General features: G+C 64.0%; 45 protein-coding genes (1 of these 45 running past the window's edge). 27 read left to right on the top strand and 18 right to left on the bottom strand.

Annotation, left to right across the window (positions count from 1 at the left end; genetic code table 11):
* Positions 1-311, top strand: partial view of an efflux RND transporter permease subunit gene (locus tag WG899_RS19965; protein ID WP_339597414.1) — the end only. It extends 2860 nt beyond the left edge of the window; 311 of the gene's 3171 nt are visible here — the last part of the coding sequence; its start codon lies off the left edge, out of view; it ends in the stop codon at positions 309-311.
* Here WG899_RS19965 and pdxR read toward each other — a convergent pair.
* The gene (pdxR, locus tag WG899_RS19960; RefSeq protein ID WP_339597413.1) at positions 308-1888 is read right to left on the bottom strand and encodes a MocR-like pyridoxine biosynthesis transcription factor PdxR; all 1581 of its coding nucleotides are present in this window, start codon (positions 1886-1888) and stop codon (positions 308-310) included. The genes WG899_RS19965 and pdxR overlap by 4 nt on opposite strands.
* 128 nt (positions 1889-2016) lie before the next feature.
* Between pdxR and WG899_RS19955 the strand changes: the two genes are divergently transcribed.
* Complete coding sequence (locus WG899_RS19955; RefSeq protein WP_339597412.1) at positions 2017-2640, top strand: FMN-binding negative transcriptional regulator; 624 nt, start codon at positions 2017-2019, stop codon at positions 2638-2640.
* Between the two features lie 402 nt (positions 2641-3042).
* Positions 3043-4128 (top strand): GNAT family N-acetyltransferase, encoded by a 1086-nt coding sequence (locus tag WG899_RS19950; RefSeq protein ID WP_339597411.1) that lies wholly within the window; start codon positions 3043-3045, stop codon positions 4126-4128.
* A 12-nt stretch (positions 4129-4140) separates the two neighbouring features.
* On the opposite strand, the gene WG899_RS19945 is transcribed toward WG899_RS19950, so the two are convergent.
* The 3 genes from WG899_RS19945 to WG899_RS19935 form a co-directional block, all read right to left on the bottom strand.
* Positions 4141-5286 (bottom strand): OmpA family protein, encoded by a 1146-nt coding sequence (locus WG899_RS19945; protein WP_339597410.1) that lies wholly within the window; start codon positions 5284-5286, stop codon positions 4141-4143.
* 65 nt (positions 5287-5351) lie between these two features.
* Positions 5352-8774 (bottom strand): TonB-dependent receptor, encoded by a 3423-nt coding sequence (locus tag WG899_RS19940; protein WP_339597409.1) that lies wholly within the window; start codon positions 8772-8774, stop codon positions 5352-5354.
* Between the two features lie 2 nt (positions 8775-8776).
* Positions 8777-16147 (bottom strand): DUF5979 domain-containing protein, encoded by a 7371-nt coding sequence (locus WG899_RS19935; RefSeq protein WP_339597408.1) that lies wholly within the window; start codon positions 16145-16147, stop codon positions 8777-8779.
* Between the two features lie 351 nt (positions 16148-16498).
* On the opposite strand from WG899_RS19935, the gene WG899_RS19930 reads away from it, so the two are divergent.
* From WG899_RS19930 to WG899_RS19900, 7 genes are all read left to right on the top strand, one after another.
* Positions 16499-18043, top strand: coding sequence for an alpha/beta hydrolase (locus tag WG899_RS19930; protein WP_339597407.1), 1545 nt, complete (start codon positions 16499-16501; stop codon positions 18041-18043).
* Positions 18040-18849 carry an ABC transporter ATP-binding protein gene (locus WG899_RS19925; RefSeq protein ID WP_339597406.1) on the top strand — a complete coding sequence of 270 codons (810 nt, stop codon included), beginning with the start codon at positions 18040-18042 and terminating at the stop codon, positions 18847-18849. Before WG899_RS19930 ends, WG899_RS19925 begins: the two co-directional genes overlap by 4 nt.
* Positions 18846-20033: an ABC transporter permease gene (locus tag WG899_RS19920; RefSeq protein WP_339597405.1), complete on the top strand. Its 1188-nt coding sequence runs from the start codon at positions 18846-18848 to the stop codon at positions 20031-20033. Before WG899_RS19925 ends, WG899_RS19920 begins: the two co-directional genes overlap by 4 nt.
* Before the next feature lie 148 nt (positions 20034-20181).
* Positions 20182-21024, top strand: coding sequence for a phosphate/phosphite/phosphonate ABC transporter substrate-binding protein (locus WG899_RS19915; protein WP_339597404.1), 843 nt, complete (start codon positions 20182-20184; stop codon positions 21022-21024).
* Positions 21025-21033: 9 nt separating this feature from the next.
* Positions 21034-22848, top strand: a complete 1815-nt coding sequence (locus WG899_RS19910) for a sensor histidine kinase (RefSeq protein WP_339597403.1) — start codon at positions 21034-21036, stop codon at positions 22846-22848.
* 64 nt (positions 22849-22912) lie between these two features.
* Positions 22913-24955, top strand: coding sequence for a PAS domain-containing protein (locus WG899_RS19905; RefSeq protein WP_339597402.1), 2043 nt, complete (start codon positions 22913-22915; stop codon positions 24953-24955).
* Positions 24946-25140, top strand: coding sequence for a P-loop NTPase family protein (locus WG899_RS19900; protein ID WP_339597401.1), 195 nt, complete (start codon positions 24946-24948; stop codon positions 25138-25140). The genes WG899_RS19905 and WG899_RS19900 overlap by 10 nt, the downstream gene beginning before the upstream one ends.
* 9 nt (positions 25141-25149) lie before the next feature.
* Here the strand turns inward: WG899_RS19900 and WG899_RS19895 are convergent, their stop codons facing one another.
* Positions 25150-26190, bottom strand: a complete 1041-nt coding sequence (locus WG899_RS19895) for a Bug family tripartite tricarboxylate transporter substrate binding protein (RefSeq protein ID WP_339597400.1) — start codon at positions 26188-26190, stop codon at positions 25150-25152.
* A 98-nt stretch (positions 26191-26288) separates the two neighbouring features.
* Entirely contained in the window at positions 26289-26576 is a 288-nt protein-coding gene (locus WG899_RS19890) for a YkgJ family cysteine cluster protein (protein WP_339597399.1), read from the bottom strand.
* Between the two features lie 127 nt (positions 26577-26703).
* Here WG899_RS19890 and mnmG point away from each other — a divergent pair, with 127 nt between their 5' ends.
* From mnmG to WG899_RS19870, 4 genes are all read left to right on the top strand, one after another.
* Complete coding sequence (mnmG, locus tag WG899_RS19885) at positions 26704-28698, top strand: tRNA uridine-5-carboxymethylaminomethyl(34) synthesis enzyme MnmG (RefSeq protein ID WP_339597398.1); 1995 nt, start codon at positions 26704-26706, stop codon at positions 28696-28698.
* A gap of 42 nt (positions 28699-28740) precedes the next feature.
* Positions 28741-29406, top strand: a complete 666-nt coding sequence (rsmG, locus tag WG899_RS19880) for a 16S rRNA (guanine(527)-N(7))-methyltransferase RsmG (RefSeq protein ID WP_339597397.1) — start codon at positions 28741-28743, stop codon at positions 29404-29406.
* A 64-nt stretch (positions 29407-29470) separates the two neighbouring features.
* Entirely contained in the window at positions 29471-30241 is a 771-nt protein-coding gene (locus WG899_RS19875; RefSeq protein WP_263538409.1) for a ParA family protein, read from the top strand.
* A gap of 17 nt (positions 30242-30258) precedes the next feature.
* Positions 30259-31029, top strand: a complete 771-nt coding sequence (locus WG899_RS19870; RefSeq protein ID WP_339597396.1) for a GNAT family N-acetyltransferase — start codon at positions 30259-30261, stop codon at positions 31027-31029.
* A gap of 11 nt (positions 31030-31040) precedes the next feature.
* Here WG899_RS19870 and WG899_RS19865 read toward each other — a convergent pair whose 3' ends face one another.
* Both WG899_RS19865 and argC read right to left on the bottom strand, forming a co-directional pair.
* Positions 31041-31484, bottom strand: coding sequence for a GNAT family N-acetyltransferase (locus WG899_RS19865; protein ID WP_339597395.1), 444 nt, complete (start codon positions 31482-31484; stop codon positions 31041-31043).
* 18 nt (positions 31485-31502) lie between these two features.
* Entirely contained in the window at positions 31503-32444 is a 942-nt protein-coding gene (argC, locus tag WG899_RS19860) for an N-acetyl-gamma-glutamyl-phosphate reductase (protein WP_339597394.1), read from the bottom strand.
* A 51-nt stretch (positions 32445-32495) separates the two neighbouring features.
* Between argC and WG899_RS19855 the strand changes: the two genes are divergently transcribed.
* The 5 genes from WG899_RS19855 to WG899_RS19835 all read left to right on the top strand — a co-directional run bounded on the left by WG899_RS19855 (position 32496) and on the right by WG899_RS19835 (position 39358).
* The gene (locus WG899_RS19855) at positions 32496-33035 is read left to right on the top strand and encodes an RBBP9/YdeN family alpha/beta hydrolase (RefSeq protein WP_339597393.1); all 540 of its coding nucleotides are present in this window, start codon (positions 32496-32498) and stop codon (positions 33033-33035) included.
* A 25-nt stretch (positions 33036-33060) separates the two neighbouring features.
* Positions 33061-33972, top strand: coding sequence for a ParB/RepB/Spo0J family partition protein (locus WG899_RS19850; RefSeq protein ID WP_263538404.1), 912 nt, complete (start codon positions 33061-33063; stop codon positions 33970-33972).
* A gap of 404 nt (positions 33973-34376) precedes the next feature.
* Positions 34377-36299 (top strand): PrkA family serine protein kinase, encoded by a 1923-nt coding sequence (locus tag WG899_RS19845; RefSeq protein ID WP_339597392.1) that lies wholly within the window; start codon positions 34377-34379, stop codon positions 36297-36299.
* A 118-nt stretch (positions 36300-36417) separates the two neighbouring features.
* Positions 36418-37701: a YeaH/YhbH family protein gene (locus WG899_RS19840; protein WP_339597391.1), complete on the top strand. Its 1284-nt coding sequence runs from the start codon at positions 36418-36420 to the stop codon at positions 37699-37701.
* 58 nt (positions 37702-37759) lie between these two features.
* Positions 37760-39358: a SpoVR family protein gene (locus WG899_RS19835; protein ID WP_444718879.1), complete on the top strand. Its 1599-nt coding sequence runs from the start codon at positions 37760-37762 to the stop codon at positions 39356-39358.
* Positions 39359-39526: 168 nt separating this feature from the next.
* Here WG899_RS19835 and WG899_RS19830 read toward each other — a convergent pair whose 3' ends face one another.
* A complete protein-coding gene (locus tag WG899_RS19830; RefSeq protein ID WP_339597390.1) occupies positions 39527-40927 on the bottom strand; it encodes an FAD-binding oxidoreductase in 1401 nt (466 codons plus the stop codon).
* Between the two features lie 234 nt (positions 40928-41161).
* Here WG899_RS19830 and WG899_RS19825 point away from each other — a divergent pair, with 234 nt between their 5' ends.
* The 4 genes from WG899_RS19825 (at position 41162) to WG899_RS19810 (ending at position 44187) form a co-directional block, all read left to right on the top strand.
* Positions 41162-42637, top strand: coding sequence for an OmpP1/FadL family transporter (locus WG899_RS19825; RefSeq protein WP_339597389.1), 1476 nt, complete (start codon positions 41162-41164; stop codon positions 42635-42637).
* A gap of 93 nt (positions 42638-42730) precedes the next feature.
* Positions 42731-42997 (top strand): hypothetical protein, encoded by a 267-nt coding sequence (locus WG899_RS19820; RefSeq protein ID WP_339597388.1) that lies wholly within the window; start codon positions 42731-42733, stop codon positions 42995-42997.
* Between the two features lie 88 nt (positions 42998-43085).
* Positions 43086-43667 carry a cob(I)yrinic acid a,c-diamide adenosyltransferase gene (locus WG899_RS19815; protein ID WP_339597387.1) on the top strand — a complete coding sequence of 194 codons (582 nt, stop codon included), beginning with the start codon at positions 43086-43088 and terminating at the stop codon, positions 43665-43667.
* 124 nt (positions 43668-43791) lie between these two features.
* Complete coding sequence (locus WG899_RS19810) at positions 43792-44187, top strand: DUF3597 domain-containing protein (protein ID WP_339597386.1); 396 nt, start codon at positions 43792-43794, stop codon at positions 44185-44187.
* Positions 44188-44218: 31 nt separating this feature from the next.
* Here WG899_RS19810 and WG899_RS19805 read toward each other — a convergent pair whose 3' ends face one another.
* Positions 44219-45208, bottom strand: coding sequence for a helix-turn-helix transcriptional regulator (locus WG899_RS19805; RefSeq protein ID WP_339597385.1), 990 nt, complete (start codon positions 45206-45208; stop codon positions 44219-44221).
* A 141-nt stretch (positions 45209-45349) separates the two neighbouring features.
* Between WG899_RS19805 and WG899_RS19800 the strand changes: the two genes are divergently transcribed.
* Both WG899_RS19800 and WG899_RS19795 read left to right on the top strand, forming a co-directional pair.
* A complete protein-coding gene (locus WG899_RS19800) occupies positions 45350-46486 on the top strand; it encodes a hypothetical protein (protein ID WP_339597384.1) in 1137 nt (378 codons plus the stop codon).
* Between the two features lie 218 nt (positions 46487-46704).
* Positions 46705-47538 carry a PEP-CTERM sorting domain-containing protein gene (locus WG899_RS19795; RefSeq protein WP_339597383.1) on the top strand — a complete coding sequence of 278 codons (834 nt, stop codon included), beginning with the start codon at positions 46705-46707 and terminating at the stop codon, positions 47536-47538.
* 33 nt (positions 47539-47571) lie between these two features.
* Here the strand turns inward: WG899_RS19795 and WG899_RS19790 are convergent, their stop codons facing one another.
* The 8 genes from WG899_RS19790 to WG899_RS19755 form a co-directional block, all read right to left on the bottom strand.
* Entirely contained in the window at positions 47572-47802 is a 231-nt protein-coding gene (locus tag WG899_RS19790) for a hypothetical protein (protein WP_339597382.1), read from the bottom strand.
* Between the two features lie 65 nt (positions 47803-47867).
* Entirely contained in the window at positions 47868-48299 is a 432-nt protein-coding gene (locus tag WG899_RS19785; protein ID WP_339597381.1) for a PIN domain-containing protein, read from the bottom strand.
* A 32-nt stretch (positions 48300-48331) separates the two neighbouring features.
* The gene (locus tag WG899_RS19780) at positions 48332-48838 is read right to left on the bottom strand and encodes a hypothetical protein (RefSeq protein WP_339597380.1); all 507 of its coding nucleotides are present in this window, start codon (positions 48836-48838) and stop codon (positions 48332-48334) included.
* Between the two features lie 246 nt (positions 48839-49084).
* Positions 49085-49603: a GNAT family N-acetyltransferase gene (locus WG899_RS19775; RefSeq protein WP_339597379.1), complete on the bottom strand. Its 519-nt coding sequence runs from the start codon at positions 49601-49603 to the stop codon at positions 49085-49087.
* Between the two features lie 152 nt (positions 49604-49755).
* Complete coding sequence (locus WG899_RS19770) at positions 49756-50430, bottom strand: 3'-5' exonuclease (protein WP_339597378.1); 675 nt, start codon at positions 50428-50430, stop codon at positions 49756-49758.
* Entirely contained in the window at positions 50430-50756 is a 327-nt protein-coding gene (locus WG899_RS19765) for a nucleotide pyrophosphohydrolase (protein WP_339597377.1), read from the bottom strand. The genes WG899_RS19770 and WG899_RS19765 overlap by 1 nt, the downstream gene beginning before the upstream one ends.
* Before the next feature lie 454 nt (positions 50757-51210).
* Positions 51211-53538, bottom strand: coding sequence for an alkaline phosphatase D family protein (locus WG899_RS19760; protein ID WP_339597376.1), 2328 nt, complete (start codon positions 53536-53538; stop codon positions 51211-51213).
* A 77-nt stretch (positions 53539-53615) separates the two neighbouring features.
* Entirely contained in the window at positions 53616-55136 is a 1521-nt protein-coding gene (locus WG899_RS19755) for an OmpP1/FadL family transporter (protein ID WP_339597375.1), read from the bottom strand.
* Positions 55137-55626: 490 nt separating this feature from the next.
* Here WG899_RS19755 and WG899_RS19750 point away from each other — a divergent pair, with 490 nt between their 5' ends.
* Both WG899_RS19750 and WG899_RS19745 read left to right on the top strand, forming a co-directional pair.
* Complete coding sequence (locus tag WG899_RS19750; RefSeq protein ID WP_339597374.1) at positions 55627-56772, top strand: SGNH/GDSL hydrolase family protein; 1146 nt, start codon at positions 55627-55629, stop codon at positions 56770-56772.
* Positions 56773-56802: 30 nt separating this feature from the next.
* Positions 56803-57480: an OmpW/AlkL family protein gene (locus WG899_RS19745; RefSeq protein ID WP_339597373.1), complete on the top strand. Its 678-nt coding sequence runs from the start codon at positions 56803-56805 to the stop codon at positions 57478-57480.
* Positions 57481-57671 lie beyond the last annotated feature (191 nt).

Below are 57671 nucleotides of genomic sequence, written 5' to 3'. Positions count from 1 at the left end.
CCTTTGAGGGCCAGCGCTTTGGCCCGGCCATGCTGCTGCGCGGCTCGCTCGAGCGCCTGACGCCGGTCTTGATGACGGCGCTGGTGGCCGCTCTGGCGCTGGCGCCGCTGCTGTTTGAAGCCGAGCGACCCGGCACCGAGATCTTGCACCCGGTGGCGGTGGTGATCTTTGGCGGCCTGATCAGCTCGACGCTGCTGGACAGCTTCTTGACGCCGGTTTTGGTGGCGATGTTCGGCCGCCCTGCGATTGAGCGCCTGGTCGGACAGATTGCCGACGAAGGCGCGCAAGGCAAGGCGGTGGAGGCCTTCTAGGCCCCCATCTCAGCGGGTGGGTTGGCGGCCAGTAATACCGGCCGCCACGCCCGCCCCAAGACCTGCGTGGCCCGGCGAATCTCCGCCGGGCCCACGGTGGCAAAGCCCAGCGTCAGGCCGGCGAGGCTGCTGTGCGCCGGCAGCCCGCCCACCAGGGCAAGGCTGCCGATCTCAATGCCAGCGGCCAGTGCCGCCCGGTGCAGCTGCACTTCCAAAGCGCGGCTGGGCAGCGGCAAAAAGGCCTGCAGCCCGGCATCCACCGGCTGCAGCTTCAGCTGCGCCGCCCAAGCCGGCGGCAGCTGTGGCAACAAGAGCTGGCTCCAGGCCTGCATCAAGGCATCACGCCGCTGCCGCGCACCGCGCCGCATGCGCCGCACATGGCGCAAGAAATGACCCTCGGCCATGAAGTCGGCCATCACCACCTGATCGGCAATCGACGACTGCCGATCCAACATCGAACGCAGCCGCGCCAGCTGGGGCACCCAGGCCTTGGGGGCCACCAGATAGCCCAGGCGCAGGCCCGGAAACAAGAGCTTGGAAAAGCTGCCGATGTAGAGCGTGCGCTGCTGCGCGCGTGCATTCAAAGCCGAGAGCGGCGCCAGCGGCAGGCCGCTGAAGCTGTATTCGCCGTCGTAATCGTCTTCCAAAAGCCAGGCCTGATGCCGCTCCGCCCAGTCCAGCAGATCGAGCCGGCGCTGCAAAGGCATAGCCACGCCGGTCGGGTATTGGTGCGAGGGCGTGATGTAGAGCAGCTTGAGCGCCTGAGCAGAGCCGGCCCGGCCCAAGGCCTCCAGCGCACTGACCCGCAGGCCCTGCTCGTCCACCGGCACCGGGACCACAGTCGCACCACTCAAGCCCAGAGCCGCTGCCGCAGCGCGGTAGCCTGGCGACTCCATGCCGACCCGATCGCCCGGCTGCAACAAGGCCAGCGCGGCCATGGCAATGGCCTGCTGCGAACCGGCGGTGACGATCACCTGCTCGGCGCTGCAGGGCAAGCCGCGCGAATGGCTCAGGTAGCTGGCAATCAACTCACGCAGACGCGGCAGACCGGCGGCTTCGGAATAGCTGAGGCTGGCGATTTCATGGTCGGGCGCACCCTGCCGAATGCCGCGCGCCTGGCGGCGCCAAAAGCGCGCTTGCAGCCGCGACCACAGCGCATGCGGAAACAGATCCAGCGCCGGCAGGCCATAGCGAAAAGCACGCGGTGTGGGCGGCGCCACCGGCGTGGGTTCGTAGTCCAGCAGGCGCTGCCACAGCGGCGTGCTGGGCTCGCTGGCAGAAGGTGGCTGTTTCTGCGGCGAGACCTCACGGTTCGCCTGCGGCAAGCCCTCGATCGCCGCCACAAAGCAGCCCGCGCCCAATCGCGTCAGCAAGCAGCCTTCGCTGCTCAATTGCTCATAGGCCCGCACAACGGTGTTGCGCGAGACGCCGAGTGCGCGCGCCAGATCCCGGCTGGTTGGCAACTGGGCGCCGGCCTGCAACTCACCTTGCAAGATCTTGGCCTTGAGCTGTGCATGGATCTGCTGGCTCAAGCCCCCACGCGCCTCCAAGCGCAAGCCGGTCGCGTCAAAGGGCAAGGGTGCATGCGCTGTCGCGTTTGAAATTGGACCCATTGAATTGACAAAAATTGGATCTTTCATCGTACCAAGGTCGCGCCTATGCTTCGAGCAACTGATTCCCCTCGCCCTCCGAAAGCGCGCAGCTCATGTACCAACCCGCTCATTTCGTTTCGAAAGAATTGGCCCAAGCCAAGCGCTTGATGGCCGCCTACCCCTTGGCTTTGCTGCTCGGCCCCGACGCCCAGGGCCAGAGCTTTGGCACCCATGTGCCGCTGACGGTCATCGACGGTGAAGACCTGATGATCGAAGGCCATATGGCGCGCGCCAACCCGCATTGGGCCTGGCTTGCCGCCCTGCACGAGCAAGGGCGAGAAGTACACGCCGTCTTCAATGGGCCGGGCGCCTATGTGTCGCCCAGCCACTACGACAGCGCGCTGAATGTGCCGACTTGGAACTACGCCGCATTGCATTTGTATGGTCGCCTGGAGTTGGTGCAAGACCCCGAGGCCAAAGACGCTTTGCTGAAACGCCTGATCGCCCAGTTTGAACCCGGCTATGCCGCGCAATGGCGCGCCCTGCCTGCGGACTTTCAGCAAAAGTTGCTGGGCGCCATCGTCGGCTTTCGCCTGCATGTGCAGCGCTGGGAAGGCAAGTTCAAGCTGAGCCAGAACCGCAGCGCCGCCGAGCGCGCCCGCATTCAAACCGCCCTGGCCAGCGGCACTCCCAGCGAGCAAGATGTGGCGGCTTGGATGGCGCATATGGGGCTTTGAGGCTGTGCCATTTCATGCGCTCGCCCATGCCAAGGCTTGACCGAAATGCTCCACACCAGACCCAGCGGTGCTCGAGCAGGCCGACTGGGCACTCCGCCCCGCTCCTGTCCCCCGCCCCAGGCTACGCCCGGGGCTCCTCCTTTACCTCGCGGTTCAGAGCGCCCAGCCGTCCTGCTCCGGCAGGAACATTTTTCGCGGAACAGAAGTCGCCAAGTGCGTCGGGTGTACGGTGAAGCGAAGTAAAGGGGGAGGGTCTGGCGCAGCCAGAGCCGGAGGACATGAGCGGCACCGTGCGCCCGGCGTGCTTGGCCAGCGCAAACCCACTCGCCGCGCAAAGCTTGGGCCCTTCAACGACAACCGAAGTTCGACGATGTTCCAGTTTCCCTTTCTTTGGATCCCATCATGACCCTACCTCCAATCATTCCCATGCAAGTGACCCCGCTCACGCTCCAAGGCCCACACCTGCGGCTAGAGCCTTTGTCACTCGCCCATCTGCCGGGGCTGACCGAGGTCGGCCTGGACCCAGATTTGTGGCGCTGGATTCCCAATCAAGTGCGCAGTGCCGCCGATATGCGGGCTTATGTGGAGCAAGCACTGGCCGAGCAGCTGAGCGGCAGCAGCCTGCCTTTTGCCTTGGTGTTGGCGGGGCCGGATGAGAAGGACGGCCCCATCATCGGCTGCACCCGCTTCGGCAATATCTCGCTGCGTGACCGCCGGCTGGAGATTGGTTGGACCTGGGTTGCAAAAGCCTGGCAGCGCAGCTGCGTCAATACCGAGGCCAAAACGCTCTTGCTGACCCATGCTTTTGATACGCTGGGGGCACACCGGGTCGAACTGAAGACCGATTTTCTGAATGAGAAATCGCGTGCGGCCATTGCCCGCATCGGCGCACAACAAGAAGGCATCTTCCGCCGCCATGTGCAGACCGACACCGGCCGCGTGCGCGATACCGTCTACTTCGCCATCATCGACAGCGAGTGGCCCGAGGTGAAAAGATCGCTTGCAGCACATGGCTGCGCGCCAAAGCGCATGAGGCCCGAGGCGGACAAGCCCTCAGCTCCCGAGGGTCAGGTCTTGCTCAAGCATGAGCTGGACGAGGTGGATTGGCTCGCGCTGGTCGATGTGTTTGAGCGCGCGCTGCTGGGCACCCGCGACCCCAAGCTCTTGGAGCAGAGCTTTCGCAACAGCAGCGTGTGCTGCTTTGCCTATCGAGACGGCCAGATCGTCGGCGCCGGGCGGGCCTTGAGCGACCGGCTGACCTGGACCGTGATCTTCGACGTGGCGCTGGCGCCCGAGGTTCAAGGTTTAGGACTGGGCCGCGCCATCATGCAAGACCTGCAGACCCGCGCGGGCGGCGCCCAGACGATGCTGTACGCGGCGCCGGGCAAAGAGCCGTTTTACGAGCACCTGGGCTTTCACCGCATGAAGACCGCCATGGCCCAGTTTGCCAACCCCGAGCGCGCCCGCGAGCGCGGCTTCATCGGCTGAGGCCGCGGCAGCTCAAGGCTTATCAGCCTCGGCCACCGGCGTAGAACTCGGCGGCACCGGAAAGCGCACCCCCACGACCGCAATCTCGACCCGACGGTTCGGCTGCAGGCAGGCGATCAAGGGCTTGCGGTCGGTGGCGGCCTTTTCGTAGAGCGCATCAGGGCAGGCATGGATGGGCTGGCGCGGGCCCATGCCATAAGCGGCGATGGGGCCGCTGACCTGCAGCGCCAGCAGACGGTCGCGCACGGTTTCGGCGCGGCGCCAGGCCAGGTGGTCATTGCGCGCGGCGCTGCCCAGATGATCGGTGTGGCCGACCACCTGCACATGGTCGATGCGCTGATAGTCCTGGCGCAGGCTCAGGGCCAAGTGCTCCAAGGCCTCGCGGCCGCCGGGCAACAAGGACGCCAGATCGGAGCGATTGAACTTGAACAAGGCGTCGCCGCTGAGCGTCCATTTCTGGGTGCTGACAACAGCTGCCGGCGCGGGCGGCGCTGGGCGCGGCGCGGCAGCCAGAACCGGTACGGGCTTGGCGGCTTCGGCGGCGGCGCAGGCCTCGGCGCCACGTTGCGCGCGGACCAGTTGCTGCTCGGCCATGCCCACATAGGGCGCGGCGTGGCGCCATTGCAGCTGGGTTTGCTCATGACCTGCATGCACCAGCTCGACCTCGGCACAGGCCACCAGCGCCTGCACACAGGCGGCACCGGGGGCCTTCTTCAAAGCCGCGGCCTGCGCCCAAAGATCCTCACGCAAACGCTCGGCGCCGTTGATCAAGGGGCTGGCCAGGGCCGGGTCTTCAGCGCCTTGGAGCGCGGCGCCCTGCTCCAGATAACGCGCAATCGCCTGGGACTGCTGCAAGGCCAGCTCGGGGAAGGCGCTACGGTCATTGCGGGCATATTCATGCCGGGCCACATCCAGCCAGCATTGGGCCTTGGCCATGCTGTAGTCGCTGAGCGGGATGCGGCGGCCCGTGCCATTGAGGCTGCGCAGACGCTGCTGCTGGGCTTCAAACTGCTGCAGATCGGCGCCAATCGCAGCGTCGCTGATGCGCGCATCGGGCGGGGTCAGGCTTTGCGCCAAGGCAGGCACGGCGCACAGGGCCAGCAAGGACGACAGCAACCAGGGCTTCGAGGCGGTAGAAAAGAAGAACGGTGTGTTCATGGCGAGGTGTTCTTGGATGGCGTCAATCGGTTGGGGTCGGCTGGGCAGGACGGGGCGGCAGCGGCTCAAGGCTGCTCGCCACCGCTGCTGCTACCGCCCCAGTTCTTGAACAGCTGCTGGTCAAACTTGAAGCGCAGGCGCAGATAGACGCCGCGCGCGGTGTAGTCGCTGCTGAGGTCGCGGTCACTGAAGCCACTGAAGTTGTAGCCGGCGCTGAGCCAGAGGTTTTGCCGCAGCAAATAGCCGGCTTCCACGCCGACGGCGGTCTGGCGGCTGTTGCTGGCCTCATCGCCAAAGCCTTGCATGTGGCTCAGCAGCAGGCCCAGGTCCCAGCGTTCGCTGATGTCATAGACCACCCGGCCGCCCAGCAGCCAGGCGCTGTAGCGGCTGAGGGCCGCGCCCTCATTGAGCGGGAACTGTTCATTCACTTGCTTGGCCGCCAAGCGCGCACTCCACCACCAAGGCCGTGAAGGGTGGAAGTTGGCATGCACGCTGGCCAGAGCCACACGGCGCCATTCGTCCAGGCCGTTGACATTGGTCTCGGCCTTGTACTCCAGCATCGACAGCAGGTCCCAGCGGTTGTTGTCCACCGGCCGGTAGGCGGCGCCGAACTGCAGGCGGTTCTGCCAACCATTGGCACGCAGGCCGTGGTTGTCTTGGCCGAGGTGGTAGTCGCGCAGCAGGCCGGTCCAGTCGCGGCTGAGCTTGCGCGCTGCGGCCAGTGTGATCAAGAGGCTGTCTTGCTGACCATTGACCGTCTTGATGCTGCCATCGGGCTGCGGCAGGCCCAGGCTGGCGCCATCGAGCCGGCGCCACTCGACGCGGGCCGAGCCCTTCCACAGCTCGGAGCCGGTGTAGTCCACGCTGCTGCTCAAGGCGGTGGCGGTTTGCGGCTGATCGGCGCTGATCTGCAGGCGCTCGGCGCCGCCGGTCACCAACACACCCTCATTCAACTGCCAGGCATGGCGCACGCCGCTGGCCAGCTGTTGCTCCTGGCCTTGGGCCGCGTCGCGCAGGCGGTACTCGCTGAAGAAATTGCCGCCGCGCAGATAGCTTGAATCGACACCTACCGAGAGGCTGTGGCTGCGCGGGCCGGCGTCCAGCCCGTAGTAGGAGGCCAGGCCGCTCTGCGTCTCGGCGCGGGCATACAGGCCGGTGCGCTCAGCCACCTGGTAGCGGGCGCCCAGCTGCAGCCGGTGCTGCTGGCTGTTGGTCAAACCGCCCTCGGCCTGGGCGCTCAGGCTCAAGGCCTCGCCGACCTGGGCGCGTAGGCCGACAAAGGCGGTGTTGCTGTTCAGGTCCGGCACCAGGCCCGGGTTGAGGCCGCCGCCGATGCCGATATTGTTGAGATTGCCCAGCCCGGCCGAGCCGTTCAGCAAGGTCGAACCATTGCCCGGAATGCCTCCAGCGGAGCCGGGAGCGAAGGCGCTGCCCGGCGCTGGGTTGTCGCCAATGCCGGCGGCAAGACCCGCCACGCGGCCCTGCTCCTGGCTGTGGCGCAAACCGCCGCTGAGCTGCAAGCCCGGCTGCAACTGTTGGCTCAGCGTGACGCTGGCGCCGCTGCGCTTGGCATCGCTGGCCAGGTCTTGAATCTCGCGCGCCTCGACGCTCAGGTTCAGGCCTTCTTTGAGCTGCGCGCTGAGCTGGGCGCCCATCTGGCGGGTGCCGGGCGTGACACCGGCATTGGCATTGCCAAAGTCCAGGTCGGCGCGTTGCGCCCAGGCGCGCAGCTTGAGGCTCTCGCCATCGTGGAAGAGTTCCAGACGCTGGGCCGTGCCGCTCACTTCATCGCCCATTGGCGTTGCTGCCGCGGCCAGCGGCATCACCCCATTCAGCAGGCGGCCTTCGGTCTGCGCGGCCTCGGCCACCAGCGTGGTCTTCTCGGCCACCTTGAATCCGCTATTCACGCTGCGCAGGCGGAAGCGCTGCAGCGGATTGCGATCCTCGACCAGGCTGCCGCCCACCGTCAGGGCCGGGCTCAGATTGATTTGACCGTCGGCGCCGAAGAGCCAGAAGCTCTCGCCGCCCTGGTCCACCTCATAGCTGATGCGCAGGCTTTGCGGATTGCCCATTTCATCGAGACTGGCCAAGGGCCGCGCCAGCAAGACCCGGCCGCTGAAGGGCTCGAAGGAATAGTCGACCCAGCGCTGCAAGGGCTGGCTGCTGAGGATGCGGCGCAGGTCGTTCTTGTCGCGCACCAGCACCTCGATCTTGTCGCTGTTCTCCAGCGCATGGCTGCTGGAAACGGCGAAAGGCCCGCTGGTGCCATTGGCGCGAATCTCATCGACCGCCTGGCGCAAGGTGTCGCGGCTGGCGTAGACATTGCCCACGCCCTGCGTGTTCTCGACATGGCCACGCAGGCCATTGAGCGTGCGGTTGTACTGGCCAAGCTGGCTTAAGGGGCTGCCCGCCACCAAGCCGGAGCCGGCCGACTGGGTGAAGCCGCTGCCGGTGTTGAAGTCGCCGTACAGCACAAAGCTGCGCTTCTGGTCGATGCGCACAAACAGCTTGCCGGAGCTGCGCGCCTCGAAGCCGCTGATGCTGGCGTCGCCATAGACCGGGTAATAGGCGTCGGGGCGCACGTCCTGCAGCAGGCGCTGGCGGCTCTCTTTTTCAGAGTCGTAGCTCAAGGTCAGCAGCGCGTCGCCGCGAATCTTGCCCTTCAGGAACATTGCGGCGCGGGCCGCGGCCGTGCCCTTGTCGCCGTCGAAGCGGCGGCTCCAGGCCCGCAGCTCTTGCTCGAAGCCGTCTTCCAGGCGCACCGGGGTGACGTTGCTGTCGTAGTGCTGCTTGTTGATGCGCAGAATGCCTTCGATCAAACCGGCCGCCACCATCTCGCGCAGCTCGGCGTCAAAGGGCAGCAAGCCCTCGACCACGGTCTCGCCGGCGCTGATGCGCAGGCGCACATCTTGCGGGTTGACCGGCGCCACCAGCACGAAGCGGGCCTCGCCGTTTTCCAGCCGCAGCTGGGTGCCGGGGGTGCGGCGGTCTTGGTCCAGGCGCGGTGCCATCAGCGAACTGGCACCTGAGTCGGCCAACTCCAGGCGCCCGCCGCTGTGCTCCAGCGTCAGCAGCGCGGCCTCTTGCACCGGCGCGCCGCTGGCGGTGAAGGCGCGCACCGTGACCTGCAATCGGCTCACCCCATCGGCCGGCACGCCGGCCCCGGTGATCTTGAGTTCCAGCCGCGCCACCTGCGCATTCAGCGCATAAGGGCCCTCTTTCAAGGGCTTGGCCAAGCTGCTGAATTCGAGTTCACCGACCGGCGAGCGATACAGGGTGGCGCGATCGCCCAGCTCGCCCATCATGCGCAGTTGCAGCGGCGCGGCGCTGTCCTGGGCCCAGGCGAGCCCGGGCAGCAAGAGCAGGGAGACCGCCGTGGCCAGCGGACTCAGCAGCGCCGGGCGGGTGCGCCGGCGGGTGGGTGCGTCTGGCCCGGCGATGGGGCAATTCATGCGGGGCAGCGCCAACATAAGCGTCTTCTTGTTCATGATCAGACCCCGCATTCAGGCAACGCGGGCGCGGACGAGCTGCTCGGCAGCTGCGGCGATTTCAGAGGCTTAGGCGGTTTCTTGATCGCCGGTCGCGGTTTCGGTGCGGGCTTCACGACCGCCGGGCTGGCCGGCTTGGCCACCGCCGGACGCTTGATGCTGGGCACGCGCGGCGGCGGGCTCAAGACCGGCTGACGGCGCGGCACGCACTGGGTTTGCACGCCCGCCAAGGCCTGCACCGGGGCCTCATCCAGCTCCGCCAGCACGGCGGCAGGCGCTTGAGCAGGCGGTGGCTCGGGCTCGGGGTCAAAACGCAGGGCCAAGGCCGGTGCGGCGTCGCGCTGCGGCAGCGCAAGTTCGCCGCGCTGGCGGCGCCGCTGCACCTCGCTCAGCACCGGGATGCTGCAGCTGCCTTCGATGAAGTCGGCCCGCTGCAGCTCACCATTGTGCAGGTCCAGGAACAGGCTGGCCGCATCGCCGGCATTGCGGTTGCTGCTGCTGACCAACTGGCTGCCGCGTGGCAACGTGGCGGGGTCGGCCACCAGCACATGGCTCATCGGGCGCAGGCCGCAGCGGCTGTACTTGCCTTCCACATCGCTGATGACATAACTGCCATCTTCCATATAGAGGCGCACGCCGGGAATGCCGATTTCCTCGGCGTCTTGAACCTGGTTGTGGTTGCAATCCACATAGATCTTGCCGCTGAAGCAGGCCTCGTTGCTGAAAACGCCGCCGGTCACCTTGACGCGCACCTCGGCCTCGTTGGAACACAGGCCCACGCCCGGCAGGCTGCCCACGCAGGCCTGCGCCTTGTTGATGCCCGTGCCTTGCAGACTGCCGACGCCGAGGCGCACACGGTAGTTCAGCCGCACTTGTGCCTTGGGCAAAAGGCTGCCGAGGTCAAACTGCAGCTGCCCGGCGCCGAGCAGACGCGGCTCGGCCAGCGGCCGGCCGTCGAGCTGAGCAGTGCCGGGGATGTAGACAAAGCCAGCCGGCAGGCGGTCATTCAGGCGCACGCCGGGCAAGGGGTCACGGCCCGCATCGGCGCGCTTGACGGTGACGGTGTAGCGCACGCTATCGCCGAGCTCGGCGGTGTTGCGGTCCACCGTTTTGCTAACGAAGAGTTGCGGCGCCACGCAGGCATCCAGCGGGATGTGGTTGTTGACGATGTCGGGGCCCTGGGCCGGGTCCAGCCACATCGACATGTAGTAAGTGGTGGGCTGGTCGGGCGTCGGCGCGCTGGGCTGATCCTGCACGGTGCAGACGCCGCCGGTACTGGCATTGCTGCAATTCGCCGGCGGTTTGAGCGTGCTCGCCTGAGGCTGGATCAGGCGGCTCAGCCCGTCCCCCTGAGCCGTGCTGACGCGCAAGCGATAGACGCCGGCACCGGGGCATGTGGCCGGAGCCGGATTCGCCAGCAGCAGGTGATAGCCACCATCCACGCCACCGGGCGCGCCGACTTGCGTGACCACGCTGCTCACCCCACCGACCATGCAGCTGGGCGGCACCGGCACGCCGGCCGCGTCCAGCAGCTCAACCTTGACGCCGGCCAGCGGTGCGCGGGTGCTGCTGCAGTAGGTGACGCCGGCCGGGTCCAAGGGCAGGCTTTGCTGCACACGGCCTTGGCCGCAGGCCGGCACCGAGAGATTGCGGATGGTGCCACCGGCGACGATGCCGGTGCCCGCATCGGCGCTCGGGTCATTGCCACCACTGGGATCGCGCGACACCGGGCGGCCAAAGTAGGCGCCGCTGGCCGGGTCTTTGAAACGCACGCTGTAACCATCGCCCGAGGGAATGCCGCTGACCTGGTACTGGCCGCGCGCATCGGAGACGGCACTGCCGACCACCTTGTCCTGAGCATCGAGCACTTCGACGATCCAGCCCGATTTGGCCGGCTCGTTGGCGTCGCGGCGGCGGTCATGGTTCAGGTCCACCCAGACTTCGCCGCTGATGGCGCCCAGAGGCAAGACCGGCGTTTCGTCTTCATAACGGTTATTGCCCTGGGTCACCGGGTCATTGGCTTCGCCGCCACCGGACACCTGCACCACATTGGTCACCTGACCATGGCTGCCGGGCTGGCAGCTCTGGCCCTGCACCGCACCGCCGGCATCCGACGCCACCTTGACCTGCAAGACGATGGCGTTAGGGTTGTCGACCGGCCGGCTGCCGGCACCAGGGATGACGGTGCTGCTGCTGCAACGCGCCACCTGGCCACCGACCTCGCTGGCACTGCAATCCCAGCCCAGGCCTTGTGGCAACGCGGCCAGGCTCAGGCCGGCCGGCAAGGTGTCAACGATTTGATAGGGCTGGCTGGTCGCCGCCGGGCCTTGGTTGGAGACGATGATGCGGTATTGGCCCAGGCCGCCGGCAGTGAAGCTGGCCGGGCTGTGGGACTTGCGCACCAGCAGGTCGACCACTGGATTGGGCGGCACGATGCGATTCACCACGGTCACCGCATTGCCGCCATTGACGGCGCTGTCGCCGATCTGCAAGGTTGCAGCCGGGCTGAAGCTGGCTTGGCCCACGGGGGCCAAGACAAAGCCGCCGCTGAGCGTGGCGCCGCTGGCACTGGTTTCGCTGAGCGTGCAACTCTCGCCCAGGGCCAGGCTGCCGATGGTGCCGGTGGCCGGTGGACGGAAGCTGACGCTGTGCAGACCGGTGCTGCTGCAGCTGGCTTGCACCGTGATCAGGGGCTGGGTCAGCAAGCGGCCGGCATCGCCTTGGTAGGCCTTGGCCACGGTCATCAGTTGCGGCAACAAGACCGCATTGCTGATGCTGACGGCATTGTCGCCATTGACGAGGTTGAGGCTGGCCGGTGCGACCAGGGCCGAGCTGACCGGCGCCAGCACATGGCCGCCGCTGAGCACGGCGCCATCGGCACCGAGCTCGCTGACCTCGCAGCGCTCGCCGGCACTCAAGTTGTCAATCAGGCCTTGGGCGGGAGGCTGGAAGCTCAAGCTCTTGAGCCCCGACTTAGAGCAGTTGGCTTGGGCGCGGATCAGCGGCAGCGTCTGCAAGGCGGCGGCATTGCCATCAAAACGCTTGCTGATCACCAGCCGCGCCGGCAGCGGCGCCAACAAGGGGTTGCTGACGCTCACGCTATTGCTGGCCTGCAGCGGCGTGTTGGCGGCCAGGCTGAACAAGGCCTGATCTAGGCCGGCATAGCGGTAGCCCTCCGCCAAGCTGCCACCGCTGAGCGCGGTTTCGCTGAGGCTGCAGCGCTCGCCTTGCTGCAAACCGGCAATGCGGCCCGCACTGTCGGCACTGAAGCTGACGCTGCGGCGGCCGCTGGCGCTGCAATCGGCCTGCACCGTGATCTGCGGCGGGCTGAGCACGCGGCTCGGCGCGCTGTCGTTGAGCCACAACTTGCGAATCAACAGCACCGCCTCGCCGGGCGGCAGCAGCGGGTTGCTGAGCTGCACCTCTTGCGTGGCAGCCAAGGGGGTGTCGGCGGCCAGGCTGATCTGCGCGCTGCCCGGCGCGTCGAACTGGTAGCCGCCACTGAGCTCGCCGCCGTTGATGGCGGTTTCGCTGAGCCGGCAGCTTTCGCCCTGCACCAAGCCACTCAGGCGGCCAATGCTGTTGCTGGGAAAGCTGATGCTGTGCTGGCCGGAGATCGAGCACAGCGCCTGCACCGTCAAGGTCGGCGGCAGGACGATACGGCTGGGCGTGCTGTCACCGCTCCAGCGCTTGCTGAGCAGGATCTCGGCCGCGCCCGGGGCCTCGAGCAAATTGGTGATGGTGACGGCGGTGGAGGGATCCAGCGGCCGGTTGCTGCTCAGGCTGATCTGCGCCGTGCTCGGCGCGGCAAAGCGGTAGCCATCGGCCAGGCTGCCGCCGCTGAGCGCTGTCTCGCTGACGCTGCAGGTTTCGCCCACGATCAGGCCGTTGATATTGCCGGTGCTGCCAGCCGTGAAGCTGGTGCTCTTGAGGCCGCTGACGGAGCAGTTGGCCTGCACAAAGATGGTGGGCGGCTGCAAGACCTTGCTGGGCACGCTGTCGTTGGCAAAGGCCTTCACCAAGCTGAGGCTGGCGCCGCCGGGCGGCACCAGGCTGTTGGTCAGCGTGACGGCGGTGCTGACCGATAGCGGCGTGCCGGGGCTCAAGCTGATGACGGCCGTCGAGGGCGCGGCAAAGCTATAGCCGCCCGCCAAGCTGCCGCCGCTGATGGCGGTTTCGCTGAGGCTGCAGGTCTCGCCCACGATCAGGCCGCTGATCACGCCGGTGCTGCCGGCCTTGAAGCTCAGGTTCTTCAGACCGCTGACCGAGCAGCTCGCGCTGACGCTGATCATGGGGCCGTCCAGCACCTTGCTGGGCACGGTGTCGTTGGCATAGAGCTTGGTCAACAAGAGGCTGGCCGGCACCGAGGGCAGCAAGGGGTTGCTGATTACCACCTGGGTGTTGGCCGTTAGCGGCGTGCCCGGCGCCAGGCTGATCTGCGCCAGGCTGGGCGACTGAAAGCTGTAGCCATCGGCCAAGGCGCCGCCGCTGAGCGCCGTTTCGCTGACGCTGCAGGTTTCTCCCTGCACCAGGCCGCTGAGGGTGGCGGTGCTGCCGGCGGTGAAGCTGACGCTCTTCAGGCCGCTGATCGAGCATTGCGCCTGCACCGTGATGGTGGGCGCCAGCGTCACCTTGCTGGGCACGGTGTCGTTGGCAAACACCTTGCTGATGCTCAGCTGGGCCGGATTAGGCGCCTGCAAAGTGTTGGTGATGTTGACGCTGGTATTGGCCGTTAGCGGGGTGCTGTTGCTGAGGCTGATGACGGCCGCAGCCGGCGAGGCAAAGCTGTAGCCCCCCGACAGACTGCCGCCGCTGACTGCGGTCTCGCTCAGGCTGCAGGTCTCACCGACCACCAGACCGGTGATCTGGCCGGTGCTGCCGGCGGTAAAGCTGGTGGTCTTGAGCCCGCTGACCGAACAGTTGGCGCTGACGCTGATGGTCGGCGGCGTCAGCACCCGACTGGGCACGCTGTCATTGGCGTAGAGCTTGCTCAGGCTGATGACGGCGCCACCCGGCGGCACCAAGGGGTTGGTCAAGGTGACCGAGGTGACGGCGCTCAGCGGCGTGCTGGAGCTAAGGCTGACCGTCGCCGAGCTGGTCGGCGCGAAGCTGTAGGCGCCACTCAAGGCGCCACCGCTGATCGAGGTCTCGGTGACGGTACAGGTCTCACCAACGATCAGGCCGGTGATGCTGCCGGTCGTGCCTGCGGTGAAGCTGGTGCTCTTGCTGCCGCTGATCGAGCAGACGGCGCTAACGCCGATGGTGGGCGGGGTCGTCACCTTGCTCGGGCTGCTATCGCCGGACCAGACCTTGATGAAGTTCAGCTGCGCCGGGGTCGGCGCGACCAGCGGGTTGGTGAGGGTCACGGCCGTGGTGGCCGTCAGCGGCGTGCTGGCATTCAGGCTGACGATGGCCGAACTGGTCGGCGCAAAGCTATAGCCGCCACTCAAGGCGCCGCCGCTGATCGAGGTTTCGGTCACCGTGCAGGTCTCACCGACGATCAGGCCGGTGATGCTGCCGGTCGTTCCTGCGACAAAGCTGGTGGTCTTTGTGCCACTGACCGAGCACACCGCGCGCACGCCGATGCTCGGTTGGGTCGTCACCTTGCTCGGGCTGCCGTCGCCGGAATAAGCCTTGACGATGTTCAATCGCGCAGGGGTCGGTGCGACCAGCGGGTTGGTGATGGTGACGGCCGTGGTGGCCGTCAGCGGCGTGCTGGCATTCAGGCTGATCGTCGCCGAACTGGTGGGGGAGAAGGTGTAGCCGCCACTCAGCGCCCCGCCGGTGATCGAGGTCTCGGTGACGGTACAGGTTTCGCCGACGATCAGGCCGGTGATGCTGCCGGTCGTGCCGGCCGTGAAACTGGTGGTCTTGGTACCGCTGGTCGAGCACACTGCGCGCACGCCGATGGTCGGCTGCGTCGTCACCTTGCTGGGGCTGGTGTCGCCCGAGTAAGCCTTGACGATGTTCAGCTGCGCAGGGGGCGGCGCCACCAGCGGGTTGGTCACGGTGACGGCATTGCTGCCGGCCAGGAGCACGCGCGGGTTGCTGCCGCTAAAGCTGGCCGAACCGACGGCCGAGAAGCTGTAGCCCCCACTCAAGCTGCCGCCGGTGATGGCGGTTTCCGACAGGGTGCAGCTCTCGCCCGAGCTCAGGCCCGAGATGCTGCCGGTGGCCGGCGGTGTGAAGCTGACCGTCTTGGTGCCCGAACTGCTGCACACCGCGCGCACGCTGATGCTAGGCTGGCTGCTGACCTTGCTGGGCGAGGTGTCGCCCGAGTAGGCCTTGCTGAACACCAGACTGGCCGGGCTGGGCGGGTTGGGCAGGTCGCCGGCAAAGTCATAGTTGTGGAACTCGCTGCCGCTGCTGTTTTGCACCAGGTCTCCGGCCACGATCAAGCGGCCATTGGTGCCGGGCACCGCCTGAGTCAGGCTGCCATTCGGCACAATGATGCTGCCCTTGAATTGGGCGGTGCCGCTGATATTGACCTGGCTGGCGTTGGCGAAATTCCACACGATGCGCCGAGTCAGGCTGCTGCTGAAGGCGCCCAGGTTTTCCAGGAAGTTGTTGGTGTTGATGGTGACCGCGCCGCTGGCGGTGACATTGATCAACACCGTGGCGTTGGCCGGGATGGCACTGAAATCGACGGCCACACCGGACACGCCGGCAGCCAGCGTGAAGACCTGCAGACTGGCGCTGTCATTGGCCCTGAAGGTGAGCGTACCGAACTGATTGGTGGTGCTGCCATTGGCCGTCAGGCCGGCCCAATAGGCGCTGTTGCTGCGCAGGGTGGCAAAGTCCACCGGCGAACTGGGCACCAGGGTGCTGTAGCTGATGCTGCCGCCGGAGGTGATGGCGCCGCTGCCGGTCTTGACGCCGCCAACCTTGGCGTCGACAGCCAGACTCAAACCATCCAAAGCCAAGGTGGAACCTGCTCCGACATCAATATTGCTGCCCACCACCAGCCCCGGCTGGCCAGTCACCGAGGAGTTGCGCGGCACGATGCAGGTGCCGGCGCCGACGGCGATCAGGTTGTAGAAGCGACTCGGACTCAGGATCAGCGAGCCGCCCACATAGATGCGGCCCTCGGCCTCGGAGCCAACCGTGACCGTCATATTGCCGCCGGTGACGATGGAATAGCCCTCGTCGTAGCCGTTCGACCCAAGGGCACCGCAGGCATTGACCTGCGGATAGCTGGCCGGGCAGCCCGAGCCGACACAGGCGCTGGTCTGACTGCCCAGGTTGGCGGCCTGTGCATTGCCAGCTGGGCCCAATAGCCCTGCCGCCATCAAAGTGAGGCCGACCCAAAACCCCGCAGCGATGTGGTGCCTCTTGCCCACGACTCGCGTCACCCACATCCCCAACTGTGCCATCGTTGTGCTCTCGATTCAGCGTGTGAGCCACCGCGGACCGGCCGGGGGCTTGTTGTTCTCGGCGTGCGCCGGACAGCGCCTGGACGCCCAGGCGCGCAGATCGGCGGACGTTCCCATGCTAGTGAGCGGATCGATTTGAAAAGCCTGGAAAAACCGGCGCTTTCATCGGCAGTTCACAAAGCCGGGCTTGGGCCGACTCAGCAGCCCGCCAGCTGGCGCATCGGCGGCCCACTCGCCCTGCCCCGCCCCCATTCGCCCGCGAATTCCGCCGCTCGCCGCTTCTGGCTGTGAGCGTCGAACGGCGCTGACCATAATCCGCTCCAGTTCAAATCAACCCTCCTGGAGCTTGCAATGTCAGACCGACACCGCAAAACACCATCGCCGCAGCGGCAACGTAGCGCCCGGCTGGGCGCCCTCGGCGTCCTCGCGCTGGTGCTTGCGCAACTGGGTGCCCCCGCCCAGGCCGCCCCGGCACCGACTGCCGCCCTCACCCAACCCTGCCGCATCGACGGCGTGCCGAATGAATTGCTCTGCGGTAGCTTGAAGCGGCCGCTGAACCCGGCCGAGCCACAGGGCAAGCAGATCGAGATTCACTTCTTGGTGGCACCGGCCATGGCCCGCAACAAGCAGCCCGATCCGGTGCTGCTGCTGGCCGGCGGCCCCGGTCAGGGCGCCATCAATTTGGCGCCGATGATGATGTCAAGACTGGCCCGGCTGAACAATCGCCGCGACCTGGTCTTCATCGACCAACGCGGCACCGGCAAGTCGGCGCCGCTGCAATGCCCGGACGAAGACCAGCTGCCGCTGGCCGAGGCGCTGGACGGCGAGGCGCAATTACGCCGGCTGGAAAGCTGCCGCCAGCAACTGAGCCAGTTGCCCCATGGCGATCTGCGTTACTACACCACCACGCTGGCGATGCAGGACTTCGAGGCGGTGCGCGTGGCCCTGGGTGTGCCGCAGTGGAATTTGATCGGCGGCTCCTACGGCACCCGCGCCGGCCTGGAATATCTGCGCCTGTTCCCAGGCCAGGTGCGCCGCACCGTGCTGGATGGCGTGGCGCCGGCCGATATGGTGCTGCCGACCAGCTTTTCCACCGATGGCCAGGCGGCGCTGGACGCCAGCCTGCTGGCCTGCGAGAAAAGCCCTGTCTGCAATCAGAGCTACCCCAAGCTGAGGCAGGAATGGGCCGCCCTGCTGCAGAGCGTGCCGCGCCAGATCAGCGTCAACCATCCGCTGACCGGCCGGCCGGAAAGCTTCAAGCTGAGCCGCGAAATGCTGCTGCGCGGCTTGCGTCTGCCGCTGTATTCACCGGCGGCCGCCTCGGGTCTGCCGGCCGCCATTCACGCCGCCAGCGAGGGCCGTTTCGAGGGTTTGATGGGGCTGTCCGGCATGATCGGCGGCGGCAAGGCGGGCAAGCTCGCCACCGGCATGCACTTCTCGGTGGTCTGCGCCGAGGATGTGCCGCGCATCCCCGGCAGTGCGGACAAACCGGGCGCCGACTTCGGCAGCGCCGATGTCCAGCTCTACACCCAGGTCTGCAAGACCTGGCCCCGCGCCCAGATCGCGCCGGAGTTCTACAGCCTGCCGCCCGCTCAATCACCGGTGCTGCTGCTGAGCGGCGGCGCCGATCCGGCCACGCCGCCACGCCATGGCGAACGCGTGGCCAAGGCGCTGGCCGCCGGCAACGCCAAATGGGTTCAGCACATCGTGGTGCCCGAGGCCGGCCACGGCGTGATGGGCATCGGCTGCATGCGCGAACTGCTGTTCCGCTTCATCGATGCCAAGACCGATGCCCAGGCGCTGCCGCAAGACGCTGCCTGCGCCACTCAGATTCCACGCCCCGGCGCCTTCCTGCCGGTGCAGGCCGCCAGCGCCAAAGCCAAGGTGCAACCATGATCCAGATCGAGCAAGTTAGCAAACACTTCGTCTCACGCACCGGCGGCTCGCTGCTGAAGCGTCCGGCCAAGCAAATCGTGCAGGCGGTGAAGTCCGTCACGGTGAACGCGCCAAGCGGGCGCATCACCGGCCTGCTGGGCCCGAATGGCGCCGGCAAGACCACCACGCTGCGCATGCTGGGCGGCTTGTTCCCGCCCGACAGCGGCCGCATCACGGTGGACGGCCTAGCGGTGGCAGGCCAGCCACGCCAGGCCCTCGCCCGCATGGGCATCCTGGGCGATGCGCATGGGCTCTACCCACGCTTGTCGGCGCGCGAGAACATCATCTACTTCGGCAAGCTGCAAGGCATGGAGGCCGATGCCGCCAACGCCCGCGCCGAGGAGTTGGCGCGCCTGCTGGACATGCAGGCCATCCTGGACCGCCGCGCCGAAGGCTTCAGCCAGGGCGAGCGGATGAAGACGGCGCTGGCTCGCGCCTTGGTGCATGACCCGGCCAATATCGTGCTGGACGAGCCGACCAACGGCCTCGACGTACTGGCCACCCGCTCGCTGCGCGAGGCCTTGCGGCATCTGCGTTCACCGGCCGGTGGCGCCAAGTGCATCGTCTTTTCAACCCACATCATGCAAGAGGTGGAGCAGCTCTGCGAGCACGTGGTGATCGTCTCGCAAGGCCGCAGCGTGGCCGAGGGCACGGTGGAGGAGTTGCTGGCTCTGGCCGGTGAAAGCAAGTTCGAAGATGCCTTCGTCAAGCTGGCCTTTGCGCCACAGACGGCCGCACACAACAAGACTCTGGAGGTGGCCGCATGAACCAAGCTAACACCACAATGCTGCGGCATTTTTGGACCGTGCTGAGCAAGGAGGTGGTCGACGCCCTGCGCGACCGCCGCACGCTGCTGCGCCTGATGGTGCCGGCCGTGTTGATGGGGCCGCTCTTGCTGCTGGCCCTGTCGGGACTGATCTCCTCGCTGGAGGAGCGCGCCGACAAGCGCGAGCTCATGGTGGCTGGCATCGAGCACGCACCGACGTTGCACAACTACCTGCTACGCCAGACCTACACCCTCAAGACCGCGCCGGCCGACTACGAAAGCCGCTTACGCGACAACAAGCTGCTCGAGCCGGTGCTGGTCATTGGCAAGAACTTCGAGTCCGAGCTGCTGAGCGGCCAGCAACCGACGGTGGAGCTGGTCAGCGACAGCGCCAACCAGCGCGCCAACAGTGGCGTTGGCAGCTTGAACCGGTTGATGAATGGCTTCAACCGCGAACGCGCTTCGCTGAACCTGGCCCTGCGCGGGGTTTCGACCGAGCTGCTGCTGCCGGTACAGATCGAAGAACGCGATCTGGCCAGCGCCCAGGCCCGCGCCACCCGCATCACCAGCATCATCCCGATGTTCATCATCATGGCGGTGCTCTATGGCGCGCTGACCGCGGCGCTGGACAGCACCGCCGGCGAGCGTGAGCGCGGCTCGCTGGAGCCGCTGCTGATGAACCCGGTGCAACACCTGGCCCTGGTGCTGGGCAAATGGGGCGCGGTGGCCTTGCTGGGCATGTTGGTGGCGGTCTTGTCCTGCCTGAGTTTCATCCCGGCGCAATGGCTGTTGAAGAGCGACAGCCTGCAGGCCATGTTCCAGTTCGGTGGCCGTGAGGTGCTGGCCTTCTTGCTGCTGCAACTGCCGCTGGCGGCCGGCCTGGGCGCGCTGTTGATGGCCTTTGCGATTCGCTCCAAGACCTTCAAGGAGGCGCAGGCCGGCAGCGCTCTGGTGATCACGCTGGTCGGCCTGGCGCCGATGGTCAGCATGCTCAATCCAGGCGGCGACGCCGCTTGGTATCTGTGGGTGCCAGGTCTTGCCCAGAACACCTTGATGATGCTGGTGCTGAAGGGCGAACAGCTGACGGCCATGCAAGTGCTGCCCAGCGTGCTGGTCGGGCTGGGCCTGACCCTGGGCTGCCTGCTGTTCGTGGCGCGCTCGATGCGCGGCGCCGTAGCGAAGTAGCAAATCAAAGGGGCGGCGACCCCTCAGTTCGGGTTGCCAGCCTTTTCTTGCCATGCTCATAATGCTCTGAATCCCCAGGCTCCAGCGCCTTGACGACGCTGGGCCTGGGGTCTCTTCTGGAGCGCGCATGGGGCTAAGCAAGCGTTGTTTGAGATGGAGGTCCAGGGCCATATGGCTCGCGGCGGCGCTGACGCCTTGGGCGCCGGCCTGCCTCGCCCAAGCCGAGCAGGCCACCTATATGGTCTACGTCGTGCCGCAGTTTCAGGCGGTCGAACTGCAACGCGTCTGGGCACCGATTCTGGAGCGCGTGAGCCAGGAATCTGGCGTAAGGCTGAGTCTGAAGCTGGTCAAAGACATCCCGGCCTTCGAGGCTGAGTTGGCCGCCGGCCGCCCCGACTTTGCCTATATGAACCCCTATCACCAGCTGCTGGCGCATGAGTCGCACGGCTACCTGCCGCTGCTGCGCGACCGCAAGCTGCTGCAGGGCCTGCTGCTGGTGCGGCAGGATGATCCGATCAAGTCGGTGCAAGAGTTGCAAGGCAAGGAAATCGCCTTCCCGGCGCCGAATGCACTGGGGGCTTCGCTACTGATACGCGCCCAGCTGGCCGAGCAGGAAAAGATCGACATCAAGCCGGTCTACGCCAAGACCCATACCAATGCTTACCGCCAGACGCTGATTGGCAAGACCGCGGCCAGCGGCGGCCTGCACGCCACCCTGAACAAGGAAAGTGAAGCGGTGCGCCAAGGCTTGCGCGTGCTGATGGAGACGCAGGGGGCGGCCCCCCACCCCTTCAGCGTGCACCCGCGTGTGCCCGCCGAACAGGCCAAGGCGGTCGCCAACGCCATGCTGAAATTGGCCGGCGACACCAAGATGCAGCCGCTCTTTCAGGACATCCCGATGCGCGAGCCGATGCGCGCCGACTTTGAGCGCGACTACCGCCCCCTCGCCAAGCTCAAGCTTCAAAAATACCTGGCGTCGCAGCAAGACTGAAGCCGACTTATGCGCTTGTGGCCCCAACGCTTCAAACATCAGCTCGGGCTGATGTTTGCGCTGTTGCTGCTCTTGGCCCTGGGCCTGCTGGGCGGCTTCACGGCCTGGCAACAAACCGCGCGCGGGCGCGATTCGGTCGAAGCGCAGGCGCAAATGCTGGCAGCCAGCCTGGGTGCCTCCAGCACGAACTTGGTGGTGACCGACAGCCTGGATGCGCTGGAAGCACAAGCGCTGGCCTACGCCGGTTTGGCCAATGTGCGCCAGATCACGCTGCTCGATACCAAGGCCCGGTCGCTGACGCAGGTGCAACGCCTGCCAGGCCAAGCCCCGGCAGCTGTGTTCAATAGCGCGCTGTCCGACATCCCGGCGCCCGCGCAGGCGGCCGCGCATACGCAAACAAGCCCCGACGGTTCACGGCTGATCGCGTGGCACCCGCTGCAGTCGGGCGATCAGCTCCTGGCCTGGGTGCGGGTGGACTACGATTTGACCGAGCAACAGCAACAAGCGCGCGCGATCTGGCGCAACACCGCCTTCGTCGCTATCGCCGCCATCGCGCTCTGCTATGGACTGCTGATGTCGTTTCTGCGCCGGCCCTTGGCCTGCCTGGATGAAGCCAGGCTCTTCGCTGTGGAGCTCAGTGATGACCTGGGGCGCGCGCCGATGGAGTTGCAGGGGCCCTTGGAATTTGTCCAGCTGCAGCGCGCCTTGAATGAGACCTCAGTGCTGTTGCAGCAGCACCTGATCCTGCTGCAAGACAGCATGGAGACGCACCAGGCTCAGTCGCGCCAACTGGCGGCACAAAACGACCAGCTAGGCGCCATTTTTGCCAACAGCCCCGATGGCTTGCTCACCTTCAACCGAGCCGGCAAGGTCGAGTTTGCCAACCAAGCTTTTTTGCGCCTGGCCGATCTGCGCGAGGACGAGGTGCTCGGCCAAGACGATCTGGGCCTGGACGCCAAGCTGCGCGAACGCGCGCTGGATGCGAGCGAGTTCGCGGGCCTGGCCGCCAGCTTCGGGCCAGCCAAGCAGGTGCTGACCTTGCGCGGCGACCGGCCGCGGGTGCTGGCCATCAGCGGCCGGCAGACCACCGCGTCGGCGGTCAGCCTGGTGCTTTATGTGCGCGATGAAACCCAGCAGCATGAGCTGGACCGAATGAAGTCGGAGTTCCTCTCGCTGGCCGCGCATGAGTTACGCACCCCGATGGCCAGCATCTTCGGCTTCGTTGAGCTGCTGATCAACCGCGAGTTCAGCGACGCCAAGCGCATCGACCTGCTGAACCGGATTCATCGGCAGAGCAAGCTGATGATCAACATCCTCAACGAGTTGCTGGACCTGGCCCGCATCGAGGCGCGTGGTGCCGCCGACTTCAAGTTCGAGCCCTTCGAGCTGAGTGAGCTGGTGGCGGATGCCATCAAGGACTTCAATCCACCCGCCGGCCGCGAGCCGCCGCAGGTGACGCTGCCGTCCTACGCCATGCCGGTCACGGTGGACCGGCAGAAGATGCAGCAGGTGCTGATCAACACGCTGTCGAACGCCTACAAATACTCGCCCGGCGGGGAAGCGGTCAGCATCGGCTTCCGGGTCGATGAGCCGCCCGAGGGCCGCCGCCACTTCGGTGTCGAGGTCCGGGACCGGGGCGTGGGTCTGTCACCCGAGCACCTGGCTCGCATGGGGGAGCGTTTCTTTCGCGCCGACACCTCAGGGCATATTCCCGGCACCGGCTTGGGTGTCAGCCTGGTCAAGGAGTTACTGGACCTGATGGGCGGGCGACTGCAAATTGACAGCGAATTGGGGCAAGGCACATGCGTGACGCTGTGGTTGTAAAGCGCCCTCCAGCCCCGCCCTCGCCTTGCACCACCGGTGGTTTGGCCGACCGGCCCGACAAGCCATGCTGAGCGCCCCCGCCCGCCTCAATGAAGCGGCCAGCCTCGCCGCCCTGCACGGGCTGGATGTGCTGGATAGCCCGCCCGAGCCGGCCTTTGATGCGCTGGTGCGGGTCGCGTCCTTGGTCTGCGGCGTGCCGATTTCCTTGATCAGCCTGATCGATGCCGAACGCCAGTGGTTCAAGGCCAATATCGGTTTACCTGGCGTGACGGAGACCCCGCGCGAACTGGCCTTTTGCGCCCATGCGGTGCTGGGCGATGAACTGTTCGACGTGCCCGATGCCAGCCTGGACCCGCGCTTTGCCGACAACCCACTGGTGACCGGCGGGCCCGACATCCGCTTTTACGCGGGCGCGCCGATCTGCCTCAGCGATGGCATCCGGGTCGGCACGCTGTGCGTGATCGATCGCCAGCCACACCACCTGAACGACACACAACGCGAAGTGCTGCGCCAACTCGCGGCCTCTGCCGCGCAAGCGCTGGAAGGTCGGCGCGCCATCGGCCTGCTGCAGCAATCGGCCGAGGCCGCCCAGCACACCGAACGGGTATTGGCCGAGGAGCGGCTGCGCTTGCATCACATCATCGACAGCTCCAATGCCGGCACCTGGGAATGGAATGTGCAGACCGGCGAGGTGCGCATCAACGCGCGCTGGGCCGAGATCATTGGCTGGAGCCCGCAAGACCTGGCCCCGCTCTCCTTCCAAAGCTGGCTCGACCGGGTCCATCCGGATGATCTGGAGCCCACGCGAGAGCGGCTGGCCGCGCATTTCAGCGGCCAAACACCGCACTACACGGCGGAGTTTCGCCTGCGCCACCGGGATGGCCATTGGGTCTGGACGGCCGACAACGGTTGCGTGATGACCTGGACGCCCGACGGCCGCGCCGAATGGATGTTCGGCACCCATCAAGATATCAGCGAGCGCATGCTGGAGAAGCAGGCCCTGGCCGCCGCTGGCGACCGCATTGCGCTGGCCGCCGACAGCGGCGGCATCGGCATCTGGGACTGGAGTTTCAGCAGCGGCAGCCTGGCCTGGGACGATTGGATGTACCGCCTCTACGGCCTGGTCCCGCACGCGCAGCCGGCCAGCGTCGACTTGTGGTTGTCGCGGGTGCACCCGGAAGACAAGGACATGGTCGAACAAGCGGTGCAAGACAGCCTGCATGGCAAACGGCCCTACGAGCTTGAATTTCGTACCGTCTGGCCGGACGGTAGCGTCCACTTTCTGCGCGGCACGGCGCGCATGAAACGCGATGAACAGGGCCACGCGCTGCGCTTGGTGGGGGCCAACTGGGACGTCAGCGAAGCGCGGCAACGTGCCGCAGATTTGGCCGAGCAGCACCGGCAATATGTGGCCAGGCAGCAGGAGCTGGACCGCATGAAGTCTGAGTTTTTGTCGCTGGCCGCCCATGAGTTGCGCACGCCGATGACCAGCATCTTCGGCTTCACCGAACTGATGATTGAGCGCGAGATGCCGGCCGCCAAGCAGCAGGTGCTGTTGGGCCGCATCCATCGCCAAAGCAAGCTGATGATCAGCATCCTGAACGAGTTGCTGGACCTGAGCCGTATCGAGGCGCGTGGCGCGGCGGACTTCAAGTTCGAGTCGCTCGACCTGGCCGATGTGGTGGGCGCGACGGTGGCCGACTTCAAGCCACCCGAGGGCCGCGAGCCGCCCCAGCTGAGCGCGCTGGCCGAGGCCCTGCCGGTGCATATCGACCGCCAGAAGATGCAGCAAATTCTGCTCAACACCTTGTCGAACGCCTACAAATACTCACCCGATGGTGGGCCCGTCACGCTGCGGCTGCTGAAGGGCAGCAGGGTCGATGGGCGGCTCGAATTTGGCGTTGAGGTGCGCGATGAAGGCATCGGCTTGTCGGCCGAAAGCTTGGCGCGCATCGGCGAGCGCTTTTTCAGGGCCGACACCTCGGGACAATTTCCCGGCACCGGCCTGGGCGTCAGCATCTCGCGGGAACTGCTCGAGTTGATGGGCGGCCGGATGGAGATTGCCAGCCAACTGGGCCAAGGCTGCACCGTCAAGCTATGGCTTTAACTGCCCGGGCCAAAGGGTCGATCGAGATCAGCGCCGTTCCAAGGCATGGCGAGCGCGCGGCCAATGCAGCGCTGCCGGCCTTGGTGCTAACGCCAATCATCATCGCACACCAACTCGAAACGATCACGGCAGCTCGGCGCTTGATTCGGCTGGCCGAAGGCCGGGCGCCAGCCGATCCGGCTTGAATGGGGCGCTCAGTCAGGCTTGACCTTGGCACGCGCCAGCACCGGTTTCCAACGCTGCTGCTCCTGGGCGATGAAGGCGGCGAACTGCGCGGGCGTGTTGCCCACCGCCTCGGCCGCGTCGGTGCTGAGTCGCTCGGCCGAGCTCTTGCTTTGAATCGCCTTGACGGCCTCCAGGGCCAGCTTGTCCGCATGTGCCGGCGCCAGATTGGCCGGCGCCATCAGGCCGTACCACTGGGTCATCTCAAAGCCGGGGAAGCCTTGTTCGGCCACGGTGGGCACATCGGGCAGCTGCGGCAAACGGTTCTTCGAGCCGGTCGCCAGGCAGCGCAGCTTGCCGGTCTTGATGAACTGCAACACGGCGGGCGCGCCAACCGAAGCGGCGTCGAGGCGTCCGGCCAATAGGTCGGTGAGCTGCGGGCCAGTGCCGCGATAAGGCACATGCACCATGAAGAGCTCGGCGGCCATCTTCAGGTACTCCATGGCCAGGTGACCCGCGCTGCCATTGCCGGCCGAGCCGTAGTTGTAGCGCCCAGGCTTGCTGCGCACCAGGGCGACAAACTCCTTCAAATTTTTGACCGGCAGGTCCGGGTGCACCACATAGAGGCTGGGCACTTTAGCCAGCAGCGTAATGGGCTTGAAGTCCTTGACCGGGTCATAGGGCAGCTTGTCGTAGATGTATGGGTTGACGGCCAAGGTGCCGATATGGCCCAGCACCAGCGTGTGTTGGTCTTCGGCGCGGGCCACTTCGGACATGGCGATATTGCCGCCACCGCCGGGCTTGTTCTCGACATAGACGGTTTGGCCCAAGGTCTTGCTCAGCTCAAAGGCGGTGGCGCGGGCAACGATCTCAGAGCTGCCACCGGGCGCAAAGGGTACGACCAAGCGGACATTGCGATTCGGCCAGGCAGCGCCTTGGGCGAAGGCGGGCAGCCCCAGCAAGCCAGCGCCGCCCGCCGCCAAGCCGGAGAGGCCGGCCCGGAGAAACTCGCGGCGCTCGGCCGGGTCTTGGCCTGCGTTGACGGCCTGAATGAGGTGGTTTGGCTTCTGCATGGGCGCGGTCTCCTGCCTTGTTGGCTGTGTGACTGCAGTCTAGACCTCGCCAACCAGCCGGGCCTACGTGCTGCCCACAAGCGGGTAAACCTGCAGGCTCAAGTCGGCAAAGCTGGCCCATTGGGCTGGGTTTCGCGCTCCATCCAACCCAGCCAGCGCATCGCCTGCTCGCGGTTTTCGCCGCACATCAGAGCCGAGGGTTGCAATGAACCGCAGACCGCCGGGCGCTCCGGCTGGCCAAAAATCTTGCAGCGGTCTTGCTCGTCGAGCTGAATGCAGCGCACGCCGGCGGGCTTGGAAATGCCATTCACCACCGGCATGCCGGGGATGGGCGAGCTGATGGAGGGGGCGATGCAACAGGCGGCGCAATGATCACGGCATTTCATGGCGCAATTGTCCTTCGAGAGCGGCAGCAAAGCCCGCACTTATCCACAGGCCCGCGTAAAATTCAAGGTTTGCCCGCGCTGGATTTTCACAGGCGCTGCGGCCCGTGTTTTCAAGGCGAATCAGCTCATGCAATACCCCAAGGAATTTGATGTCATCGTGGTCGGCGGTGGACATGCCGGCACCGAGGCCGCGCTGGCCTCCGCCCGCATGGGCTGCGCCACCCTGCTGCTGACGCACAACATCGAGACCCTGGGGCAGATGAGTTGCAACCCCTCGATCGGCGGCATTGGCAAGGGCCATCTGGTCAAGGAAGTCGATGCCCTGGGCGGCGCCATGGCGGCGGCCACCGACGAGGCCGGTATTCAGTTCCGCATCTTGAATGGCTCCAAGGGCCCGGCCGTGCGCGCCACCCGCGCCCAAGCCGACCGGGTTTTGTACAAGGCCGCCATCCGTTACCGGCTGGAAAACCACCCCAATCTCTGGTTGTTCCAGCAGGCGGTGGATGATCTCTTGGTGGAGTCCGATGGCACGACAGAGCGCGTGGTTGGCGCAGTCACCCAGATGGGCTTGCAGTTCCGCGCCCGCGCCGTGGTGTTGACCGCCGGCACCTTTTTGGATGGCCGCATCCACGTCGGCCTGCAAAACTACGCCGCCGGCCGCGCCGGTGATCCACCGGCCATCAGCCTCTCGGCCCGCTTGAAAGAACTGAAGCTGCCACAAGGGCGCCTCAAGACCGGCACGCCGCCGCGCATCGATGGCCGCTCGATCGACTTCTCCAAATGCGTGGAGCAAGACGGCGACTTGGACCCGCTGCCGGTCTTCAGCTTCATGGGCCAGGCTTCGCAGCACCCGCGCCAGGTGCCTTGCTGGATCACCCACACCTCGGAAGCCACGCACGCCATCATCCGCTCCGGCTTTGACCGCAGCCCCATGTTCACCGGCGTGATCGAAGGCGTGGGCCCGCGCTACTGCCCCAGCATCGAAGACAAGGTGAACCGCTTTGCCGACAAGGACAGCCACCAGATCTTTCTGGAGCCCGAGGGCCTGACCACCCACGAGTACTACCCCAACGGCATCTCCACCTCCCTGCCCTTCGACATCCAGCTGGCTGCCGTGCGCTCGATTCCGGGCCTGGAGAACGCCCACATCATGCGGCCCGGCTATGCCATCGAATACGACTACTTCGACCCCCGTGGCCTGAAGTCCAGCTTCGAGACCCGCGACATCGGCGGTCTGTTCTTCGCCGGCCAGATCAATGGCACCACCGGCTACGAAGAAGCCGCTGCCCAAGGTCTGTTCGCCGGCCTGAACGCCGCCCTGCAAGTGCGCGGCCAAGGCCCCTGGTTGCCCGGCCGAGACCAAGCCTATCTGGGCGTCTTGGTCGACGACCTGATCACCAAGGGCGTGACCGAGCCCTACCGCATGTTCACCAGCCGCGCCGAGTTTCGCCTGCAGCTGCGTGAAGACAACGCCGATATGCGCTTGACCGAAGCCGGCCGCGAACTGGGCCTGGTGGATGATGCCCGCTGGGAAGCCTTCAACCGCAAGCGCGATGCTGTTTCACGTGAAACAGAAAAGCTGAAGTCCACCTGGGTGCACCCCAACATCCTGCCGGCGGCTGACGCCGAGCGACTGGTCGGCAAAGCGCTGGAGCGCGAATACAACTTCATCGACCTACTGCGCCGGCCCGGCGTGGTCTACGACACCCTGGCCGAAGTGGCCAACATCGCCCGCCCCAATGCTGGTGTTTCACGTGAAACACTGAAGGCCGAGCTGGGCGACACTTTGGCTGAAGCCGTGATCGAGCAAGTCGAAGTCAGCGTCAAGTACGCCGGCTACATCAACAAGCAGACCGAAGATGTGGCTCGCGCCTCGCACTACGAGAATATGCGCTTGCCGGACGACCTGGACTACTCGCAAGTCAGCGCCCTCTCCTTCGAGGCGCGCCAAAAACTGGGCAAGCACAAGCCGGAAACCCTGGGCCAAGCCTCGCGGATTTCGGGCGTCACGCCCGCGTCCATTTCTTTGCTGCTGGTGCATTTGCGCAAGCACCGCTTCAAGGGCTTTGGCACCGATGGCCAAACTCAAGCCCAAACCAGCACCCAAGACAGCGCCGCCTGAATCCCATAGCGCCACCGCGTCACCCAAAAAAAGAAGCCCAAGATGACCGACCTCGCCCCTCTGCGTCAGCCGCTGGCGGACGCCGCCGCCCGTTTGCAACTCGACTTGAGTGCCCAGCAGCAAGAAGCCTTGCTGGCCTATCTGGCCTTGATCGCCAAGTGGAACAAGGTCTACAACCTGACCTCGCTGCGCGACCCGCAGGCCATGCTGACCCATCACCTGATCGACAGCCTGAGCCTGCTGCCGGCCTTGCGCCGCCACGCGGCGGGCAAGCCCCTGCGCTTGATGGACGTGGGCAGCGGCGGCGGCTTGCCCGGCGTGGTCATCGCCATTTGCAACCCCGAGATTGACGTCACCTGCGTGGATGCCGTCGCCAAGAAGGCCACCTTCATCAAGCAGGTGGCGGCTGAGTTGCGCCTGCCCAATCTGCATGGCGAGCATTCGCGGGTCGAGGCGCTGAAGACGGCGCCTTTCGACCTGATCACCTCGCGCGCCTTTGCCTCGCTGCTGGACTTCACCACCCTCACCCGCCAACACCTGAAGCCGGGCGCCGAGTCGACGGCTATTTGGCTGGCCATGAAGGGCCAACACCCAGCCGACGAAATCGCCGCTCTGCCGGCCGACCTGGATGTGTTTCACGTGGAACAACTGAAGGTCCCGAACCTGGACGCCCAGCGTTGTTTGATCTGGATTCGGCCAAAAAACTAAGGCGGCACCACGCCAGCCAAGCCCTCAGCGTTTAAGCTGTCGACGTTCACACATTCCAGAGCAAATGGCCAAGATTTTCTGCGTTGCAAACCAAAAAGGCGGGGTCGGCAAGACCACCACCACCGTCAACCTCGCCGCCGGCCTGGCCAAGGTCGGCCAACGCGTGCTGGTTGTGGATCTCGACCCTCAGGGCAATGCCACCATGGGTTCGGGCATCGACAAGCGCCAACTGGAGCTGAGCGTCTATGACGTGCTGCTGGAATCCTGCAGCGTGGCCGAAGCCAAACAACACAGTGAGAAAGCCGGCTACGACGTCTTAGGCGCCAACCGCGAACTGGCCGGTGCCGAGGTGGAGTTGGTCGATCTGGAGCGCCGCGAGCGCCGCTTGAAAACCGCCCTCGCCGCCGCCAAAGACGATTACGACTTTGTGCTGATCGACTGCCCGCCTTCGCTGTCCATGCTGACGCTGAACGGCCTGTGCTGCGCTCACGGCGTGGTCGTGCCCATGCAGTGCGAGTACTTTGCGCTCGAAGGCCTGTCCGACCTGGTCAACACCATCAAGCAGGTGCATGCCAACCTGAATCCCGATCTGCAGATCATCGGTCTGCTGCGGGTCATGTTCGACCCGCGCATCACCTTGCAAAACCAGGTCAGCGATCAGCTGAAGAGCCACTTCGGCGACAAGGTGTTCGACTCCGTCATCCCGCGCAATGTGCGCCTGGCCGAAGCACCCAGCTATGGCCTGCCCGGCGTGGTCTTTGACCCCTCGTCCAAAGGCGCGCATGCCTTTGTGGACTTCGCACGTGAAATGGTGCGCCGCGTCAACACGATGTGATTCAGGAGCAAGCCGGCTTGGTTGATGAAGCGCTGGCGCGTCGCGCCGAAGAAGCCGGACTGAACGCCAGCGCACCGCCGCAGCAAAGAACGGTGGACGGTTGGCTGATCCGCCTCTCCCCCGGCAAGGCCAAGCGCTCGCGCTGCATCAATGCACTGGCCCAAGGCAGCCTGCCTTTAGACGAACTGCTGGCGCGCAGCGAAGCCGCCTTCAAGGCCGCCAAATTGCCGCTGATCGTCCGCGTTACGCCCTACAGCCAGCCGGCCAATCTCGACGCGCTTTTGGCCGCCAAGGGCTGGCAGGCTTTTGATGCCGCCGATGTTTGGGTGCTGGATCGCATCGACGACCAAGCCCCTAATGACAGCGCGGGAGAACACCGTTTAGAGCGCCTAGAGGCGGAAGCCTATGCCGCCCTCGTCGGTGGCCTGCGGGGCTCTACTGAGACGGCCATCGCCGCCCACGCTGAACGCATGAAGAAGTCGCCGGTGGTCTATCGGGGCTTCGCCCTGCGAGATGCACAAGGTGCCCTGCTGGCTTGCGGACAATTCGCTCGCGAAGACGCGATCGTCGGCCTTTACGACATCTTCACGCCGCCCGAGCAGCGCGGTCGTGGCCATGCGTTTCAGCTCTGCAGGCAGTTGCTGCAAGAGGCTCTGGCCGAAGGCGCCAAGCAAGCCTATCTGCAGGTGGGCTCGGATAACGCGGTGGCCCAGCGTGTCTATGCGCGGCTGGGCTTTGTCTTCGCTTACCGCTACCACTACCGCAGCCCAGAGTCTGTGGTCGACTGATCGCCCTGCCCTCAGTCGCGCGGCTTCCAGACCTTCAGCAAGATGTGGCGGGTAAAGCCCGGCACATAGTCATGCACATGGGCGATGCAGACATAGCCCAGATGCTCATAGATCTGGGCCGTCTCGTCCGACAGGGTTTCAATCAAAGCGTCAACGCAGCCGCGTTGCAGCGCTTGTGCCTCCAACTGGCGCAGGCATTTGCTGCCCAGCCCCTGCGCGCGATGCTCGGTCTCGACCCAGAGATAGTTGATGTAAAGCCGCCCGAACTCGGTGCGGCCCTGAGCGCCTGCCAAAAGGCGCTCGCCTTCGTACAAGGCACAAGCGATGTCGCGTGCATCGCTGCCCTGGGCTTGTTGGCGGCCATACAGCAAGACGCCCTCGCGTACCGCATCCAAATCGGCCTGCGGCACCTCGGCATCACGCCGCCAAATCAAAGACTGATCAGCTGAGCTCACCAAAGCCCTTCAGAGCGATCAGAGCCCGAGACCCTCGTTGAGCCCCAGATGCACATTCATCGCCTGCACAGCGGCCCCGCTGGCGCCCTTGCCGAGGTTATCCAGGCGGGCCATCACGAGCACTTGCGTCTCGGAGCCAAACACGAACAGGTCGACCCGGTTGGTGTCATTGCAGCCCTGCACATCGAAGAAGCCGCTGGCCAAGGTGTCGGCATCGCGCAACGGCATCACGCGGATGAAGCGCTCACCGGCGTAATGGGCAGACAGCGCGGCATGAATATCCTCAGCGCGGGCGCCGGCGCGCAACTGGCTCAGGTGCAAAGGCACGGTCACCGCCAGGCCTTTGTAGAAACTGCCGACGATGGGCATGAAGACCGGCGCGTTCTTCAAGCCGGTGTGCGCCATCATCTCGGGCAGATGCTTGTGCGCCAGGCCCAGGGCATAGGGCCTGGGCGAATTCAGCAAGGCATTGCCGCCCGCTTCGTACTCGGCAATCATGCTTTTGCCGCCGCCGGAATAGCCGGTGATGGAGGTGGCCGAAACCAAAGCGTCCGGGCTCAGCAGGCCGGCATCGACCAGCGGACGCAGGGCCAGGATAAAGGCCGAGGCATGGCAGCCGGGGTTGGCGATTCGCTTGGCGGCGCGCAGTTGCTCGCGCTGGCCCTTGGCCAACTCGGGCAAGCCAAAGGTCCAACCCGGCACGGTGCGGTGCGCGGTGCTGGCGTCGATCAAGCAAGTGTTGGGGTTCGTGATCATGGCGGCCGCTTCACGTGAAGCCGCATCGGGCAGGCACAAAAACGCCACATCGGCCGCATTCAACAAACGCGCACGTTCAGCGGGGTCCTTGCGCTTGTCGGCGTCGATGCGCAGCACTTCCACATCGCTGCGCGCCGCCAGATATTCGTGAATACGCAGCCCCGTCGTACCCTCTTGGCCATCCACAAAAACCGCGTAAGTCATGATCTCTCCAGCACAATCAAATTCAAAGACATCGAAGCATAAGGCAAGCCCATGAATCAAGAACACAGAGTCCTGCTCTTACCTGGTTGGCTGAACTCCGACCCCGCACACTGGCAGAGCCTGTGGGAGCAGCAATTTGGCTTTGAACGCGTCGAGCAGGCCGACTGGGACTGGCCGCGCCGCGGTGACTGGATGGCCCGCTTGGACGAAGTTTTGCTCAGCGACGAGCGCCCCACCCTGCTGGTGGCGCACTCACTGGGCTGCCAACTGGTCGCCAGTTGGGCCGAGCATTCCCGCCATACCGCGCGGGTGGCCGGCGCGCTGCTGGTAGCACCTCCCGACACCGAGCGCGCGGACATGCCGCCGCAGCTGCACAACTGGCGGCCGATTCGGCGCAGCCGCCTGCCCTTCCCCAGCATCGCGGTGATCAGCAGCGACGACGCTTTTTGCTCGCCCGAGCGCGGCAGCGCCATGGCCGCCGACTGGGGCAGCCGCTTGGTGATGGCGGGCCCGCGCGGGCACTTAAACAGCGAATCAAAGCTAGGCGATTGGCCCGAGGCGCAAGCCTGGCTGGCCGAATTAAGAGCCTAGACGGCGGTAAGAGACAATTGCAGCCATGGTCACAAAAAAACCCAAAGGCCTCGGCCTCGGCCTTGAAGCACTGCTCGGCCCCAAAGTCAGCGATTCCGAAGCGGCCGCCGCCCGCGAAGGCAGCCCCAGCGCCTTGCGTCTAGAACAGATGCAAGCCGGCAAGTACCAGCCGCGCACCCGCATGGACGAAGGCTCACTCTATGAGTTGGCCGAAAGCATCAAGGGCCAGGGCATCATGCAGCCCATCCTGGTTCGACCGATCAAGCCGCCATCAGATCTCAGCGAAGTGCGCTACGAGATCATTGCCGGCGAGCGCCGCTTCCGGGCCGCCAAGTTGGCCGGTTTGCGCGAGGTGCCGGTGCTGGTCAAGGCCGTGCCCGACGAGGCCGCGGCCGCCATGGCCCTGATCGAGAACATCCAGCGTGAAGACCTGAATCCGCTGGAGGAAGCGCAAGGCCTGCAACGCTTGGTGAACGAGTTCCACCTGACCCATGAGCAGGCCGCGCAAGCGGTGGGCCGCTCGCGCAGCGCCGCCAGCAATCTGCTGCGCCTGCTGCAATTGGTGGAGCCGGTGCAGAACATGCTGATGGCCGGCGATATCGACATGGGCCACGCCCGTGCCCTGCTGCCCCTGGACGGCGCCCACCAAATCACCTGTGCCACCGAGATCGCCGCCAAGAAGCTCAGCGTGCGTGAAGCTGAGAAGCTGGTGTCGCGCCAGGGTGCTGGCCGGCAGACGCCGCTGTTGCGCGTCAAGGGCGACAAGAGCCGCGACCTGTTGCGCTTAGAAGAAGAGTTATCGGACTTGTTGACTGCCGTGGTCGAGGTGCGGGTCAAGAAGCGCACCAAGCGCGGAGAGCAAGGCGAGTTGTCGATTCAATTTGGATCGCTCGACGAGCTGAATGGTCTGATCGACCGTCTGCGTGGCCCGCAATAAGCGTCTTTTTTGGGGGGCCGACAACTGGCCCAACTCGCAAATCTACACCCGCCACAGGCGCCATGACCGGGCCTGAAAGGAATTGGCTTGTTTATGCGACAGGCTTCACGGGTGTCAGGTCTTGCCCAAGCAAGGCCCGGCCAATCGGCGTAGCATCGCACCAAGACTTGCCTACAAGGCGGTTTTGTACGAAGCTGAACCCAGGCCTTTTTCTTCGTTCAAAGCCAGCTCAAGGGTTCAAGCTTTAACCAAGGACTGACAGAGCCGCTCTCGGAAAGCTCTGATGACGCCCCACTCCACGCGGAGCCCCCTCGGCTCCTCAGGGACGCCATCAGAACTTCCCAGCCGGCACATAGCCACCCTGTGTGTCTGTGTGTCGCCTGGGCCCAACCGGAGGCCAGAGCATGGACGTGATCAGCAGTTTCGCCAAGCGCTATGAGCGCACCCGCGTCGAGGAAATGTCTCTTGAGGACTACCTCGCCGAATGCAAAAGCAACCCCATCGCCTACGCCACCGCCGCCGAGCGGATGCTGCAGGCCATTGGCGAGCCACAGATGATTGACACGCGCAACGACGTGCGACTGTCACGTCTGTTCGCCAACAAGACCATCAAGATCTATCCGGCCTTCGCCGAGTTCTACGGCCTCGAAGAGGCCATCGAGCAGGTGGTCAGCTACTTCCGCCATGCCGCCCAGGGCCTGGAGGAAAAGAAGCAGATCCTCTATCTGCTCGGCCCGGTCGGCGGCGGCAAGAGTTCAATCGCCGAGCGCCTCAAGCAACTGATGGAGCAAGTGCCCTTCTACGCCCTGGCCGGCTCGCCGGTGAATGAGTCGCCGCTGGGCTTGTTCGACCCGGCTGAAGACGGCCCGCTGCTGGAAAAGGAATACGGCATTCCGCGCCGCTACCTGAACCGCATCTTGAGCCCCTGGGCAGTGAAACGGCTGGACGAGTTCGGTGGTGACATCCGCCAGTTCAAGGTCGTCAAGCGCTACCCCAGCGTGCTCAAACAGGTTGGCGTGGCCAAGACCGAACCAGGCGACGAGAACAACCAAGACATCAGCTCGCTGGTCGGCAAGGTCGACATCCGCAAGCTCGAAACCTTCGCCCAAGACGACCCGGACGCCTACAGCTACTCGGGTGGCCTATGCTTGGCCAACCAGGGCCTGCTCGAGTTCGTTGAGATGTTCAAGGCGCCGATCAAGGTCCTGCACCCGCTGCTGACGGCCACGCAGGAAGGCAATTACAAGGGCACCGAAGGCTTTGGCGCGATTCCCTTCGACGGCATCGTGCTGGCGCACTCGAACGAGAGCGAGTGGAAGACCTTCCGCAACAACAAGAACAACGAGGCATTCCTGGACCGCATCTACATCGTCAAGGTGCCGTACTGCTTGCGCGTTAGTGAAGAAGTCAAGATCTACGAGAAGTTGATCCGCAGCTCCTCATTGGCCAGTGCCAAGTGCGCGCCCGGCACCTTGAAGATCATGAGCCAGTTCGCCGTGCTGACGCGCCTGAAGGAACCCGAGAACTCCTCCCTGTATTCGAAGATGCAGGTCTACGACGGTGAGAGCCTGAAAGACACCGACCCGAAGGCGAAGAGCTATCAAGAGTACCGCGACTATGCCGGCGTCGACGAGGGCATGAGCGGCATCTCGACCCGTTTCGCCTACAAAATCCTCTCCAAGGTTTTCAACTTCGACTCCTCAGAAGTGGCGGCCAATCCCGTGCACCTGATGTATGTGCTGGAGCAGCAGATCGAGCGCGAGCAGTTCCCCACCGACACCGAACAAAAGTATGTGGGCTTTATCAAAGAGTTGCTGGCGCCGCGCTATGCCGAGTTCATAGGCAAGGAAATCCAGACCGCCTATCTGGAGAGCTATAGCGAATACGGCCAAAACATCTTTGACCGCTACGTCACTTATGCCGACTACTGGATCCAGGACCAGGAGTACCGCGACACCGACACCGGCGAGGTCTTTGATCGCTCGGCCCTGAACGGCGAGTTGGAAAAGATCGAAAAGCCGGCCGGCATCAGCAACCCGAAAGACTTCCGCAACGAGATCGTCAACTTCGTGCTGCGCGCACGCGCCAATAACGCCGGCAAAAACCCGGCCTGGACCAGCTACGAAAAGCTGCGCACGGTGATCGAAAAGAAGATGTTCTCCAACACCGAGGAGTTGCTGCCGGTCATCAGCTTCAACGCCAAGGCCAGCACCGACGAGGCCAAGAAACACGAAGACTTCGTCAATCGCATGGTCGGCAAGGGCTACACCGCCAAGCAGGTTCGTTTGCTTTGCGAGTGGTACCTGCGCGTGCGCAAGAGCTCTTGAGCAGACGACGCATTTTGTGACAGCGGGCGCGCCCGAAAGCGGGCCGCCTCAAGCCGGCCGACGCCCGCAAGCCGCGGGCGGCCGGTCGGCACACCGCTGAGCGGGGGAAGGCATTCTCATGCTGCAACAAATCATCGATCGCAGGCTCTCGGGCAAGAACAAGTCCATTGGCAACCGCGAGCGATTTCTGCAACGCCACAAGGAGCAGGTGCGCGAGGCGGTGCGCCGGGCGGTGGACGGCCGTGGCATCCGCGATATGGAACGCGGCGAGGATGTCCACATCCCCAAGAAAGACCTCAGTGAACCGGTGTTTGGCCATGGCGAAGGCGGTGTGCGCGAGGTGGTGCGGCCCGGCAATACCGAGCATGTGAAGGGCGACCGTGTCGCCAAGCCCAAAGGTGGCGGCCAAGGGCAAGGCGGCGGGCAGGCCAGCGACTCCGGCGAGGGTGATGACGACTTCGTCTTCCACCTCAGCCGCGAGGAGTTCATGCAGGTCTTCTTCGAGGATCTGGCGCTGCCCAATCTGGAGCGCACCCAGCTGGCCGAAACCCCGGAGTGGAAGAGCCACCGCGCCGGCTTTGTTTCGGACGGCACACCGACCAATCTGCATGTGGTGCGCTCGATGCGCGGCGCCCTGGGCCGACGCATCGCCCTGGGCACCAGCAAGCGGCGCGAATTGCATGAGTTGGAAGAGCGGCTGACGCTGCTGCACACCCATGAGAACCCGACCGACCCCGAGGTCATACGCATGTTGGCCGAAACCGAGGAGCGCATCGCCTTTCTGCGTGGACGCATCGCTGCGATACCGTTTTTGGACCCGATCGATCTGCGCTTTCGCAACCGCGTGCGGGTGCCTGTGCCGAGCAGTCGCGCCGTCATGTTCTGTCTGATGGATGTGTCCGGCTCGATGGATGAAAGCCGCAAAGATTTGGCCAAGCGCTTTTTCATCCTGCTCTACCTCTTCCTGACTCGGCATTACGACAAGATCGAGGTCGTCTTCATCCGCCATCACACCCAGGCGCAAGAAGTCGATGAGCAAAACTTCTTCCATGCCACCGAAACCGGCGGCACCGTGGTGTCGAGCGCGCTGGTGCTGATGGAGGAAATCATCCGCGCCCGCTACCCGCGCAATGAATGGAATATCTACGGCGCGCAGGCCAGCGACGGCGACAACTGGCACCACGACAGCGGCCGCTGCCGCGAGTTGCTGGCCCAGCAGATCCTGCCGCTGTGCCGCTACTTCGCCTATGTGCAGGTGGCGGAAGCGGAGCAAAACCTGTGGGAGGAATACAGCAAGCTGAGCGAGGAGGTCGGGCACTTTGCGATGCGCAAGGCCACCGAGGTGTCGCAGATCTATCCGGTCTTCCGTGAATTGTTCAAGAAGGAAGGAGCGCGGGCATGAAGCCCCGGACACAGCCCGGTTGTGATTCCATTCCTTTGCAGCGCTTGGAGGTTTCGCCATGACTAACCATGAAAACCGACGCCAGCTTGGCATCGCGCCAATCACCGATGAATACGGCGGCCGCCGCGCCAAGCCGCCGCTGCGCGAAATGAAGCCGCAGGGCGCGCGACCCAGCCAACCGCTGGCATCGCCGAGCGATTGGACCTTCGAGTTGATCGACGAGTACCACGACGTGATCCGCGCCACCGCCGAGCGCTTCGGGCTGGACACCTACCCGAACCAACTCGAGATCATTACCGCCGAGCAAATGATGGATGCCTATGCCTCGGTCGGCATGCCGGTCAATTACCGGCACTGGAGCTATGGCAAGGAGTTCATCGCCACCGAACGCAATTACAAGCGCGGCCAGATGGGCTTGGCCTATGAGATCGTCATCAACTCCGACCCCTGCATCGCCTACCTGATGGAGGAGAACACCATGGCCATGCAGGCCCTGGTGATCGCCCATGCCTGCTATGGCCACAACAGCTTCTTCAAGGGCAACTACCTGTTCCGCATGTGGACCGATGCATCAAGCATCATCGACTATCTGGTCTACGCGAAGAAGTTCGTGGCCGATTGCGAAGAGCGCCATGGCCTCGGCGAAGTCGAGAAAACGCTGGACTCTTGCCACGCCCTGATGAGCTACGGCGTCGACCGCTACCGCCGCCCGGCCAAGCTGTCGCTGAGCCAAGAGCGCAGCCGCCAGGCCGACCGCGAGGCCCATGCCCAGCAGCAGATCAACGAACTCTGGCGCACGCTGCCGCGTCGCGCCGACGCCGCCGCGGAGTCGGCCTCCGCACGCCGCTTCCCGGATGAACCGCAGGAGAACATCCTCTACTTCATCGAGAAGAACGCCCCGCTGCTGGAGCCTTGGCAGCGAGAGATCGTGCGCATCGTGCGCAAGATCGCCCAGTACTTCTATCCGCAGCGCCAGACCCAGGTGATGAACGAGGGCTGGGCCACTTTCTGGCACCACCGCCTGCTCAACCAGATGTATGACGACGGCTATCTGAGCGACGGCATGATGATCGAGTGGCTGAAGTCGCACACCAATGTGGTGGCGCAGCAGCCGATGGCGAATCTGAACCCCTATGCGCTGGGCTTTGCCATGTACACCGACATCAAGCGCATCTGCGAAAAGCCGACCGAGGAAGACCGGCGCTGGTTCCCCGATATTGCCGGCGGCGATTGGCTGCCCACCATCGACCATGCGATGCGCAACTTCAAGGATGAGAGTTTTATCGGCCAGTACCTGAGCCCGCATCTGATGCGCGAGTTCAGGCTCTTCTCCATCGTTGACGATGAAAAGCAGGCCGAGTATGAAATCTCCGCCATCCATGACGAGAGCGGCTACCAGCATGTGCGCGAGGCCTTGTCGCGCCAATATGACCTGAGCACCCGCGAGCCCAACATTCAGGTCTGGAACGTCAATCTGCGCGGCGACCGTTCATTGACGCTGCGCCACACCCAGCATATGGGCCGCCCGCTGCATGACAGCGCGCAGGAAGTCATCAAACATGTGGCCCGGCTGTGGGGCTTTGGTGTCGAACTCGAAAGCGCCAACGAGCGCGGCGAGATCACCAAGCGCTGGACGGTGCCCGCCCCTGCGCATTGAGATTGAACCCCCCAGTTCAAGCCGGGCTGCTGCCTGCCAGCCCAGCGAGCGGTTTGCAACCACGGGGGCGCGCAGGCTCAGGGTGTTGCGGGACCTTGGGTCCGCCCTCCGCCTACGCGCCTCTGTGCTTGCTCTTGCCGTCGCCTGGCTTCGCTGGAACCGCTGGCCTCACAGGCTAAAGATCTTGCCGGGATTCATGATGTTGCGCGGGTCCAGCGCCTGCTTGAGGCTGCGCATCATCGCCACGCCGCCCTCCCCGGCCTCCTCAACCAAGAAGCCTTGCTTGTGCAGGCCAATGCCATGCTCGCCGGTGCAGGTCCCCTCCAGCCGCAGGGCCCGCGCCACCATCTGATGGCTGAGCCTTTCGGCCGTTTCGCGCTCCGCGGGGACCTCCGGGTCGATCAGGTAACCCATATGGAAGTTCCCATCACCGACATGCCCGACGATGAAGTAAGGCAGGCCCACGGCCTCGACCTCGCGCACCGATTCGTTGATGCTCTCGGCCAGCCGAGAGATCGGCACACAGGTGTCGGTGGTGACGCAGCGGCAGCCCGGCCGGGTCTGCAGCGCCGACAAATACGCATGGTGGCGCGCCGCCCAGAGCCGGGTCCGCGCCTCCGGCGTGGTGGCCCAGTCAAAGTCCTCGCCGCCCAAATCGCGCGCCAACTCTTGCACCGTCTGCGCCTGCTCGGCCACCGAGGCCTCGCTGCCATGGAACTCCATCAACAGCATCGGCGCCTCGCGCAGGCCCAGCTTGTCATGCGCATTGACGGCGCGGATCGCATGCACGTCCAGCAACTCGCAGCGCGCAATCGGCAGCCCGATCTGAATGATCTGCATCGCGGTCTGCACCGCCGCGTCGATGCTGGGGAAAAAGCAAATCGCCGCCGACAGCGCCTCCGGCAGCGGATAGATGCGCAAGGTCAGCTCGGTGATCACGCCCAGCGTGCCCTCGCTGCCCACAAACAATCGCGTCAGGTCGTAGCCGGCGCTGCTCTTGCGCGCGCGGCTGCCGGTGTGAATCGCCTCGCCTTGCGCCGTCACCACCTTCAGGCCCAACACGTTCTCGCGCATGGTGCCGTAGCGCACGGCATTGGTTCCACTGGCGCGCGTGGCGGCCATGCCGCCAAGGGTGGCATCGGCGCCTGGGTCGATCGGAAAGAACAACCCGGCATGCCGCAACTCGCGGTTGAGTTGATTGCGGGTCACGCCGGCCTGCACCGTCACCGTCAGGTCCTCGCCATGCACGGCCAAGATCTGCTTCATCCCCGACACATCGAGGCTGATGCCGCCCTGCACCGCCAACAGATGCCCTTCCAGCGAACTGCCGGCACCATAGGGAATCACCGGCACACCATGGGCATTCGCCTGAGCCAGCACAAAGCCCACCTCCTCGGTCGACTCGGCAAACACCACCGCAGCGGGCGGAGCCACATCAAACGGCGACTCGTCCCGGCCATGCTGCTGGCGCAGCGCCAAGGCCGTGCTGAACCGGCCCGCAAAACGAGCCTGCAAAGCGCTCAACAAGGCCTCGGGAAGTTGCTCCATCGGCGGGGCGGCGTTCGTCATGTGCAGTTCTCCGGACAGGTTCTGATCTGATGATCTGATTCTAGGAAGCGCCTCACCCACGCCTACTACAAGCAACGACCACCCAGCGCCCAAGCAACATTAACGGTGCGGTAGGCGTATGGGGAGTTGGCTCTAATTCGTTATTGTCACAACACTGTCGTCAAGAAGCCGCTCCTATCATGGCCCGCTGGATCCCCTGCCAGGAGGGTCCACCATGACAACGCCGGAGACATGATGCGATTTCACCTTTCTTCCCTGAGCTTGGCTCTACTCGGCGGCCTTTGCGCCGGCAACGCCTTGGCCTCGGGCTACCACTTCGGCTCGCAGTCGGCCGCCTCACAAGGCACGGCCAATGCCAATGCCGCCGAGGCCGCTGACGCCTCGCTGCTGTTTTACAACCCGGCCGGCATGAGCCGCCTGAGCGGTACCCAAGCCTCGGGTGTCTTGAACGTGGTGGTCCCCAGCGGCAGCTACGAAGACCAAGGCAGCATCACCGCGCTGCGTACCCCCACCGGTGGCGGCAATGGCGGCAAGTTCGTCAAGCCCACCATCGTGCCCCACGGCTACCTGACACACCAGCTGAGCAATCAGCTGAGCGTGGGCATGGCCATGTTCGTGCCCTTCGGCTCCAAGAGCGAGTACGACAAAGACTGGGCCGGCCGCTACAACACCATCGGCACCGAGCTGAAGTCGGTGGCGCTCAATCCCTCGCTGAGCTTCAAAGTCAACCCGACGCTGAGCCTGGGTGCCGGCGTCACCGCCCAGTACATCCAGGGCGATTTGTCCAAGGCGGCCGACTTTGGTTCGGGCGTCATCGGTTTGATCGTGCCCGGCCTGCCGCCTTCGCTGCAAGGTCCGCTGACCGCCGCCCTGGTGCCCAAGCTGGCCGCCAACCCCAACTCTTCCGGTCGGGTTGATGTGTCCGGCAAGGACTGGGGCTACGGCTTCAACCTCGGCCTGATGCTCAACTACGACGAGAACACCCGCTTCGGCATTGCCTATCGCTCGAAAATTTCGCACACGCTGAAGGGCGATGCCGAATGGCAGGTCAAGGACCAGGCCGCCTATATCGGCCAGGTGCTGGGCGCCATTCCCGCGCTGGCCGCTTCCGGCACCGACAAAAAGGTGGTTGCTGCCCTGCTGGCCAAATATCAGAACGGCGGCGCCAGCCTGGACGTAGTCACGCCCGAGTCGCTGTCCTTCTCTGTGTTCAAGCAGATGGACAGCCGCCTCGCCGTGATGGCCGACGCCACCCTGACGCGTCACTCGCGCTTCCAGGAATTGCGCATCGACTTCGAACAGCCCTTGCTGCCCGACTCGAACACCCCGCAGCGCTGGGTCAAGACCGTGCGCGCGTCCTTCGGCGTCAATTACCAGCTGAACGATGCCATCAAGCTGCGCGGCGGCCTGGCGTTTGACCAGTCCCCGGTCAGCGATGCGAACCGCACCCCGTCGATTCCTGACGGCGACCGCAAATGGATCTCGGCCGGTTTGAACTGGAAGCTGGACAAGCAAAGCTCGGTGGACCTGGCGATGAGCTACATCGACGTGGCCACCGGCGCGGTCAACAACTTTGACAACGGCGGCGTCACCAAGGCCGGCGTGCCCAGCTGCGACTCCAACCTCAACACCTCCAGCTGCGCCACCATCAAGGGCAACTACAAGCTGAGCTCGGGTTTGATCGGCGTGCAGTACAACCGCCAGTTCTGAAACTAGCGTCAAATCACCACGGATTGATCCAGAGCGCTTGTCTTTGGATCACCGTGGTGCGAGCATGAAGCATCACCGCACGAGGAGATGCTCATGTTTGGTTTGAACCCTGGCTGGATCGTCCTGGGCTTGGTCTTGCTGCTGGCCATCGCTGGCGTACTGCGCTGGGACTTGCTGCGCGCCATGTGGCGGGAAGCCTTGAACAAGCCCCTGAATCCTCCCACCGGCCTGCCCCCCGACCACAAGCCCGGCGGCGCCGACTTGCCGCACGGCGCACCGCGCGACTTGAATCACGCCGAACAACAACAAAGACCGGCCCACGCCAAGCCCGAGTTCCATCGCTCGGGCAAGCGCCACTGAAGGCGCACCGCCTTCCCCTGACAAAACTTAGGGCCGAAGGTTTTCGGGCAAGATGCGGGTCTTCTTGGACCGACCCGCTTTCCGCCCCATGGCCAATCGACTTTCTCAAATAGCCACCCGTACCGGCGACGACGGCACGACCGGCCTCGGCGACGGTAGCCGCGTGCCCAAAGATCATCTGCGTGTGCAGGCGATGGGCGATGTGGACGAGCTGAACTCCAACCTCGGTGTGCTGCTGGCCGAGCCGCTGCCCGACGAGGTGCGCGAGTTGATCATCACCATCCAGCATGAGTTGTTCAACCTCGGCGGCGAGCTGTGCATGCCCGGCTATGAACTGCTGAAAATGGATGCGGTGCTGCGCCTAGACGAGGCCCTGGCCCACTTCAACGCCGCACTGCCGCGCCTGAAGGAGTTCATCCTGCCGGCCGGCACCCGCAGTGCCGCCATCTCGCATGTCTGCCGCACAGTGGCGCGCCGGGCCGAACGCGCGGTGGTCACGCTGGCCGCCACCGAAACCATCAACGCCGCGCCGCGCCAGTATCTGAACCGCCTCTCCGATCTGCTGTTCGTGTTGGCCCGCGTACTCAACCGCGCCAATCTGGACGGGCTGGGCGGCGACGATGTCTACTGGCACAGCGAGCGCCTGCAAAAGCTCGACAGCGAATCCTAAGCCCCTAGTTCAGCGGCATTCCTGCACAGCGAAACCGTCACAATGCTGACGCCAAGTCTAGACAGACTGGTGTCCGCAAGACCGTTGTGTCTTGATCCATTCCAAACTCAGGGAGAGATTCAAAATGGGAATGTTCAGCTCCATCCTCAACAAGCTCGGCTTCGGCCCCAAGCCGGCCGCCGTGGTCGAAGCACCGGTACTGGAATCCGCCAGCGCTGCCGCCGTTGAACCCGCACCGGCCGCCCCCGTCGCCATCTCCGTGGTCGACGTGGTCTCGCAGCTGGAGTCGCTGGCCGCGGCACATGCCGAAAAGCTCAACTGGCGCGTCTCCATCGTTGACCTGATGAAGCTGCTGAGCCTGGACAGCAGCCTGGCATCACGCAAGGAGCTAGCCACCGAACTGGGCTGCCCGGCCGAGAAGATGGCGGATTCGGCCCAGATGAATATGTGGCTGCACAAGACCGTGTTGCAAAAGCTGGCCGACAACGGCGGCAATGTGCCGGCCGACTTGATCGCCTGATCGAAATCTTCGGTCCAAACGGTTCAAACCGTCACTGCTCCAGCAAAGCGACCGCCTCGCGCAGTCGCTTTGCGTAGGCGGCCCGCAAATCGGCGGGTGACTTCACCTCGACATGGCCCGCGTGGCGCAGCAGATCCATCAACAGTTCGGTCGCGTCGACAAAAGGCACCTGCAAACGCCACCGTCCGTCCTCAAGCCATTCGCTTTGCTGAGCCGGGTGCCACTCCTCCTTGGCCACCCATTGGGCCGCCTCGGCGCTGAAGAGCAGCGTGGCCTGCTTCGGGCTGGCGCCGGCAAAGATGCCGTAGCCCTGATCCAACTCGGCCTCCAACTGCGCCAAGGGCACGGTCTTGGCTTTTTCTTCCAGCAGCTCAGCGCCTTCCATCGCGTCCAGTGCAAAGCGCCGGAAGCCTTCGCTTTGATGGCACCAGGCATCCAGATACCAAGTATTGCGGTAATGCACCAGGCGCTGCGGTGACACCACCCGCGCACGCGCCTTGCCGCTCCGACCGACCGCCTGGCCGCGGCTGCGGTACAGCAAGCTGAGGCGGCGCCGCTTCACCACCGCACTGCCGACGGTCTCGAAATACTCCGAGGCGACGCGCCGCTTGGCCGTGCTGATCAGCTTGATGCGCCGGGTCAACTCCTGCGCCTCGCCCTCATCCACACCCAACATGCCGGTCAGCTTGTCGAACATCGGCAGCAAGTGGCGGCTGAGGATGCCCTCGTCATCCAGACTGGCCAACATTTGGTGCATGGTCAGCAGCGCATGCAATTCCTTTTCACTGAACCAGACGCCCGGCAACTCATGCTGGCGGCCGCGCCACTGCTGACCGAAGCGATAGCCATTGGCCATGGCGTCGTACTCGATCGGCGCATCCATGCGCTCGCGCAGGTACTGCAGATCGCGCTTCAGCGTCGCGGGCGACACCTCCAGGGCCTCCTTCAAGGTGGCGAAGCTGACGCACTCGCGCGAACGAATCAGCATCTCGATCTTGTAAAAGCGCTCAGTCCGGTCCATAAAAAAATCGCTCCTCTTTTTACTGGCTCACGCAATGAGCTAGTTGCAGCCGAGACTGTGCCACAAGCTTGAACGAAATCCCTCGATCAAGCCCCAAAGTCAGCAGCGGCAGCAGAAACGGCCGCAACACCGGAGCAAGCCATGGCACAGATCGCAAGCACAGCAGCAGTCACCGTTCCCACCAGCGCCTTGTTGGCCGCCCAACTCGAACTTGGTATCAGCCAAGACACGGCCCAAGAAGCCGCAGCCGAGGCCGCCCCCGCCTTGCCGGCGACCCAAAGCCTGGGCTTCGCGCTCGGCTGGGACTACGCCCACCATGGCCTGACGCCCCCTGCTCTGCACCTGTTCGCCGCCTCACCGCTGCGTCAGGGTTACCAAGCCGGCTGCGCCACCTTCGGCCATCGCACGCTGCGCGCCCACCGTCACACGCAGCTCTGGTTGCGCCTGCGCACCCATGCCTGGACGCGCGGCCGCAGCTTCGAAGACGTGCAAGTCACGCCCAACTACCTGCAGCAAATCGAGGCCAGCCATTGCCCGATCACCCGTCAGCGCCTCGACGACCACCCCGGCAGCAGCAAACAGCGCAGCATCGACCGGGTGCGCAACGATGCCGGCTACGCCGCCGGCAATCTGGTCACGATGAGCCGGGCCGCCAACTTGGCCAAGGCCGAGCATGGCTGGCTGGAAGCGGCCGAAGTGGCACGCAGCGTTGAAGCCGGCCCTATCCGCCGCATCGCCGGGATGGGCCCAGCCGAATGGCAACGCGTGGCGGTGCTCTGCTCCTTCGTCACCGAGTTGCCGCATGAGCAAGCCGCCGCGGTGCCGCTGCTGGTGCTGCCACCGAATCGCCTGCGCCTGTTCAACCCCATCCAGGCCCTGCAAGCCCTGGTGACCCGCCAATTGGCCACGCCGGGCTGGAGCGCCCGCCTGGCGCGCATCGAGGCCCTGTTACCCACCGAGGGTGCCAAGGGCGACTTCAATCGCTTCCTGATGGCCCTAGCGCCCCGCGTGCTGGCCGTACAGGAGCTGAACGATGAGCAGCAGATCCGCTGGGCCCTGGAAGACGCCTGGCAACAGCCCCTGTTGCAAAAGCGCTGGATCCGTTTCGCCCAACACCTGACGGCCAGCCAAGCCGAGGCCCTGGTGCAGCGCGCTGCCGCCAAGCGCCTGATCAGCAGCGTGCATGTGCAGCAGTTCAGCCAACCGACGGCCACCGAGGGCTGGGCGCTGGAGCGCAAGGGTTTCTGTGCGCCAAGCGCCCAAGTCAGCAGCCATTGAACGCCGGCTCACCCCTCATCCAAGGGGGAATGGTCCGTATGGCGGATGGGTTTTCACTGCGCAGTCATGAGCGGGGGCCACAGTCAACACAGCACCACCGGCGCACACAACAAGGGGGAGGAACCGCCCGAGTCTTGGGCAAAGGGGTCGCACGAAAACGTTTGCCGTTTTGTTTGACTGACCAATTGATCTTCAATCCCAACCTTCTGGAGTACCCCATGCAAAAGACTCTGCTCGCACTGGCCTTGGCCGCTGCTGCTATCGCCCCGGCACACGCTTCTTTGAGCATCACCGACGAAGCTTTCAACTACACACAAAGCTTCGACAGCCTGGCAAACACAGGTACATCCCCTGTCGCATGGGCCAATGACTCGACAATCGAAGGCTGGAGCCTGTTCATCAAGAACGGAACTGCTGCTCCAACCTACGTCGTGAACAACGGCGGCACCTCTGTTTCTTCCTTCCAAAGCTTTGGCTTGACCGGCGAAACTGACCGCGCATTGGGCGCCCAAGTCAACAACAACACCTATTTCGGCGCAGCCGCCGGTGATATCGCTGGCTGGATCGCCTTGTCGGTCAAGAACAATGGCTCCGAGCGCAGCGGCTTCAACATCAAGTTCGACGGTGAACAATGGCGCAATAACGGCAGCCCCACTGCTCAGTCCATGGAGCTGGAATACGGTTTTGGCGAAACGTTCGGCACGGTTTCCGGCTGGACAAAACCGGGTGCTGCTTTCAACTGGTCGTCAGTTGTGAACACTTCTTCGCAAGCTGCTGTTGATGGCAATGTTGCTGGCATTGTTGCTGGCAAGGCTGGTGGCAAGGTTGCCAATGTCGGCGGTGACATCACTGCAACTTGGGCCGCAGGTCAAACCCTGTGGGTGCGTTGGAACGACAAGAATGACGCCGGCAACGACCACGCGCTGGCCATCGACAACGTCACTTTGAGCGTTGCCGCCGTAACCGCCGTCCCCGAGCCACAAACCTACGCCATGCTGTTGGCTGGTCTGGGCGCTATCGGCTTCGTGGCTCGTCGCCGCGCTGCCAAGTAATCAGCGACACCAAGACAAGGGCCTAGCCTGGTTTCAACCGGGCAGGCCGACGCTGAAACGCTCCAACTCGCCATACTGATCTTGTAGGGCGACGTGGTAGCCCAAAGCTCCGAACCAATTGGCCCATTGCTGGGCCAATTTTTTTGTCGGTAACCAGGGCCCTGTCTTGTCCAGATGGACCCGATTGGCACGGCGTTCATAGAACACCACCCGCCACATTCCCGTTGATATTGCCGGCTGATTGAAGCCGTTGCCATTCATCATCTCGATCGCCACCCCACCCGCAGCGAATTGTCACCGACTAACGTCTTATCCACGCGCATCAAAGCCTACAAAGCTGCCAAAAATTCCGCTGATCCTTGCAACTGACAATCGCCGCGCTTGGACTTCTCAAAAACACTGTGCACCCGCGGGCAATCACTGACCAGCACATCGGCCCCCGCGCCCAAGGCCAGCTTCAACACCGGCGCCAGCTGACCCGATTGCGCCGAGCCGCCCATGCGAGCGGCCACATTGGTTTTCACAACCTCGGCATAGGGCAAGAAATCGGCCAACAACTCACGTTGCTGTGCCACATCCAAGCCAAACTTTGGGTAGCCGAGGGCCTTGATCAAGACCTGCGCACCCTCGGCCGCGATCAAGGGCCGGCATTGCCCGGCCTGCCAGGAGCGACGCAGTTGCTGCGCCTGAGCATCACTGCCGAGCAAGGCGCGCAAAAGCACACCGGTATCCAGCGCAACACGGGGCGTCTTTGTTGCCACCGCGGCTTGTCGTCTCTGCCTGGTCACGCCCCTCATCGTGGCACCGCCGTGCGTCTATTGCTGCTTGCTGCGACGCTGCCGCCTCTACTCGCGCTGCTCTTGTTCGAAGCCGGCATCGCTTTGCCAAGGCTGCGGCCGCTTGAGGCGGTGTTTTTGGCGGCTGTTTTGGCACTCGATGGTTTTGCAGCCGTTTTCTTGGCAGTCACTGCGGCTTTTGCCGGTGCGCCCTTCTCCGCTGTTTTCACAGCTGTTTTTCTTGCCGGATTTTCTTGCGGTTTTGCCGGCGCTTTTTCAGCCGATTTTTTGCTGACCGTTTTTTTAGCTGGCTGGGCCCAGTTCAAAGCGGACTCAATGGTTTTTTCATCGATGGCCAGTTCCGCCAGCTTGGCCCGCAGCGCATCGCCACGCTGGATTTTGACGGGGGTCAGGATGATTTGGCCTGCTTTGGTTTGCACCTCGAAGTACTGCACGGGTCCGAGGGGGTCTGTCACGCTTTTTGGCAACGTCAATTGGTTCTTGGAAGTCAGCTTGGCCAGCACTTGAGAGAGATTCAGAAAGTAAGGGGCCATTACTTTAGCGCGTTAATGCAAGGCGACCTGCGCGAAAGTAATGAAAGATGAAAAACACCGGCGTTCTGAGTACAGCGGAAAGACTGAAGTCGGCGATAAGCACGGGGTCAGGTCTTGCCTCTACAAGGAATCTTGGACGAAAAAAAACCGTGAGCCCCTGGGCACACGGTTTAATTGACGGCCAGCCATTGCGGCCGCCGCAGCGTGTCTGAACGCTCAGACCAGCGAGCGATGCAAACGCAACTCTTCCAAACGAGTACCGCCGACCTCGGTGGTCTTGGCGCTGCCAAGTTCACGCTTGAAACCGGCCAATTCGAAGAAACGCAGAGCACGTTCATTGCGCAGATAGGTCCACAGCGTGACCTTGGTGCAACCTTCTTCCTGCAGACCGTCGCGGGCAGCGTCCCACAAGGCCAGACCGACGCCCTTGTCCCAATGAATCGGGTTGGCGTACATGGCCCAGATCTCGCCGGTGCTGGACGGGGTGCCCTTGTCGCGCGAGCGATCAAAGCCGACGAAACCCATCACTTCATTGTCGAGATGAGCGACCACGACCTGGGGCTCACACAAATCAATGGCTTCACGCCAGAAAGCCTGGCGCTTTTGCACCGACAGCGCGTCCAGCGCGGAGTCGGGCAGCAAGCCCTTGTAGGCGTCTTGCCAAGCCGCGACATGAATTTCTGCAATGACCTTGGCATCACGCAGTGTGGCGGGGCGAACCTGAATACTCGACATACAAAGAAACTCTATGGGTACACGAACGGAAGGGCGGTATTTTGCGCGCCAAAGCTGGCCGGATCAGCGCTTGACAGCGCGATATTTTGCTCACCCGGATCGGGCGCCTATCGCACCGGGGCCGCCCACGAGCGCCCACAGCCAGGTCTCTTTCAAGCCATTTGACGGCCTTCTAGCGCCGCCGATGGCTGCGAACGGCCGGCATGGAAGTCGCCGACACAGCGCTTCAACGCGGTCTTGCTGCTGCGCTGAAGGCGCGCCAGCAACTCATGTGCAACCGGCGCACCGTTCAACTCGACGGCAAAACGCTGCGCAATATCGCTTTGCATTCTGAGCAAGAGGTGTGCTGTCGTTGTCGCATCGGCCAAGGCACGGTGGGCACGCCCCGCATCCGGCAGCCGATGAAACTGAGCCAAGGTCCCCAACTTGCAATTCGGCGCGTCCAGATACAAACGGCGCGCCAGCAACACGGTGCAGACGAACTGATGGGCCGGATCGACCGGGCAATCGGCCAAAGCCATTTCCGCCTGCCAGAAGCCCCGGTCAAAGGCGGCGTTGTGGGCCACCAAAGGCAGGCCACGGGTGAAGGCAGCCAATTCGCGCATGACCTCGGCGGCGGGCGGCGCCTGGGCCAGCATGTCGTTGTTGATGCCGGTCAGTTCCTCAATGAAGGGGGGCACCCACACCCCGGTTTTCATCAAGCTTTGAAAAGAATCAACGATCTGACCATCGCGCACCAGCACCGCAGCGATCTCGGTCGCCCGGCCGCCCGCGTTTGGCGACATACCGCTGGTTTCAAAGTCAATGACGGCGACGGTTTGCATCATCAAGCTGTCTTCTTCGGCGCCGGATGCTTGATCGCATTCAGACTCAGCTTTCTGTGCACCGCCGCCTCGATGTCGATTCCGCTGTGATCGGCAATCTGCAAGAGGTAGAGCATCACATCGGCAATCTCTTCGCCGAGATGTTGGTGTTTGGCCGGGTCAGAGCGAATTTGCTGCGACTCCTCCGGTGTCAGCCACTGAAAAATTTCGACCAGTTCCGCCGCCTCCACCACCATGGCCATGGCCAGGTTTTTGGGCGTTTGATAAGGCTGCCAGTTGCGCTCGGCGGCGAACTCACGCAGCCGCTTTTGCAAGTCTTCGATGTCCATGGGCCGCAAGTGTGGCACGCCCAAAGCGTCGGCGGAGCCGACTGTGCAGTTTCAAAAAAAGTGTTCCGCTTTCTTATTCATAGCAATGTAATTTTTTTAATTGGTAGTCTTAGTAGAGTGCGCTGTTTTCTGTGGATAAGCCATTTTTTCCGTTTCAGAACAAAGACTTGAGAGTTCGGAAACCATGTGGGCGGAACCCCGGACTTCTTGCACCTGAACAGACAACAACTCCAGGCTTGGGCTCTTTCCTGTGGATAAGCCCAAGCTTGTACTTTTTTTATCCACAGCCTTGTGCCTTGACAGCGGCCTCCAGCCCAGACAGCCCTGCCTTGAGTTTGTAAACAGCAAGCTTGTTGAGACGAAAAAAAAGGGGAGCACTGAGGCTCCCCTTCCGATCCGCGCCATGAAGGCCTGACAAAGCCTCCATAAAGCGCTTTGGCTGCGTTTTAGATGATCAACCCAGGGTGACCTGAGCCTTGCCGACCGGAACGCGCACGCGCTTGACCGAAGCGATCGGTGTCGTCGGTGGCAAGCCGGCACTCAGCGGAGCAATCTTGTTGAAATCGCAAACCAGTTCGGTCTTGCTGAGGCTCACCACCGCATAACCCTGGGCATTCGAATCGGCATGGCGAATCCAAGGGTTGTTGATGGCCGGCGGCACACCGGTGGTCGGGTTGGCAAACGGGTTCATGCGTTTGATCACCTCGGCGGCCGGCACAAAGCCGACCGGAATGCCCAGCGCCGTGGCCAGGTTTTGGGCAATCAAGCCGTACAAGGTCATGGCCGGCACCGACTTGCTGGCGGCGGCCAGACCCGCATTGGTGGCGGCAATGGTGTCCCCCATATGGCCCATCAAGGTTTCGTCAAAGGTGTTGATGACGGCCGTGCTGAGGCCTGCTGTGGCCGTCACGGCGGCGGCCGAGATCTTGCCGGCGCCGATCGCACCCACCACGGCTGCCTGCACCGCCGCGGTGTTGCTGAGATCGGTCACGCCGGCGGCCATGGCGATGGCGGCCGACAACATCTGGATGGCAATGCCTTCCGCCGCCACTTCATTGATCACGACCAGCGGTTTGACCGGCGCAAAAGCCGGATTGGCCGAGGCTCCCACAAAGTAGCTGAAGAAGGAGTTGCTGGAAATGCCCGAGGTGACCAGGTCCACCATCACCGGCGTGGGCGTGGCGGCGGTGTAGTCGTCCATCACCTCGCCGGCGAAGAAGGCATGCAGGTCGCCGGTGATGGCCACCACATTGCTGATCTTGTTGCTGCTCAGGTGCGACATCAAGGCCTTGCGTTCGCCGTTGTAGCCGTCCCATTGGTCGGCGTTCAGGATGAACCGGGTCTTCAAGTCGGCCGGTGCGGTCGGCAGCGCGGCGCCGTTCACACCCATTTTCAACAGCGAGGTTTCATTGCCCCAGATTTTCCACAAGGCGGTCGAGGCCTTCATGGTGTCTTTCCACCAGGTGCGCTGGCTGCTGCCGAGCATGCTGACAAGGGTCATTGGGTCGGGCAAGCCCAGCGCCGTGGCCCCGTCGATCTTTTGCTTCTCCACCATCGCCAAGGTGGCCTCGGGGACCATATAGCGTGAGCCAATCTCACCCAGCGCTTGGCCGGTGGACGGATTTGGCGCGGCCTCCGGGATCAGGTGGTCGGCGCGGTACAGGCGCTCGTCGGTCATCACCAGGTGCATCAGCTTCCCGAACTTCAGATCACGGTAGATGCGGATATTGCTGATGCCCAAGGCGGCGTCCAGCGTGAAGCTCACCTCGGCCGGCATGAACTCAAACCAGGCCTGGCTGGCGGAACGGCGCCGGCTTGGCTGTGCCACGTTGTCACCACCCTTGGCCGGGTCGTAGCTGCCGACGTCATAGGTCTCGCGGTCTTGCCAGCAATCGTCGGAGAACTCATGGTCGTCCCAGATGGCCACAAAGGCAAAGCGCTCGTGCAAGGCCTGCAGGCGCGGGTCGCTGCGGTAGCGCTTGTACAGATAGCGGTAGTCGACCAAGGTGTTGGCGTACTTGCCGCCGCCGGCCAGCGCGCCGCCGTTCGGCAGCACCAGCGCCGTGTGGGCGGCTTCTACCGCGCCGGCTTGGTAGCTGGCACCCACCGCTTCGTAGATGTAGTCACCCAGGTGGACGATGAAGTCGAGGTTCTCTTGCGCCAGGCTGCTCATGCCGGCCCAGTGGTTGACGCTCCAGTCTTGGCAGGTCATGAAGGCAAACTTGAGCGCGTCGATGTCAGCATCGGCGGCCGGTGCGGTTTTGAAGCGGCCGACCTTGGAGCGGCTGTCACCGGCGGTGAACTGGTAGTAGTAGACCGTGGCCGGCTTCAGGCCGCTGATCTTGTGGCGCAGCGTGTTGTCGTAGAAGGCATAGACCGGCACATCGGCTTCACTGTCGACCGCGCCGCTGAGGGCGGTGTTGCTGCCCAACAGCGCCGAGTTGTCGGCGCTGCTGATGCGCAGCTTGACTTGGAAGTTGGCATCGGTGGCCGAGGTGGCCACATCGTCGGCCGCGACCGGCACCACCCGAGCCCACAGCAAGGCGCCGTCACTCTTCGGGTCGCCGGAGGCCACGCTTTGCGGGAACTTGAAGGCGCCGCTGGCGGCTGCGGTGCTGGGAAGCGCCGTGCTGCTGCCAGGGAAGGTCGGCGGCAAGGGCTCGATGGTGGGGCCACTGTCGCCGCCGCCCATGCAGCCCGAAAGGCCGGTGAGCGCCGAAGAGGCGGTGATCAAAGCGCCGGTCTGAATGACCGATTTGCGCAAAAAGCTGCGTCTATCCATGATGGTTCTGCCTGTCTGATTGAAAACCCGGCGGCCTCCTTGGGCTGGGCCGGGCTTGAGCAATGGGGTGTGAAGTTTTAGAACTTGTAGTTCAGCTGCACGCCAAAGGTCTTGGCCGAGCTTTGGTAGTTGCCGCGTACGGTCGAGAAGGCGCAGCTGCAAGACGCGACGCCATCGCCGTCATCGGTGGCGGCCATCGGGGCGTCTTTCAGCTTGATGTAGCCGAAGGACAGATCGATGTCTGCCTGCTGGTTGATTTTGAAGTTAGCACCCAAGGCGTACCAGGTGCGGTCCGAGTCAGGCAAGGCCGGGCTGCGGTAGACCGCGCTGACCGGCGACTTGTCGTAGGACACGCCCGCGCGCAGGAGCCAGTCTGGGCTGACACGCCAATTGCCGCCCAGCGAGATGCGCCAGGCGTCTTTCCAATGCTCGGCCGTGACCGAAGGTGCGGCGGTGCTGGAGAAATCAATGCGCAACTGCTCCAGGCGCGAATAGCGGTACCAGGTCGCGTCCATCATGATGGCGAAGCGATCATCGAGCTGACGGAAAGCCTGCAGTGACAAGGAATCGGGTGTGTCGACCTTCAGCGTCGCGTCCGAGTCGTTATGGTCCAGCTTGCTATGCCCATCGGAGGGCTTGCCGGTCACCCCGGCCAAGACGGTGGCGGGCAGGTTGCTGGGTTGCGACCAATCGGCCGTGCCCTTCAGCTTGTGGGCGATGCTGGAACGCCAAGCCATGCCGAGGCGGGTCTTGCTGTCGGGTTCCCACAAGAGCGCCAGATTGGCACCCAGTCCCCAGCCACTGCCCTTGACGTGGATGGTCCCGTCAAACGCCGAGTTGCCAAACACCTGGGCGGCCTGCTGCTGCAGTTCCTGAGCCAAGCCGGGTGCACCGCCCGCGGCAGCTTGCTGGGCGGCGCTCAACAAGCCTGCGGCGAACACCGAACCATAGGGCACGGCGCGCTTCAAATCCCCTTCCATGTACTCGGCGGTCAAGCCAGCCGCCACCGAGAACTGCGAGCTGGCCTTCCAGGCCACGTTCGGGTTGATAGCGAAGGACTTCAGATCCACCGAGTTCAGGTTGTAGCGCCCGCTCCAGCTTGGGTCGTAGTCCAGCTTGGCGCCGAAGGGCACAAACATACCAACGCCGAAGGCCAAGCTGTCCGAGTATTTGTAGCTGCCGTACAGATGCGGCACCCAAGCCGGCTTGGCGGGAGATTGGGTCCCGCCAGCACTGGACAGCGGCCGTGGCTGAAAGCCTGAGCCAGGCAAAGAAATGGTCGAACCCGCGTCGGTGAAACGCACATCGGGTTTGACGTAGTCAAGCACGCCCGAGAACTGCAGGCCCGACAAGCGGGTCAGCGCCGCCGGATTGGCGAAGATAGTGCTGGCGTCGGTGCCTTCGGCACCGTTGGCATTGGCCGTGCCTTCGCCGGCTGCACTCTGCGTGCCGAAGCGGTAGCCGGCCGCATGGGCCGGACCAGCCAACATGGCCAAGGCCAGTCCGCTCAAGCTCAGTGCGGCCAGGGCCCAGCGCGGTTGTGCCGCGCGTTTTCTCGAGCCGTTCGCTGCTGAGCTCGGCTGCTTGATTGCCTTCATGGCGTCTCCTTTGTTTTTCAAAATCACTCCGAACCGTTTGATCGTCGGAGTCAGGTTGTCGAGCGCCTGGAACAGGCAATCAACAAGAGAACTTGATTGTGCAAACAGAAGATCGGCGGCAGAACGAGGAATAGCCTGGAGCGTGTCGCCTGCGCCCGACGAATTGCGAGCAATTAGAGGCCTGGATCTAGAAAAAAGATAGACCTGTTTGAGCCACACATGCTTGGCTCAGGGTCAGGTCTGAATAGCCTGCCCAGCTGGTTCGCTGGCAGTGCGTCAGCGCAACTACTGCGGGTGCTTCATTTACCGCGGCAAAACTTGTCGCGTCGGCGACAGCGAGCCCGCCCCATGTCTCTAATTCCGTACAAATTCTTGGCTTTCGGGCCTTGATGTGGGGCAAACCACCATGCCGAAAGCCACCGACCGTGGCTAGATTGCCTAGTCGGTCAAAGTCAAAGCCTCATCGAGGGCGATCAGTAGGAGACAAAGCATGAAGCAGTTAAAAGTCACCCTTGCAGCGCTGGCCACCAGCTTGCTTGTTGCCGCTTGTGGCGGCGGTAGCACCGCGGACACCACCCCACCTGTTCAGGTCACCACGGTCAAGGTGTTTGGCGATAGCTTGGCCGATTCGGGCACCTTCGGACTCAAGTTCACCGTGCAGAGCGCGGATTCCTTGATTTACCCAGAGCGCATTGCCGCTGCCTACGGCAAGACCTTGTGCAACTTCTACACCTTCACCGGCGCAACTTTTGCTCCCAATTCAAAAGCCGGCTGCACCAACTTCGCGATCGGCGGCGGTGTGATCAACTCCGCCACGCTGGTCGCCGCTGATCCACGCCGCGTGCCGGTGCAACTGGCCACAGCGGCTTCACTGGGTGCCTACAGCGCCACCGACTTGGTGGTGATCGACGGCGGCGGCAATGATGCGGCCGACTTGGTCGGTGCTTATCTCGCCATCCCCAAGGATAAGGGCGCTTCCTACATGAAGCTACTCGGCACTTTGCTGACGCCTGCCCAGGTCGGCGCCATCATGGGCGGCGGCGCCAGCACCATTGCAGCGGGCGGCGTGACCTATATGCAGGCCTTGGCGGACACTTTCCAAGCCAGCATCAAGACCAACGTCTTGGACAAGTCTGCTCAGCGGGTGGTGATTCTGAACATGCCCAGCATCACCAACACCCCGCGCTTCCAGATGGTCTTGGACGGCATCGCCGCAGCCTCAGGCGGCGGCACAGCCGGTGCCACCGCGCGTGCGCAATCCGAGGCCTTGTTCCGCTCTTGGATGGAAGGTTTCAACAAGCAGTTGGACAGCAAGTTCGCTAGTGAAAGCCGGGTCGCGATTGCCGACTTCTACACCGCCTTTACTGACCAAGTGTCGATGCCGACTCAGTTCGGCCTGACCAATGTGAAGACACCGGCTTGCCCGATCACCGGCTTGGGGGATGACGGCCTGCCGACTTACACCTTTTCAACTTGCACCGCCACAGCTTTGTCCGCTGCGCCGCCTGCAGGTGTGAGCGGTGCCGATTGGTGGAAGACCTATGCCTTCTCTGATGGCTTCCACCCGACGCCCTATGGTCATCAACTGCTTGGCCAGTTGATTTCCAAGGCTCTGACCCTCAAGGGTTGGCTGTAAAGCGTGGCAAAGCACAGGAGCAATCACACCATGAAACACAATCTTTTCTGTCTGGCCACGATGGCCTGCGTGGCCTTGTCCGCCGCTGGTAGCGCTCAAGCCCAATCGATCGGCAGCGTCACCGTTCGACTCGGCGCTACCACCATCAAACCCGCCGTTAGCAGCGGCGACCTGAGTGCGCCGAGTTTGGTCGGCACCAAGGTCGATATCACCGACGCCAGCCAGATCACCGGCGGCATTTTCTACACGCTGACCGAGAACATCGCGATCGACGTGCCCATCGGCATTCCCTTCAAGCACGATGTGATGGGGGCTGGCGCAATCGAGGGAACGGGCAAACTGGCCGACGTCAAAGCCTTGCCCATCACGGTGACGGCGCAGTACCGCTTCGGTGCGCCCAGCAGCATGTTCCGACCCTTTGTGGGCGCCGGTCTGACCTATGCGGTGTTCTCCAACGCCAAAGCCACTTCGGCCTTGTCTGGCCTCACCGGCGGCAGCCCCAGCAAGCCGACCACCATGTCGATGAAGAACGCCTACGGCCCAACAGTGCAACTGGGCCTGGATGTGAAGTTCAGCGATCGCTGGTCACTCAATGGCTCAGTCACCAAGGTTTTGTTGAAGACCACCGGCACTTTGTCCACCGGCCAAACCATCGAAACCGAACTGAACCCCTTGGCTTTGTCGTTCGGTATTGGCTATACCTTCTGAGTCAATTTCTAACTTTGTACTTGAGCAGGCCGCCTGGGCACTCTGCCCCGCTCCTGTCCCCCGCCCCAGGCCACGCCTGGGGCTCCTCCTTAACCTCGCGGTTCAGAGCGCCCAGCCGTCCTGCTCCGGCAGGATCGGTCTTAGAGCTAGAAAGAACAGCAAGGGCGTCGGGTGTACGCTGAAGCGAAGTA

The sequence above is a fragment of the Paucibacter hankyongi genome, from assembly GCF_037482915.1.
Lineage (GTDB): Bacteria > Pseudomonadota > Gammaproteobacteria > Burkholderiales > Burkholderiaceae_C > Paucibacter_A > Paucibacter_A hankyongi.
The sequence above is the reverse complement of the archived record's forward strand: the minus strand, read 5'-3'. Positions and strand labels throughout refer to the sequence as shown.

Excerpts from the sequence above, each read along its gene's own strand:
- WG899_RS19910 (WP_339597403.1), top strand. The coding sequence starts at position 21,034 with ATGCGCTTGTGGCCCCAACGCTTCAAACATCAGCTCGGGCTGATGTTT.
- WG899_RS19800 (WP_339597384.1), top strand. The coding sequence starts at position 45,350 with ATGGCACAGATCGCAAGCACAGCAGCAGTCACCGTTCCCACCAGCGCC.
- WG899_RS19835 (WP_444718879.1), top strand. The coding sequence starts at position 37,760 with ATGACTAACCATGAAAACCGACGCCAGCTTGGCATCGCGCCAATCACC.
- WG899_RS19760 (WP_339597376.1), bottom strand. The coding sequence starts at position 53,538 with ATGGATAGACGCAGCTTTTTGCGCAAATCGGTCATTCAGACCGGCGCT.
- WG899_RS19815 (WP_339597387.1), top strand. The coding sequence starts at position 43,086 with ATGGCCAATCGACTTTCTCAAATAGCCACCCGTACCGGCGACGACGGC.
- WG899_RS19765 (WP_339597377.1), bottom strand. The coding sequence starts at position 50,756 with ATGGACATCGAAGACTTGCAAAAGCGGCTGCGTGAGTTCGCCGCCGAG.
- WG899_RS19920 (WP_339597405.1), top strand. The coding sequence starts at position 18,846 with ATGAACCAAGCTAACACCACAATGCTGCGGCATTTTTGGACCGTGCTG.
- WG899_RS19875 (WP_263538409.1), top strand. The coding sequence starts at position 29,471 with ATGGCCAAGATTTTCTGCGTTGCAAACCAAAAAGGCGGGGTCGGCAAG.
- rsmG (WP_339597397.1), top strand. The coding sequence starts at position 28,741 with ATGACCGACCTCGCCCCTCTGCGTCAGCCGCTGGCGGACGCCGCCGCC.
- WG899_RS19900 (WP_339597401.1), top strand. The coding sequence starts at position 24,946 with ATGGCTTTAACTGCCCGGGCCAAAGGGTCGATCGAGATCAGCGCCGTT.
- WG899_RS19755 (WP_339597375.1), bottom strand. The coding sequence starts at position 55,136 with ATGAAGGCAATCAAGCAGCCGAGCTCAGCAGCGAACGGCTCGAGAAAA.
- WG899_RS19845 (WP_339597392.1), top strand. The coding sequence starts at position 34,377 with ATGGACGTGATCAGCAGTTTCGCCAAGCGCTATGAGCGCACCCGCGTC.
- WG899_RS19820 (WP_339597388.1), top strand. The coding sequence starts at position 42,731 with ATGTTTGGTTTGAACCCTGGCTGGATCGTCCTGGGCTTGGTCTTGCTG.
- WG899_RS19795 (WP_339597383.1), top strand. The coding sequence starts at position 46,705 with ATGCAAAAGACTCTGCTCGCACTGGCCTTGGCCGCTGCTGCTATCGCC.
- WG899_RS19850 (WP_263538404.1), top strand. The coding sequence starts at position 33,061 with ATGGTCACAAAAAAACCCAAAGGCCTCGGCCTCGGCCTTGAAGCACTG.
- WG899_RS19830 (WP_339597390.1), bottom strand. The coding sequence starts at position 40,927 with ATGACGAACGCCGCCCCGCCGATGGAGCAACTTCCCGAGGCCTTGTTG.
- WG899_RS19790 (WP_339597382.1), bottom strand. The coding sequence starts at position 47,802 with ATGATGAATGGCAACGGCTTCAATCAGCCGGCAATATCAACGGGAATG.
- mnmG (WP_339597398.1), top strand. The coding sequence starts at position 26,704 with ATGCAATACCCCAAGGAATTTGATGTCATCGTGGTCGGCGGTGGACAT.
- WG899_RS19840 (WP_339597391.1), top strand. The coding sequence starts at position 36,418 with ATGCTGCAACAAATCATCGATCGCAGGCTCTCGGGCAAGAACAAGTCC.
- WG899_RS19810 (WP_339597386.1), top strand. The coding sequence starts at position 43,792 with ATGGGAATGTTCAGCTCCATCCTCAACAAGCTCGGCTTCGGCCCCAAG.
- WG899_RS19905 (WP_339597402.1), top strand. The coding sequence starts at position 22,913 with ATGCTGAGCGCCCCCGCCCGCCTCAATGAAGCGGCCAGCCTCGCCGCC.
- WG899_RS19805 (WP_339597385.1), bottom strand. The coding sequence starts at position 45,208 with ATGGACCGGACTGAGCGCTTTTACAAGATCGAGATGCTGATTCGTTCG.
- WG899_RS19950 (WP_339597411.1), top strand. The coding sequence starts at position 3,043 with ATGACCCTACCTCCAATCATTCCCATGCAAGTGACCCCGCTCACGCTC.
- WG899_RS19895 (WP_339597400.1), bottom strand. The coding sequence starts at position 26,190 with ATGCAGAAGCCAAACCACCTCATTCAGGCCGTCAACGCAGGCCAAGAC.
- WG899_RS19855 (WP_339597393.1), top strand. The coding sequence starts at position 32,496 with ATGAATCAAGAACACAGAGTCCTGCTCTTACCTGGTTGGCTGAACTCC.
- WG899_RS19745 (WP_339597373.1), top strand. The coding sequence starts at position 56,803 with ATGAAACACAATCTTTTCTGTCTGGCCACGATGGCCTGCGTGGCCTTG.
- WG899_RS19955 (WP_339597412.1), top strand. The coding sequence starts at position 2,017 with ATGTACCAACCCGCTCATTTCGTTTCGAAAGAATTGGCCCAAGCCAAG.
- WG899_RS19940 (WP_339597409.1), bottom strand. The coding sequence starts at position 8,774 with ATGAACAAGAAGACGCTTATGTTGGCGCTGCCCCGCATGAATTGCCCC.
- WG899_RS19945 (WP_339597410.1), bottom strand. The coding sequence starts at position 5,286 with ATGAACACACCGTTCTTCTTTTCTACCGCCTCGAAGCCCTGGTTGCTG.
- WG899_RS19890 (WP_339597399.1), bottom strand. The coding sequence starts at position 26,576 with ATGAAATGCCGTGATCATTGCGCCGCCTGTTGCATCGCCCCCTCCATC.
- WG899_RS19775 (WP_339597379.1), bottom strand. The coding sequence starts at position 49,603 with ATGTCGAGTATTCAGGTTCGCCCCGCCACACTGCGTGATGCCAAGGTC.
- WG899_RS19750 (WP_339597374.1), top strand. The coding sequence starts at position 55,627 with ATGAAGCAGTTAAAAGTCACCCTTGCAGCGCTGGCCACCAGCTTGCTT.
- WG899_RS19825 (WP_339597389.1), top strand. The coding sequence starts at position 41,162 with ATGCGATTTCACCTTTCTTCCCTGAGCTTGGCTCTACTCGGCGGCCTT.
- argC (WP_339597394.1), bottom strand. The coding sequence starts at position 32,444 with ATGACTTACGCGGTTTTTGTGGATGGCCAAGAGGGTACGACGGGGCTG.
- WG899_RS19935 (WP_339597408.1), bottom strand. The coding sequence starts at position 16,147 with ATGGCACAGTTGGGGATGTGGGTGACGCGAGTCGTGGGCAAGAGGCAC.
- WG899_RS19925 (WP_339597406.1), top strand. The coding sequence starts at position 18,040 with ATGATCCAGATCGAGCAAGTTAGCAAACACTTCGTCTCACGCACCGGC.
- WG899_RS19770 (WP_339597378.1), bottom strand. The coding sequence starts at position 50,430 with ATGATGCAAACCGTCGCCGTCATTGACTTTGAAACCAGCGGTATGTCG.
- WG899_RS19930 (WP_339597407.1), top strand. The coding sequence starts at position 16,499 with ATGTCAGACCGACACCGCAAAACACCATCGCCGCAGCGGCAACGTAGC.